Genomic DNA, 57,671 nt, shown 5'->3' on the forward strand with positions numbered 1-57,671 from the left:
TGCGCGACCCGTCAGCGACTTGCCGGAGCCCGATTCGCCGACGATGCCGAGCCGTTCGCCGGGCGCGAGCGTCAGCGACAGGTCGCGCACCGCGTCGGTGACGACGCCGTCGTGCCCGCGAAAGCCGATCTTCAGGCCGTCGATCTCGCAGAGCGGCGCGGGCGCGGGGGTGGAATGCATCGGCATGTCAGGCTCCATGGCGGGGATCGAAGACGTCGCGCAGCCCGTCGCCGAGCAGGTTGAACGCGAGACTCACGAGCAGGATCGCGATGCCGGGCAGCGTCGCGACCCACCACGCGTCGAGCAGCACGTTGCGGCCCGACGCGACCATGAAGCCCCACTCGGGGCTCGGCGGCTGCGCGCCGAGGCCGAGAAAGCCCAGGCCCGCGACGGTCAGGATGATGCCGGCCATGTCGAGCGTCGCGCGCACGATCACCGACGACATGCACAGCGGCATGATGTAGCGCAGCAGGATGCGCGGGCCCGACGCGCCTTGCAGCCGCGCGGCATGGATGTAGTCGGCCTGTGCGATGCGGATCGTTTCGGCGCGCGCGAGCCGTGCGTATGCCGGCCACGCGGTGATCGAGATCGCGACGACCGCGTTGATCACGCCGGGCCCGAGCGCGGCCGCGAACGCGAGCGCGAGCACGATCTTCGGGAACGCGAGCGCGATGTCGGTGATGCGCATCAGCACGCTGTCGACGAAGCCGCCGCAATAGCCGGCGGTGGTGCCGATCAGCAGGCCGATCGGCACCACGATCACGACGACGAGCAGCGCGATGCCGAGCGTCAGGCGCGAACCGGCGATCATTCGCGAGAGGATGTCGCGGCCGAGCTGGTCGGTGCCGAGCCAGTGCGACGCGGAGCCGGGCGGCAGCAGGCGGTCGGACAGCACCTGGCGCAGCGGATCGTGCGGCATGATCAGCGGGCCGACGATCGCGACGACGACCAGCGCCAGCAGGATCGCGAGCCCGAACAGGTTGAGCGGATTGGCCGCGAAACGGCGCCAGCGGCGGTAGGCGAGGCCGCACGCGGCCTGCGCGCGCGACGCGGGCGCATCGGAAAGCAGCCACGCGCGCAGCGTGAGCGGTGCGGCATTCATGGTCGGGTAGCCTTCGGCATGGACGGTGAAGGAAGCAGGAGGGAAACGGTCATGTCGACGCCGTCCTCAGCGTGCACGCGGATCGAACACGCGGTACAGCGCGTCGGTCAGCAGGTTGACGGTGATGAACATCGCGCCGATCACGAGCGTCGCGCCGAGCACCGCGCTCATGTCGGCGTTCAGCAGCGCGCCGGTCAGGTATGAGCCGAGCCCGGGCCACGCGAACACGATCTCGGTCAGCACCGAGCCTTCGAGCAGGTTGCTGTACGTGAGCGCGATCACGGTGAGCAGCGGCACCGCGATGTTGCCGAACGCATGCCGCCAGATCACGCGCCGCTCCGACAGGCCCTTCGCGCGCGCGGTGACGATGTATTCCTGGCTCAACTGGTCGAGCATGAACGAGCGGGTCATCCGGCTCAGGTACGCGACCGAGTAGTAGCCGAGGATCGCGGCCGGCAGCGCGATATGCGACACCGCGTTGCGGAACACGTCCCACTCGCCCGCGAGCGCCGCGTCGATCAGCAGGCTGCCGGTGCGCGGATCGACCATCCCGTCGTACACGGGATCGAGCCGACCGGGGCCGCCGACCCAGTGCAGCCGTGCGTAGAACAGCAGCAGCCCCATCAGCCCGAGCCAGAACACCGGCACCGAATTGCCGATCAGGCCGACGAAGCGCGCGATGTGATCGATCGGCCGGTTGTGCTTGACCGCGGCCGCGACGCCGAGCGGCACGCCGATCGCGATCCCGATCAGCGTCGCGATCGTCGCGAGTTCGAGCGTGGCCGGAAACACGCGCTTGATGTCGTCGAGCACCGGGTTCGCGGTCAGCAGCGACATGCCGAGATTGCCGTGCAGTACGTCGCGCGCATAGATCAGGAATTGCGTGACGAGCGGCTTGTCGAGGCCGAGTGCGATACGCTCGGCCGCATACGCTTCGGCCGACGCGCGATCGCCGAGGATCGCGAGCACGGGATCGATCGGCACCTTGCGGCCGATCACGAACGTCAGCGCGAGCAGCCCCGCGAACGTGACGGCGAGCGTGACCGCCCAGCGCAGCACGCGCAGCACCCAGCGTACGGCCGGGCGCCGCGCGGGCAGCGTGCGCAGTGCTTCGAGGGAGGAGGCGGGAGTCGACATGCGGTGAACCTTATTGCTTCTTCAGGTGACGGTACGACACGAGATCGTTGATCGGACCGACTTCGAGCCCGCTTACGCCGGGTCGTGTCGCGACCTGCGCGACCTTCTCGAACATGATCACGAACGGCGAGCGCGCGAGTATCTCCTTCTGCATCGCCTGGTACCGCTGCGCGCGTTGCGCGGCGGTCGGCTCGGCGAGCGCGGCGTCGGTTTCCTTCGTCAGTTGCGGAATGTCCCAGCTGTTGCGCCAGGCCAGCATTTTATAGCTCGACTTGTCGCCGTTGTCGGGGTTCCATGCGAAACCCTGCGCGTTGCTGTGCGGGTCGATGTAGTCGGCCGACCATTCGCCGATGTAGATGTCGTGCTGGCGTGCGCGGTATTTCGCGAGCGTCTGCTTGTTGTCGCCGGGGATCAACTGCACCTTGACGCCGGCCTGCGCGAAGTTCGCCTGCACGGCCTGCGCGATCTCCGTGTACGGATAGTCGTTGCGCACGTCCATCGTCACCGAGAAGCCGTTCGGCACGCCGGCCTTCGCGAGCAGCGCCTTCGCCTTCGCGACGTCGAGCTTGTACGGGTTCGAATTCAGCGTGCCGAGGAAACCTTCGGGCAGGAAGGTCTGGTGCACCTTGTAGGTCGTCTTCACGACGTTGGCCTGGATGCCCGCATAGTCGACCAGCCACTTCAGCGCTTCCTGCACGTCGGGCTTCGCGAGCGTCGGGTTCTTCGTGTTCAGGCCGAGATACAGCAGCGTCGCCTGCGGCGAGGCCGTGACTTTCGCCTTGCCCGATTTCACGACCGACGCGAGATCGTCGGGGCTCAGGTCGCGCGCCGCGTCGACGTCGCCGTTTTCCAGCAGCAGCCGCTGGCTGGCCGCTTCGGGCACGTGGCGCAGCACGATGCGCTTCATCGCGAGCGGTAGCCGGTAACCGTCGAAGCGTTGCAGCACGACGCTGTCGCCGGCCGCCCACTTGACGAGCTTGTACGCGCCGGAGCCGGCCTCGTTGGTCTTCAACCACGCGTTGCCGAAGTCGTTGCCCTGCTGGTGCGACAGCAGCAGCTTCTTGTCGAGCACCGACGCGGGCCACGAGCCGAGCACGTTGAGCACGAAGGTCGGCGCGTACTTGTGGTCGGTCGTGATCGATACCGTCTGGTCGTCGAGCTTCTTCACGTTCGCCGCGACGTTGGCCTTCGTGAGCCCGATGCCGGTCAGCACCGCGGCCGGCCCCTTGTCGAGCAGCACCGCGCGCTGGATCGACCACGCGACGTCGTCGGCCGTCAGCGGGTTGCCCGAGTGGAACTTGAGGCCCGGGCGCAGCTTGAACGTATAGGTCAGGCCGTCGGGGCTCACGGTCCACGACTGCGCGACGTCGCCGTTGAATTTCGACGGATCGCGCAAGTCGACGCGCACGAGCCGGTCGTACGTGTTCGCGACGTATTCCTCCGGCACCAGCTCGTAGATCTCGCCCGGATCGAGCGTCGTGAATTCGTCGAGCAGCGTGGCCATCACGAACATGTCCTTCGGCGTTTCCGCATGGGCGGCGGAAAGCGGCACGGCGGCGCACAGGGACGCGGCGGCCAGCGCCGCGACGAGCCGGGAAGTCGGGAATTTCATGGGCGCATCTCCATCTGTCGTTTGAGTCGTTGAACGTGAACCTGCATGAAAAGGGAGGCGTGCGGCGTCGTTACATCAGGCGCCACGGGCCGCTCGCCGCGTTGTCGATCTGCGGCAGCGCGTGCGAGCCAGGCAGCTCGTAGTGCCACCACTCGCTGTCGATATGCGCGAAGCCGGCTGCGTGCATCACTCCGAGCAGCAGCAGCCGGTTGCGTTGCACGTGCTCGGGCAACTCCGCGTGAAAGTGGCCCGACGCGGCCACCATCTCGTCGAAGCCGGTGCCCATGTCGAGCGGCTCGCCGTTCGCGCCGACGAGCGTCAGGTCGAGCGCGGTGCCGCGGCTGTGGTTCGACCCGCGGCCGAGATCGGCGACGAAGTTCGGGTCGGGCAGGAAATCCCACAGCACCTGCTGCGCCTGCGGCGGCCGGTACGCGTCGTAGATGCGCAGCGTGAAGCCGGCTTGCGCGGCGACGTCCACCGCCCGGCGCAGCGCGGTTTCGGCCGGCTCGAGCAGCAGACAGTGCGCGTGGCGGTAGATCGGCTTGCCGGTCAGGTTGCGCTCGGTCGCGTAGACGAGATCGATCTCCACGCGATGCGTGGCGGGCGTGATTTCGACGAGGCGGTGAGGGTTCATCGGCGGTCCGGTTTGCTCAGGATTCGAATTGGTCGAACGTGCGCTGCAGTTCGCGGTTGCGCGCGACGCGCCGGTCGATCGCGGGACCGAGGCGGTCGACCACGGCGGTGATCAGCAGGTTGAACAGGCAGGTGAGCGGCGCGAGCGAATCCCAGAACTGGCCGACATCGGTCTTCACCTGCAGCAGGTCGGCCGGCCACTCGCGCGCCCACGGGCAATACAGATCGGTGACCAGTGCGAACGGCTGGCCGCGTTCGGCGGCCGCCTGGCAATAGCGGCGCGCGCTGCGCGAATAGGCACGCGTGTCGGTGACGATGCAGTACGGCCGTTCGAACTCCGAATTCAGCGAATCGACGTATGAGCCCGACTGGCCGTCGGAATAGAACACGCGCGGGCGCAGGTATTCGAGGTAGCTGCTGAATGCGTTGCTGATGCCGCGGGTCGACTGGATGCCGAGGATGAAGACGGCATCGGCATGCGCGATCCGGTCCGCGACCTGCGCGAACACCGGTTCTTCGGCGAGCCGGTACACGTGGCGGATCGCGTCGAGTTCGCGCTCGAGCGACGACGCGAGCGTGCCGCCATCGCGATGGCCGTCGCGCTCGCCGACGGTCGTTGGCGTGGCGGTGGCGCGGCGGTACTCGTCGAGGCGGTCGGTGATCATCCACGGGCGGTCGCCGCCGCCGCGCAGTTCGCGTTTCAGGTCGTCGAGATTCCGGTAACCGACGCTGCGCAGGAAACGCCCGACCGAAATGCCGCTGGTGCCGGTCTGCTGCGCGATCTGGTCGGCGGTTTCGAGGCCGAGCCGATCGAGGTTCGCGAGCATGTAGCTCGCGATGCGCTTCGCGGTCGGCGTCAGCTCGGCAAAGCGGGATTCGACGGTATGGGCGAAGGCGCAGGTCATCGAGCTGTTAGATCGTTGTCATTTGATGATTCGATGTCATCTATCTGACAAAGCCAAAATCATTCGCGCCAGCGGATAAAAACTATGGGGTGGCGGGAGGTGATAGCCGCGAAGGCGGGTCACGGGAGCAGGCGGAAAGGCATGTTTATCTCTGTCAGACATATTTTGCGTTTATGCCTGACAGAGATAATTTCTCCCCTGCTGCATCGCAATAATTACAAAATTAAAGTCGATCATTTTAATTCATTAATTCAGGTTAATAATTCATTTAATTTTTAGATGAATATGGATTTAACTTGCGTCACGGGATGTTTGATTTTCGGTAATTCGAAAAACGGCAAGTGTTCCGTAATGGAAATTCTCTCGATTGAGGAATGAAGAGGAAATCATGACGAATCTTTCTCGACGCAAGATGTTGACGAGTACGGCCGGCGCCATTGCCGCGGCGGGCATTGCGGTAACGGCGAAGGCGGCTTCGTTCGGTAATCCGGACAGCCCGCCGGAAGGCGCGGTGAATGCGCGCAACCGTCAGAGCCTGACCGACCCGGGGCCTAAAAATCCGACCATCGCCAATCAATTCCCGTCTTTTCAGGACCCGCCGACCACCGATATCAACGGGATGCCGTTATTCTGGGCGTCTTTCAATAATGCCCATAAACGCATTCAGAATGGCGGATGGGCGCGCGAAGTGACGCAGGACGATTTCGCGATTTCCGAAACCATTTCCGGCGTCAACATGCGGCTCACGCGCGGCGGCATTCGCGAGATGCACTGGCACCAGCAGGCCGAGTGGGCCATCATGCTCGACGGCCGCTGCCGGATCACGGTGCTCGACGAACTCGGGCGGCCGTCGGTGCAGGACGTCAAGACCGGCGATCTCTGGTATTTCCCGCCCGGCCTGCCGCATTCGCTGCAGGGCCTCGGCAGCGACGGCGCCGAATTCCTGCTCGCGTTCGATAACGGTCGCGCATCGGAATTCAACACGCTGTTGCTGACCGACTGGATCGCGCATACGCCGCCCGACGTGCTCGCGCTCAACTTCGGCGTGCCGGCCGACGCGTTCCGGAACGTGCCGCTCGACAACCTGTGGATCTTCCAGGGCGACGAGCCGGGCCCGCTCGCGGACGCGCAGCGCGCGTCGGCCGCATCGGCCGGTGTGCCGCCGCATCCGTTCATCTTTTCGCTCGGCGACATGAAGCCGGTCAGGAAGACGCGCGGCGGCGAGGTGCGGATCGCGGACAGCACCAACTTCAACGTGTCGACGACCGTCGCGGCGGCGCTCGTCACCGTGCATCCGGGCGGCATGCGCGAGCTGCACTGGCACCCGAACGCCGACGAATGGCAGTACTACCTGCAGGGCGAGGCGCGGATGACCGTATTCGACACGGGGCCGAAGGCGCAGACGGCCGATTTCCGCGCGGGCGACGTCGGCTATGTGAAGAAGAGCCTCGGCCACTACGTGCAGAACACCGGGCAGACTGACCTCGTGTTCCTCGAGATTTTCAAGACCGACCGCTATGCGGAGGTGTCGTTGTCCGACTGGCTCGCGCATACGCCGCCGCAGCTCGTCGAAGCGCACCTGAACGTCGCACCGGACGTGATCGCGCAGTTTCCGCGCAATCGTCCCGACGTCGTGCCGCTGTAACGCCGCCGGCGTCTCGTCGTGGCCGGCATGCGGCTTGCTGCTGTGGCGAGCCGCGATCCCCGAATCGGCCTTCCTCATTCGAACGGAATAAATACTCACCATGATTCCCGTCGTCCCGAGCAAACCCGCCGGCGGCCTCGCGCTGCCGGGCCTGTCCACCGAGCCCACCGACGGCGCGGTGCGCGCCGCGCTCGAAGGGCGCCGCACCGGCGTCGCCGCGCTGCTGCCGTTCATCGGCCCGGCCGTGATCGCGTCGATCGGCTACATGGACCCCGGCAACTTCGCGACCAACATCCAGGCCGGCGCCGCATACGGCTACCGGCTGCTGTGGGTCGTGCTGGCCGCGAACGCGATCGCGATGCTGTTTCAGGCGATGTCGGCGAAGCTCGGCATCGTGACCGGCCGCAATCTCGCGGAGCTGTGCCGCGACCGTTTCCCCGCGCCGGTCGTGTGGGGGATGTGGATCGCATCCGAGATCGCCGCGATGGCGACCGACCTCGCCGAATTCCTCGGCGGCGCGCTCGCGTTCGGGTTGTTGTGCCACCTGCCGCTGTTCGCGGGGATGATCGCAACCGCGTTCGCGACCTGCGCGATCCTCGCGCTCGAAAAGCGCGGCTTCCGGCCGCTGGAAGCGGCGATCGCGGCGCTGGTCGGCGTGATCGGCGCGTGCTATCTCGGCGAACTGCTGATCGCGCCGCAGGACTGGCACGCGGCCGCGTTCCATCTGGTGGTCCCGCAGATTCCCGATCACGCGGCGCTGACGATCGCGGTCGGCATCATCGGCGCGACGATCATGCCGCACACGCTGTATCTGCATTCGGGCCTCACGCAGGATCGCACCGCGCCGCGCGACGACGGAGAGCGGCGGCGGCTCGTGCGTTTCTCGAACCGCGAAGTCGTGGTCGCGTTGGGGCTTGCCGGGTTCGTGAATCTCGCGATGGTGATGATGGCGTCGTCGGCGTTTCATGCGGCCGCGCCGGGCATGACCGACATCGGCGACGCGTATCACACGCTGATCCCGGTGCTCGGGCCGGCGGCCGGCGCGCTGTTTCTCGTCGCGCTGCTGACCTCCGGCGTGTCGAGCTCGGTGGTCGGCACGATGGCGGGGCAGGTCGTGATGCAGGGCTTCATCCGTCGCCGCCTGTCGATCTGGGTGCGGCGCGCGGTGACGATCGTGCCCGCGTTCATGGTGGTCGCGCTCGGCTGCGACGTCACGCGGGCGATGGTGGCCAGCCAGGTCGTGCTGAGTTTCGTGCTGCCGATGCCGATGATCGCGCTGCTGATACTGTCGGCGCGCGAAGACGTGATGGGCGCCTACGCGATGCGGATGCCGCTGCGGATCGTCGCCGGCGTGGCGACGGCCGTGATCGTCGGGCTGAATGCGTACCTGGTATGGGCGGCGTTCAATTGAACGGGTGCGGGCCGGCCGCTTACTGCCGCATGTCCGGCGCTTCGCGCAGCCGCCAGATCGCGTTGCATTGCTGGCCGCCGAGGCTCGTCGCGCGCAGCGTGACGACGGCGCCGGCCGCCACCTGGTACCAGAAATGCGCCATCAGTTCGGTGCCCTTGCGCTGCGCGTGGCCGTCGACGCGCACCTCGCACAGCAGCGGCGACGGCGAGCCGGACGGATGCGTGACGTAGACGTTCAGCCGCGCGATGTCGCGGGTCGCGGTGAACACGACTTCGTGGTTCCCGCTGCCGACGAGCATCGTGCCGCCCGGTTCGTCGAGCGCCTGCAGATAGGCGCCCGCGCTTGTCTCGAGCGCGGCGGACGCAACGGTCAGCCCGGCCGATCGCACGTAATCCGCCGCCGCGATGCGTGCGGCGAGTGCGTCGGACGGCGCCGGCGTGCCGTCCGACAGCGCGAACGGCGTGCCGTCGCGCAGTGCGGCGTCGGTGTGGTTCGCGTAGTAGCGCCACCGGTCGAGGAAGCGGATGTCGCCGGTCATGTGCAGCGCGCGGATCGGCTCGCCGTGATACCTGAGCGTCGTCTTGCCGCTGCCCGCGTCGAACGATTCGTGGATGCCGTACTTGCTGACGAAGTTCTGGACCGGGTCGAGCAACGCCGTTTCGCCTTGCGCGCTCCACAGATGCAGGAACGTCGTATCGATGCCGAAGCATTCCTGGAAATCGGTGCCGACGCGGGCGAGGCAGTCGCGCAGATGGTCGGCATAACGCGCCCATGCGTCGGCGGTCCCGGCGACGAGCCCGGCTTGCAGCGCACCGCCGTGGCGCGCATTGACCTCGTCGACGACGAGGCGCCAGTGATGGTCGCGCCGCTCGCCGATCAGCGGCGTGACGACGAACGTGCAGAACAGCGGGTCGGGGCACACGTGGAGCCGGTCGTCGCCGATCTGCGAGAACAGGTCGAACTGCGGTGCGCAGAACCAGATGTCCGCGTCGTACAGCGCGAGCTTGCGGATCTGCGGATGGCGCGCGCAATACTCGGCGGCCTCGATGAACCGGCCGACCGGCAGCGCGTAGGCGTCCGACGCGTCGATCACGTCGACCGACTGGCTCGCGAGAATTTGCCGCTTGCGTTCGGACAGCCCGTAGCCGATCACCGCGATCCGCCCGTCGTAGCCGGCGTGCCGCAGCGACAGCAGGAACGGCACGAGCATTTCGTACCACGCGCGGTTGTTGTCGTTGATCGCCACGCACACTGCGTGCTCGCTCGAATGCATGTTGTGGTCCCGTTACGTGTGCCCGGCGCGGTAGCCGCGCGGTGCCGGTCATTGTAGATCGCCGCAGGGTGCCGTGCCGGCGCAGGCCCGGCGCCGGTACGGCGGCCCGCGGCGATGATCCGCGCGGGCAGGCCGCCGCGATTACTTCGCGAGCGTGCGGTATGACACGAGATCGTTGATCGGCCCGATTTCCGGCCCGGTCGCGCCGGGGCGCGTGGCGACCTGCACGACCTTCTCGAACATGATGATGAACGGCGAGTTCGCGAGCACGGCCTTCTGCAGCGCTTCGTAACGCTGCGCGCGCTTCGCAGGCGACGGCTCGACGAGCGCGGCCTCGGTGTCCTTCGTCAGTTGCGGAATGTCCCAGCTGTTGCGCCACGCGAGCATCTTGGTCGGCGACTGGTCCGAGTTGTCCGGATTCCACGCAAAACCACGCGCGTTGCTGTTCGGGTCCATGTAGTCGGGCGACCATTCGCCGACGAAGATGTCGTGCTGGCGGGCGCGGTACTTGCCGATCGCCTGCTTCGCGTCGCCCGGGATCAGCTTCACGCGGATGCCGCCCTGCGCGAAGTTCGCTTGCAGCGCCTGCGCGATCTCGAGGTACGGATAGTCGTTCGGCATGTCCATCGTCACGTCGAAGCCGTTCGGCAAGCCGGCCTTCGCGAGCAGCGCCTTCGCCTTCGCGACGTCCTGCTTGTACGGCCGCGCGTTCGACGCGCCGAGGAAGCCTTCGGGCAGGAAGGTCTGATGCACCTTGTAGGTCGTGCTGACGATGTTGCGCTGGATGCCGTCGTAGTCGACGAGCCATTTCATCGCCTGCTGCACCTCGGGCTTCGCGAGGTTTGGGTTCTTCGTGTTCAGGCTCAGGTACAGCAGCGCCGACACCGGCCACGACGCGACCTTGATCTTGCCGGCCTTCGACAGCGCGGCGAGGCTGTCGGGGCTCAGGTTGCGCGCGGCGTCGGCGTCGCCGTTCTCCAGCAGCAGCCGTTGCGCGGAGGCTTCGGGCACGTGGCGCAGCACCACGCGCTTCATCGGATACGGCGTGCGGTATTTGTCGAAGCGCTGCAGCACGATGGTTTCGTTCGGCGTCCACTTGACGAGCTGGTACGGGCCCGAGCCCGCGTCGTTGGTGCGCAGCCAGCCGCTGCCGAAATCGTTGCCTTGCTGGTGCGACAGCAGCAGCTTCTTGTCGAAGACCGAGGCCGGGCACGCGCTCAGCACGTTGAGCACGAAGCTCGGCGCGTACTTGCGGTCGGTTTCGAGCACGACGGTTTGCGGATCGACCACGCGCACCTTCTGCGTGACGTTCGCCTTCGTGAGGCCGAGATCGGCGAGCACGCCGGCCGGCCCCTTGTCGAGCAGGATGGTGCGCTGCAGCGACCACGCGACGTCGTCGGCGGTGACCGGATTGCCGGAATGGAACGTGAGGCCCGGGCGCAGCTTGAACGTGTAGGTCACGCCGTCGGCGCCGACCGTCCACGATTGCGCGATCTGTCCGTCGAAGCGCGTCGGGTCCTTCAGGTCGACGCGCACCAGCCGTTCGTAGGTGTTCGCGACGTATTCGGACGGCACCAGCTCGTAGATCCCGCTCGGGTCGAGGGTCGTGAATTCGCCGAGCTGCGTGGCGACGACGAAGATGCCGGGCGGCGTGGCAGCCTGCGCCGGCAGCGCCGGAACAAGCGCGACGAGCGCGGCGCTGACGAACAGCCGGGACAGCAGGTGCTTCATGCGGGCTCCATCGAAAGGGAATCGTGGTGCGATTCTCTCATCGACGAGCACCCGGATGAAAATATTCGGCGGGCGCGCCGGTTGGCGCGCAGCGGCGGGCAGGCAGGCGGGCCGGGCAGGCGCCCGGCGCTGGTGGGCGTCAGATCGCGCAGCGCGCGATCGCGAAACGCATCGCTTCCTCGGCCGGCTCGTTGCCCGAGCCGCGCACGACCTTGATCACCGAGCCGTTGCCCGACGGCGTCAGCGTGACGAAGTACGAATTCGAGCCGACGGAGATATCGGTCACGCCGTTGTGCTGCGATTGCTCGGTGCCGGACAGGCGGCTGTCGAGGCAATTCGCGACCGCGTAGGCCGGACGTTGCGACGACACGTAGATCATCGGCGCGGCGCCGGACGCAGAGGCCGAATCGGACGAGGGCGCGGAACCGCAGGCGGCGAGCAGGGCGGCGGGCAGGAGCAGCAGGAATCGTTTCATGGTCGGTCGTCGGGTGTCTCGTATCGAGGCTGGGGCGCGGGGTGGCGAAACGCGAAGCTTCGCGACGAAACCGCCCGGAATCGGGCCGCTTTTGACGGACGACGAGACGGCAGGCGGCTGACGACGGAGTATACCCGCAGCATTTGACGCCGTTGGCGCGTTGAAACGATTCGATACACAACGAGCGCCCGCTGCGGGACGGCCGCTCGTCCCGGATGTCGCCGTTACCGGCGAATCTCGCGGTCGTCGCGATGCCGGCGCACGGAGCGGCGCCGCAACGCCTGCGGATCAATGCGCGCCGGCCGCCGCCGCATCGGCATCGCCGCCACCCGAGCGCGCCGGTTTCGTGATCCAGATGAGTGGAATGATCGCGATGAAGATGATCGCCGACACGTAGAAGATGTCGTTCAAGCCCATCACGGCCGCCTGCGAATCGACCGACGCATTGAAGAACGCAAGCGCCGAATCGGGGCTCAGGTGCAGCAGCGAACGGGTCGTGTCGAGCTGCTGCGTGAAGACCGGATTGGTGACGCTCGCCTGTTCGGTGAGCCGCACGTGGTGCAGGATCGTGCGGTCGTTCCACGCATTGCTGATCAGCGACGTGCCCACCGCACCGCAGAACGTGCGGCCGAAATTCGACAGGCCGGCTGCCGCCGGAATCTTTTCCGGCGGCAGCCCGGACAGGATGATCGACGTCAGCGGCACGAAGAACATCGCCATCGGAATGCCTTGCAGCAGCGTCGGCAGCACCAGATCCCAGTGCGACACGTCGGTGTAGAAGGTCGTGCGCATCATGAACACGACCGCGAAGCCGACGAATGCGAGCGTCGCGATATAACGCGGATCGGTGCGCGGCAGCAGGCGCCCCATGACCGGCGTGAGCAGGATCGCGAACACCCCGAGCGGCGCGGTGGCGAGCCCCGAATCGACCGCGCGGTAGCCGAGATAGCCCTGCATCCATTGCGGCAGCAGCACGAGCGTGCCGAAGAACATCCCATACGCGACGGAGATCGCGATCGTGCCGCCCGCGAAATTGCGCTGCGTGAAGAGGCGCAGGTCGACGATCGGATTGGCTTCGTTCAGTTCCCACACGAGGAAGAACGCGAAGCCGATCAGCGCGACGATGCCCAGCGCGACGACGACGGGCGAGTTGAACCAGTCGAGATCCTTGCCCTTGTCGAGCATGATCTGTAGCGAGGCGACCCACAGCACGAGCAGCAGCAGGCCGACCGTGTCGATCGGCAGGCGGCGCGTGGCGGATTCGCGATCGCGGAACACGAACCACGTGACGGCCGCCGCGAAGAAGCCGACCGGAATGTTGATGTAGAAGATCCACGACCAGTTGTAGTCGTACGTGATCCAGCCGCCGAGCGACGGCCCCGCGATCGGCCCGACGAGCGCCGTCATCGACCACAGCGCGAGCGCCGTCGACGACTTCTGCCGTGGCCACGCGCCGAGCAGCAGCGCCTGCGACAACGGCGCGAGCGGCCCCGCCACCGCACCTTGCAGGATTCGCGCGGCGAGCAGCGTCGGCAGGTTCGGTGCGATCCCGCACAGCCACGACGCGAACACGAACAGCAGGATCGACGTGACGAACAGGCGTACCTGGCCGAAGCGCTGCGTGAGCCAGCCGGTCAGCGGAATCGACACCGCGTTCGCCGCCGCGAAGATCGTGATCACCCACGTGCCTTCGTCGACCGACACGCCGAGGTCGCCCGAGATCGTCGGGATCGCGACGTTCGCGATCGACGAATCGAGCACGTTCATGAACATCGCCAGCGAGACCGCGATCGTGCCGATGACGAGCCGGCCGCCCGACAGCGGGCCTGAAGACGAGGGAGAGGACATGGCGTTCCTGCGTGATGGACGAAGGCCGTACGGCGCATGCCGTTCGCCGCGCCTGCACGCGACGTGCAGGCGCGCGGCGAAGCGCGCAACGGACGGATGCACGCACGCCGCACGGCGGCCCGCCGAGGGGTGCTGTCGCGTGCGGTGTACGGTTCGAGCGGTGAATCGGAATGGCGAAGCCGTGACGGGCTTCGGGACGCGGGCCGGCCGGTCAGGAAGGCGCGACGCGCGTGATGCGTCGGCGGGCAGCGCTCAGGTGGCTGCCGTAGCGTGTGTGGTGATTTTTCATCGCCACAGGCTAACGATGCGGCGAGCGGCGATCAACGCTCGCATGCTCATTAATTCCTTTCCTGCACTGCAATAATGCAGCAGACATGCATCGATTACAGGCTCTGCGACGCGGTCCGCCACGCGGTGAAGACTTCCGTCAGGAACTCGACGAACGCGCGCACCTTGCTGTCGAGCGTCGCGCGCTTCGGGTAGAGCGCGTGCAGCTCGACGTCGTCGGTGCGATGCCAGTCGGGCAGCACGATTTCGAGTTCGTTGCTCTCGAGCCGCCGGGTGGTGAAGTGGGTCGAAATCAGTGCGATGCCGCCGCCGCTCGCTGCCTGGCGCAGCACCGTGACCGATTCGTTCGAGATCAGCACGGGCCGCACCGGCACGTCGGCGACGTCGCCGGCGGCGTTGGTGAGGCGCAGCGTCAGGCCCGGCGTGTCGCGGCCGACGAACAGGATGTCGTGATCGGCGAGGTCCTGCGGCGTGCGCGGCCGGCCCGCGCGGTCGAGATAGTGCGGGCTGGCCGCGAACTTCGCGTGCGACCAGCCGAGCGAGCGCGCGACATAGCCGGAATCGCTCAGCACGCCGGTGCGCAGCGCGACGTCGAAGCCGTGTTCGACGAGGTCGAGCGCGCTGTTGTCGTAGATCAGCACGAGCTGGACCAGGGGGTAGCGCCGGCGAAACTCGGCGAGCGCCGGCTCCAGTTCGAACAGGCCGATCGCGTAGGGCACCAGCACGCGCAGCGTGCCTTCGGGTTCCGTGCGCAGCGCGCGCACCTGACGGTCCGCGTCGAGCAGGATCTCCTCGGCGCGCAGGCAGCGTTCGTAATAGTCGCGCCCGGCTTCGGTGACCGATACGCGGCGCGTCGTGCGGTACAGCAGCTGGACGCCGAGGTCCTCCTCGAGCTGCTTGATCTTGCGGCTCACGCGGCTGAGCGGCATGTCGAGTTGCGTGGCGGCGGCGGTGAAATTGCCGCGCTCCACCACGCGCAGGAATATCCGGATGCTCTCGAGGTCCATGCGATTCGTTTCAATGTTCGGCCTGCGCGCATCTTACCGTCACGGACCGGAACGCTGCAGGTCGAGCCGATTATCCCGCCCGCTGCAATAACGCATCCCGCCGCTGCCCCGTAGTGGCGCGCGGGGCGCGACCGTATGCTCGCCGCATGAAATTCGCCTTCCCCAGCATGCCGACGCTCGCGGCCGTCCGGGCCGCGCTGCGCGACGCGCGCCCGACGCTGCCGCCCGGCGCGCTTGCCTTCGCGCTCCGCAATACGGCCGCCTCGCTGCTCGCGCTCTATATCGCGTTTCGGATGAATCTTGACGATCCGAAATGGGCCGCGTCGACCGTGTGGATCGTCGCGCAGGGCAGCCGCGGGATGGGGCTGTCGAAGAGCCAGTACCGGATTCTCGGCACCGCGATCGGGGCGGCCGTCGCGCTCGCGCTGACCGGTGCGTTTGCGCAGACGCCCGAGCTGTTCCTGCCGGCGCTTGCCGCGTGGATCGGCCTGTGTGCGGGCGTCGCGACGTTCCAGCGGAATTTTCGCGCGTATGCGGCGGTGCTCGCCGGTTATACGGCCGCGATCGTCGCGATGGATGCGGTATCGGCGCCGCTGCATGCATTCGATATCGCGGTCGCGCGGTTTCTATACGTGGTGGTCGGCATCCTGTGCGCGGCGCTGTTCGACACGGTGTTCGCGCCGGGCGCGCCGCTGCACGATGTCCGGACGCGGCTCGCGCGCTATCTCGAGCGTGCGGTGGCGCTCGGCGCGGGCGCGCTGCGCCGCGAGCCGAACGGCGCGGCCGTGCACCGGCTGTTCGCGGACGCGCTCGAACTCGACACCGCGGCGGAATATGCGGCGGCCGGCGCACCGCCGGTGCGCGGCGCGATCGGCCATTTGCGCGCGGCGGCGCTCGGCGTGCTGACGGCGCAGGCGGCGGCGCAGGCGATCCGCGAGCACGCGGCGCGCGCGCACGATGCGTCGGACCCGCTGGTCGACGAGGTGGCGCGCGTGCTCGACGGTATCGCCGCATCGGGCGACGCGCAGCCGAGGATGGCCGCACTGCGCGCACGCGTGGGCGATGCGCTGCGTGCCGAGGCCGCCGCGCCGGACACGTCGCGCCTGCTCACGCTCGATCGGCTGGCGGCGCTGCTCGGCGGGTTCGAGCGCGCCTTCGCGAGCCAGGCGCTGCTCGACCGGCCCGAACTGCCGCCTTCGCGGGTGCGCTACGCGTTCCATCGCGATCCGGTGCTCGCGTGGCACAACGGCATCCGCGCGTTCATCGCGGTGCTGGCCGCGTCGGCGATCTGGATCTTCACCGCGTGGCCGGCGGGCGGCGGGTTCGTCGCGATCACGGCCGTGGTCGGCGCGCTGTTCTCGACCCGCCCCAACTCGGTGCGCGCGGCCATCGGCTTCCTGAAAGGCTCGGCATGCGCGGCGGTCGCCGGTGTCGTCTGCAACTTCATCCTGCTGCCGGCGGTGTCGGGCTTCGAGATGCTCGCCTATATCCTCGGCGTGTTCCTGATCGGCACCGGGATCGCGATGCGCCATCCGCGCACGGCTGCGATGGGCAGCGCGTTCTCGATCTTCTTCTGGAATTTCACGTCGCCGGACAACACGACGCGCATCGGCGACGCCGCGTTCCTGAACAGCGCGCTCGCGACGATGCTCGGCATCGCGTTCGGCGCGCTGATCTTCGCGCTGGTGTTTCCCGGCGATCCCGGCACGAGCCGGCGGCGTCTGCACCGCGCGGTGCGTCGCGATCTGGCGGAGATCGCGCGCGATCCGGGGGCGTGGCACGCAAGTGCGTGGCTGAGCCGCACGGCCGACCGTCTCGCGCGCGAGCTCGGTTTCGCGGGCAGCCTGCCGCAGACGCTGATCGAGCGCGACATGCGCGACCTGCTCGCGATCTGGGGAATCGGCGACAGCCTGCTGTCGCTTGCCGAACTGGCCACGCGCGAACCGGTCGCGCGCCGTGTGGCGGCGGTGGTGCGCGCTCGCGTCGCCCGTGCGGATTTCACGCGGCTCGAACAGACCTGCGACGCGGCGGCCCGCCTGTTGCGCGGTCGCATGGCCGCGCGCGACGGCGACGCGGCGCAGGCGTTGCTGAACGGCATCGTGCTGCTGCGGCGGATCGCGGACGCAACCGCCGAGCACGGCGGCTTCCTGCGCGGCCGCCGCGATTGAGCGGCGCGAGTCAGGTGAAGCGAGTCAGGTGAGGCGGTACGACGGACCGGGCATCACCTCGGCCGGCAGCGGCTCGCGGTTCAGTTCGAGCAGCGTGCGCTCGATCTGCCGCGTCATCGCGTCGAGCGCGAGATGGTTCGGCCCGTCGCCGAACGGCTCGGCGATCGCGTGGGCGATGGCGTCGAGCGCGATCAGCGTATAGGCGACGAAAACTGTTACGAAAGGTGTCGCCGCGCCGATCGAATCGACGAGGCCGAACGGCAGCAACACGCAATACGCGTAGATGGTCCGGTGCAGCAGCACGTCGTATGAAAACGGGATCGGCGTCGACGCGATGCGCTCGCAGCCGCTCACCATCGCGACGAGATCGTCGAGGCGCGCATCGAGCATCCACAGCCGCGTGTCGGCGAGCTGGCCCGCATCGGCGCGCGCGGCGAACGCTTCGCGCAGCGCGTGCACGATGACGACCGGGCGAAACCGGGAAGCGGCGACGCGCGCATAGGTGGCGCCATCGAGCAGCCCACGCAGGTCCGCGGCCGGGTCGCTGCCGCGCAGTTGATGCTTGAGCGTGTAGACGAACGCGACGACCGTGCGCACGAACGCGCGGCGCGATGCGTCGTCACGGTCCACCGCGCCGTAGCAGAGCGCCTGCGACACCAGCGTGCGCGTGGCGGTCAGCACGCCGCCCCACAGCTGCCGGCCCTCGCGATAGCGTTCGTAGCTGGCGTTGTTGCGAAACCCGGCGAAGATCGCGAGCGTCAGGCCGATCAGCGTGAACGGCGTCGGATTCAGCGGCACCTTCTCGCCGAGCACGCGGCCGCCGCCCCACACGGCGACGAGACTGATCGCGAGCGTCAGCACGAGCTGCGGCAGGATGGTCGGCAGCACCGAGCCGTTCCAGACGAGCAGCATCCGCAGCCAGTGTTCGCGCGGACGAACGATCATCGGCGTGCTCCGTCAGGCGGCGATCGAGGCCGGCGCGGCCGCGCGATGCAGCAGCACGGGCACCGATTTCGACGTCGGCGTGTTGCACACGTCGCCGACGCTGTCGAGCGGCACGAGCGGATTGGTTTCCGGGTAGTACGCGCCGATGCAGCCGCGCGGGATGTCGTATTCGACGAGCAGGAAGCCCGCCGCGCGCCGCTCGATGCCGTCGTGCCACACGGTTTCCATGTCGACCCATTCGCCGGCTTTCAGGCCGAGCATCGCGAGATCGTCGCGGTTGACGAATACCACGCGGCGCTGCCCGAACACGCCGCGGTAGCGGTCGTCGAGCCCGTAGACGGTCGTGTTGTATTGATCGTGCGAGCGCGTCGTCATCAGCGTCATCAGCCGTTCGCCGTGCAGCGCGCGGGCACGCTGGATCGGCGTGTCGGTCGGCAGCGCGTGCGCGATGAAGTTCGCCTTGCCCGTCGGCGTGAGCCATTCGCGGTCGCGCGAGGCCACGCGCAGATGGAAGCCGCCCGGCCGCGCGATGCGCGTGTTGTAGTCGTAGAAGCCGTCGAGCGTCGCCTCGATCGCGTCGCGGATCTTCGCGTAGTCATCCTTGTACGCGAGCCAGTCGATCTTGCCGCTGCCGAACAGCGCGTGCGCCATGTGCGCGACGATCGCGGGCTCCGACATCAGGTTCGGCGAAGCGGGCTTGTTCATCCCGTACGACACGTGCACCATGCTCATCGAATCCTCGACCGTCACGCCTTGCGCGACGTTGTCCTGCAGGTCGATCTCGGTGCGGCCGAGCGTCGGCAGGATCAGCGCGTCGCGGCCGTGGATCAGATGGCTGCGGTTCAGCTTCGTCGTGATGTGCACCGACAGTTCGCAGCGGCGCATGCCTTCCCACGTGCGCGGCGTGTCGGGCGTCGCCATCGCGAAGTTGCCGCCGAGGCCGATCAGCACCTTCACGTGGCCGTCGAGCATCCCTTCGATCGTCTCGACGACGTCGTAACCGTGATGACGCGGCGGTTCGAAATCGAACACGTGGCCGAGCCGGTCGAGAAACGCCTGCGACGGCTTTTCCTCGATGCCGACCGTGCGGTTGCCCTGCACGTTCGAATGACCGCGCACCGGGCAGAGGCCGGCGCCGGGGCGGCCGATGTTGCCGCGCATCAGCATCAGATTGGTCAGCATCTGCACCGTCGCGACCGAATGCTTGTGCTGCGTGATGCCCATTCCCCACGTCGCGATCACGCGTTCGCTGCGTGCATAGAGTTGCGCGAGCGCGTCGATCTGCTCGTACGGCACGCCGCTTTCCGCGGTCAGCGCGGACCAGCTTTCGGCGCGCAGATCGTCGGCGAACGCGTCGAAGCCGGCCGTGTGCGCGTCGATGAACGCGGTGTCGAGCACCCGCGGCGCACCGGCGGCGCGCGCGGCGTCGTCGAGTTCGAGCACGCGCTTGGCCATCCCCTTGATCAGCGCGAAATCGCCGCCGATCGTCGGCTGGATGAACGTCGACGCGATCTTGGTGCCCGACATCGTCAGCATCTCGAGCGGGCTTTGCGGATCGGCGAAGCGCTCGAGCCCGCGCTCCTTCAGCGGGTTGATCGACACGATCGTCGCGCCGCGCTTCGCGCACTCGCGCAGCTCGCCCATCATCCGCGGGTGATTGGTCGCGGGGTTCTGGCCGAAGATCAGCAGCGTATCCGCATGCTCGAAATCGTCGAGCGTGACGGTGCCCTTGCCGACGCCGACCGACGCCGGCAACCCGCGGCTCGTCGCCTCGTGACACATGTTCGAGCAGTCGGGGAAGTTGTTGGTGCCGTACAGGCGCACGAACAACTGGTAGAGGAACGCGGCTTCGTTGCTGGCGCGGCCGGACGTATAGAACGCGGCCTGGTTCGGGTCGGGCAGCGCGCGCAGGTGGCGCGCGATCAGCGCGAACGCGTCGTCCCACGCGATCGGCACGTAGCGGTCGGTTTGCGCGTCGTACACCATCGGGTCGGTGAGCCGGCCGTGCTGTTCGAGTTCGAAATCCGACTGTTCGAGCAGTTCGGTCACCGTGTGCGCGGCGAAGAAGTCGGGCGTCACGCGCTTGCTCGTCGCTTCCGCGGCCACGGCCTTCACGCCGTTCTCGCAGAATTCGAACGTCGATGCGTGCTGGCGGTCGGGCCACGCGCAACCCGGGCAGTCGAAGCCGTCCGGCTGGTTCTGGCGCAGCAGCGTGCGGTAGTTGCCGCCGGCGACCTTTTCCTTGATCAGGTTGATCGTGACGGCTTTCAGCGCGCCCCAGCCGGCGGCCGGGTGGGTGTACGGTTCGATGCGCGCGGTGGCGGATTTCTTTTTCATGATGCGGGTGTCGGGGTCGATGCGTGCAGAGTACGCGCGGCCTCCGTCCCGCTGTGTGTACACCTGTTCACTTCAAAAAAGAGTACAGTTTCGGCCATTCAGACAGTGCGGATCGCAACTGTGTTGCTGAAGGGAAGTTGAAAGGGAGGCGCGTGAAGCGTTACGAACAACTGGCCGACGATCTCCAGGCGCAGATCGAGCGGGGCGTGTACCGGCCCGGCGAGCGGATTCCGTCGGTGCGGCAGGCGAGCCGGCAGCAGCAGCTCAGCGTCACGACCGTGCTGCGCGCGTACCTCGTGCTGGAAAGCCGCGGCCTGATCGAAAGCCGGCCGCAGTCGGGCTACTTCGTGCGGGCGCGCGCGGCGGCGCCGGCCGAGGCCGAGCTGCATGTCTCCGCGCCGGCCGCCGAGCCGTCGGCCGTGGACGTGAGCCGGCTCGTGCTGTCGACGCTGCGCTCGATCGCGCGCGACGACGCGGTGCCGCTCGGCTCGCCGTATCCCGACGCGTCGCAGTTTCCGGTGCAGCGCCTCGCGCGCTATGCGCAGGCGATCGGGCGGCGCCGCACGCGCTGGGGCGTGATCGACGACCTGCCGCCCGGCAACCAGGAACTGATCCGCCAGATCGCGCGGCGCTATGCGGAGCGCGGAGTCGCGGTCGAGCCCGGCGAGATCGTGATGACGATCGGCGCGACCGAGGCGATCAACCTGTGCCTGCAGGCGGTGGCGAAACCGGGCGACACGATCGCGGTGGAGTCGCCGACCTTCTATGCGATGCTGCACGCGATCGAGCGGATGGGCATGCGCGCGCTGGAAGTCGCGACGCACCCGGGCGACGGCATCGATCTCGACGCGCTCGGGCGAATCCTCGCGAACGAGCGCATCGCGGCCTGCATGGTGATGCCGAACTTCCAGAATCCGCTCGGCTTCCAGATGCCCGATGCGCGCAAGCGCGCGCTGGTCGAACTGCTCGCGAAGCACGGCGTGCCGGCGATCGAGAGCGACGTCTATCACGAGCTGCACTTCGGCGATACGGCGCCGAGCGCGCTGAAGTCGTTCGATCGCGACGGACTGGTGCTGCATTGCGCGTCGTTCACGAAGAGCCTGTCGCCGCGCTACCGGATCGGCTGGGCGATGCCGGGCCGTTACCGCGACCAGGTCGAGAAGCTGAAATTCCTGAATACGCTCGCGACGCCCGCGATCGAGCAACTCGCGATCGCCGAGTACCTGAAACACGACGGCTACGATTTTCACCTGCGGCGCATGCGCAAGCAGTATGCGCAGCAGGCGAGCCTGATGAGCGCGATGGTGCGGCGCTTCTTCCCGGAAGGCACGCGGCTGTCGCAGCCGCAGGGCGGGTACGTGCTGTGGGTCGAGCTGCCGCCGCAGGTCGATGCGATGAAGCTGTACACGCTGGCGCTCGCGCAGCGGATCACGGTCGGGCCCGGGCACATGTTCTCGGCCGGCACCGATTACCGGCATTTCATCCGGCTCAACTACAGCTACCCGTGGTCGCGGCAGATCGAGGACGCGCTGAAGGTGCTGGGGCGGCTCGCGTCGGAGTGCGCGGCGCGGTGAGCGTTGCCGCCCGCCGGCACGGCACGCGGCGGCCGGTGGCCTGCCGCCATGGCCGGTATCACGCCGCGCGCGGCGCCTGCAACCCGGGCTGCGCGGCGTCGACCATCTGGCGCATGTCGAAGCCCGACGGATGCTGGTACACGCGCAGCCCGAACTCCGGCAGCACCGCGATCAGGTGGTCGAACAGGTCGGCCTGGATGGTCTCGTAGTCGACCCACGTCGTCGTGTCGGTGAAGCAGTACAGTTCGAGCGGAATGCCTTCGGCCGTGAGCGGCAGTTGCCGCGCCATGTTCGTCATGTCGCGGCGAATGCGCGGATGGCCCTTCAGGTAGTTCGCGACGTACGCGCGGAACGTGCCGAGATTCGTCAGCTGGCGGCGGTTCGCCGGGCACTCGCCGGCCGCGCCGAGCGTGCCGTTCCATTGCTCGATCGCGTCGACCTTGTCTTCGAGATAGTCCTTCAGCAGCGTCAGGCGTTCGAGCCGTTCGATCTCGTCGTTCGTGAGAAAGCGCACGCTCGTCGCATCGATGAACAGCGCGCGCTTGATGCGGCGACCGCCCGCTTCGGTCATGCCGCGCCAGTTCTGGTAGCTCTCGGTGATCAGTTTCCAGGTCGGCACCGTGATGATCGTGTGATCGAAGTTCGCGACCTTGACGGTGTTCAGCGTGATGTCGATGACCGTGCCGTCCGCGCCGGCCGACGGCATCGTGATCCAGTCGCCGATCCGCAGCATGTCGTTCGACGACAGCTGTACGCCGGCGACGAGGCCGAGCAGCGTGTCCTTGAAGATCAGCATCAGCACCGCGGACATCGCACCGATGCCGGACAGCAGCAGGCCGATCTGCTTGCCGGTCGCATCGCCGATCACGACGAGCGCGGCCGTGATGAACATCACGAGCTTGACCAGCTGCATCGCGCCTTTCAGCGACAGACGCGGCTGATCGCGTTGCGCGGTGCGGTGCGTGTGTTCGAGCGCGGACAGCGTCGCGCTGATGGTCATCGTCACGAGGAACACGATCAGCGCGAACAGCACCTTGTCGACCACCTGCGCGACCAGGCCGGGAATGCCGGACACCGCGCCGAGCCCGAGCTTGATCACGACGAACGGGACGATGCGGTTCAGCCATTTGAAGGCGCCGAATTCGAACAGCGCGTCGTCGACGCGCGTGGCGGACAGCCGCGCGAGCCGCGCGACCACGCGAAACAGCAGGAAGTGGACGACGGCGGTGATCGCGCCGGCGGCGGCGAGCAGGACGAGGATGCCGACGAGCGGCGCAAACCAGGATTCGTTCAGGGTCATAGAGGCGGACAGGGGCTTTCTCGTGCGTTGAATCGGCGCCGCGATGCGGCGCGCGCCCGATGAAGGGCACATGAAAGGGACCGTGATTGTGCCATCGGGTTCCGGACGCGTGCCGTGAAGGCGGGGCGATCGGCTCCCGAATCGGCTCACCATTGTGCAGGTGTCCTCTGCATTACGGTGAAGGCGAGCCGCGAATCGACATCACCGCAAGCCGGCGCGCGAGCCGGTTGCCGGACGCGCCATCCGCCAGCATGCAATCGGCCGGAAGCCATGACGGCACGCCTTTGCGCTTCGCTACGCGGGATCCGCGATCCATGCAATCATGCGGACGTCGCAGGCGTCGTCGGTGTGCTGCTCGCGTTGGCGTGCGGCCCATGCGGCCCGTCCGGCGACGGTGAGCGACAGGCGACACCGTCGCGCACCCGTTCGTGGCCCCCGCCACTCGACCTCACGCATTTCACCTATGCAAGATTCCAACGAAAGCCGTTCGTCACGCGTGCGGCTGCTGAAAGGCATCCTCCCGGTCCGCCGGGCGGCGGCGATGCGCGACATCTTCGCGGGCATGTCGCTCGCGTCGATGGACATCCCGCAGGTGCTCGGCTACGCGCGCATCGCCGGCATGCCGGCCGTTACGGGGCTCTATACGGTGTTCCTGCCGCTCGTTGCGTTCGCGTGCTTCGGCGCGTCGCGCCATCTCGTGGTCGCCGCCGATTCCGCGACCGCGACGATTTTCGCGAGCCGGCTGTCGTCGATGGCGCCGGCCGGCAGCGCCGACTATGCGGCGCTGGCCGGCATGGTCGCGTTGCTGACCGCCGCGATGCTGCTGCTCGCACGCATCTTCAAGCTCGGTTTTCTCGCCGATTTCCTGTCGCGCACGGTGCTGGTCGGCTTCCTCGCCGGCGTCGGCGTGCAGGTATCGATCGCGATGCTCGGCGACATGCTCGGTTTGTCCGTGCCGTACCCGGCGTCGCGCAGCCTCGCGCAACTCGACTACGTCGTCACGCACCTGGTTCATGCGCACCGGCCGACGCTCGCGCTCGCGGCGCTCGTCGTCGGCGCGATTCTCGCGTGCAAGCGGTTTCTGCCGCGGGTGCCGATGCCGATGATCGCGGTGGCGGGCAGCATCGCCGCGAGCGCGGCGTTCGGCTTCGCCGCGCACGGCATCGCGGTGCTCGGGCCCGTGGCGGGCGGCCTGCCGCCGCTGCGCTGGCCGTCGGTCACGTGGCAGCAGTTCCTCGATCTCGTGCCGGTCGCCGCTTCGTGCTTCGTGATGATCATCGCGCAGAGCGCGGCCGCCGCGCGGGTGTTCGCGCAGCAGTACGGCGAGGACGTCGACACCAACGCCGACATCCTCGGGCTCGCGGCCGCGAACGCGGCGGCGGCGCTCGGCGGCGCGTTCGTCGTCAACGGCAGCCCGACGCAGACGGCGATGGCCGATGGCGCGGGCGTGCGCAGCCAGATCGGCCATCTCGCGTTCGCTGTCGTCGTCGCCGTCGTGCTGCTGTTCTTCAGCCCGTATTTGCAGTATCTGCCGCATGCGGTGCTGGCCGGCATCGTGTTCACGATCGCGCTCGGGCTGATCAACGTGCGCAGCCTCGCGGCGATCCGCGAGGAAAGCCCCGGCGAATTCACGCTTGCGCTGATCACGGCCGCGGCCGTCGTGACGGTCGGCGTCGAGCAGGGCATCCTGCTGGCCGTCGCGCTGTCGCTGATGCGGCACGTGCGCCACAGCTACCAGCCGCACACGATGGTGCTCGAACCGGTCGCCGGCAACGGGCGCTGGCAGCCGGTGCCGACCCGGCGCGGCGCGATGACGGCGCCGGGGCTGATCGTCTACCGGTTCGGCGCCGACCTGTTCTTCGCGAACGATCACCTGTTCGCTGCCGAAGTGACCGAACTCGTCGACGCGGCACCGTTGCCGCCGCGCTGGTTCGTCGTCGACGCGGGCGCGATCACCGATGTCGACTATTCGGCCGCGCGGACCTTGGCCGATCTCGTCAGGGCGCTGCATGCGCGCGGGATCGGCGTGCTGTTCGGGCGCGTGAACCGCTATCTGCGTGCGGACATGGATCGTCACGGGATCACCGAGGTGGTCGGCGCGTCGTGCATCTTCGCCACGCTGCATCAGGCGCTGGAGGCGGCGGGCACGACGCCCGCGCCGCAGGAGCCGGGCACGGTGTAGCGCGATGCGGCGCTACGCGAGCGCGCGCAGGCGCGCGAAACCGTTGCGCAGGTAGCGGGCCAGTTCCGTCGCGGCCGGCGTGTGCTGGCCGCGCGGCACATGCAGGTTGATCGAGAAATTCGGCAGGGCGGGCAGGCCGCCGCCGGCCGGCAGGATCTCGAGGTCGGGCGGCACGGTGGACGCGAGCCAGACGGTCACGGCGAGATCGGCGCGCACGGTCGCGGCCGTGGCATCGAAACTGCCGTTCTCGAACACGGTGCGCCACGGGCGATCGCAGCCGCGCAGTGCGTCGAGCACCGTCGGGCGGAATGCGCAGGTCTGCGCGACCATCGATACCGGCAGCGGCGAGTGCCGGTGCGCGGTGCCGCCTTTCGCGCCGACCCAGACCAGCCGGTCGACGGCGATGCACTCGCCGCGCGACGACCCGACCGGGGCCTCGATCAGCGCGACGTCCAGGTTGCCGTGCGTGAGCCCGCGCCGCAGCTCCGGCGACGCCGCGCACACGAGCGTGAGCGCGACCCGCGGATGCGCGTGGGTATAGCTTTTCAGGATCGGCGCGAGACAGGTGCCGACCAGATCCTGCGGCGCACCGACACGTACCGTGCCTTCCACCGCGCCGGCGGTCAGCTCGGCGAGCAGCGCATCGTGGGCGGCGAGCAGCCGTCGCGCCTGTTCGAGCAGCCGCTCGCCGGCCGCCGTCAGCAGCAGGTTGCGATGCTCGCGGACGAACAGCGGGCCGGACAGCATTTCGAGCCGCGCAACCTGCTGGCTGATCGCGCCTTGCGTCAGGTGCAGCGCGTGGCCGGCCGCCGTCATGCTGCGATGATCGGCGACCGAGACGAATGCGCGCAGCAGCGCGAGGTCGAGATTGCGTGTCATGCGTCGCATTATGACCGCTAATGACAGGCATCAAAATGTTTCGCTGTCGTAATGCAAGAATCGCAGGTAAAAACGGGGCTTCGATCACGACGACCGGGAGCCCTCGTGCCGCTTCACGACTATCTGCCGCTGCTGCTGTTCGTGATCGTGTCCACCGTGACGCCGGGTGGCGCGACGACGCTGGCGACCGCATCGGGCGCCCATTTCGGCTATCGGCGTTCGCTGCCGCTGATGGCAGGCATCGCCGCGGGCCTGGCGTCGATGGCGGCGGCGGCCGCCGCCGGGCTCGGCAGTGTGCTGCTCGCGCTGCCCGCGTTGCAGCTCGTGATGAAGGCGGTCGGCTCGGCGTACCTGATATGGCTGGCGTTACGCATCGGTCGTGGCGGCAAGCCGCGCCTCGATGTCGACGTGCACCGGCCGCAAGGGTTCGTCAGCGGCGTGTGGATGCTGTGGCACAACCCGAAAGGCTGGGCGATGACGCTCGGTGCGGCCGCGTCGTTTGCGGCGCTCGCGTCGGGGCCGGCGCGGCTCGGCGTGCTGCTCGGTTTTGCATTCGGCGTGGCGGCGATGGCGTCGTTGTCGCTGTGGTGTTTCGCCGGGCTGCTGTTCGCACGCGTGTTGCGCACGGAGCGGCAGTGGCGCTGCCTGAATGCGGGGCTCGGCGTGCTGCTGGTGGCGTCGATCGTGCCGATGTGGCTGCCGTAGCGGGAGGCCGCGCACGCGGCGCCGCCCGGGTTCGGCGCGAACCGGCCGGTGCGTTGCCGGTTCGTCAGTCGCCGCCGCCTGCACCGGCCGAGCGCAACGGCAGCCGCAGCGTCGTCGCGAAGCTCGCCGCATGCAGCGCGCACAGCAGGCCGAACGCCCATGCATACGCGACGGCCGGCGTGCCGCCGACCGACGCCGCTTCGGCCTGCAGCCGCCACGCGAGGAACAGCGTGCATAGCGTGGTGAACGTCGGGCCGCCGAGCCGCTGCACGATATTGAGCGACGTGGTCGCCATCGGCAGGTCGCGGCGTTCGACCGATGCATACGCGGCGGCGATCGACGGCGCGCCGATCGCACTCTGGCCCATGCCGCGCAGAAACAGCGCCGGGACGAGCACGCGCGGATCGTAGCCGGTCAGCGCGAGGAACACGAGCGGCAGCGTGGCGACGAGTGCGAGCAACGCACCGGCGGCGGCCAGCCGGCGTACGCCGAACCGGCTCGTCAGCGCGCCCATCGACGGATAGGTGACGAGCATGCCGAGCCCGAGCGGCGCGAGCAGCCAGCCCATCTCGCCCGGCGAGCGCCCGCATGCCTGGATCAGGAACACCGGAATCAGCATCTGGCCTGCATACAGCGCGCCGTTCGACAGGAACTGCGTGCCGGCTGCCGCACCGAACACGCGCGAGCGAAACAGCGCGAGATCGATCAGCGCATGTTCGCGCTGGCGGCGCTCGACGCGCAGGAACGCGACGAGCAGCAGCGCCGAACCCGCGACCGCCGCGATGCCGGGCACCGAGCCGATCCGCTCGACGCCGTACAGGAACAGCACGAGGCCCGGCGACAGCAACGCGAGGCCGATCCAGTCGAGTGCGCGCCGCGGCGCATCGTCCCGGTCGCCAGGCAGGAAGCGCGCGGCCAGTGCGAGCGCGAGCGCGCCGACGGGCAGGTTCACCAGAAACAGCCAGCGCCACGACGCGTGCTGCAGGATCGCGCCGGCCACGACCGGGCCGAGGATCGGCGCGAGCAGCACCGGCACCGCCGCATAGCCGATCACGCGCGCCATCTGCCGACCGGCGACGCGCGCGATCATCATCTGCGCCATCGGCGCGAGCAAGCCGCCGCTGACGCCTTGCAACACGCGGAACACGATCAGCGACGGCGCGGACCATGCGAGCCCGCACAGCGCCGACGTAAGCGTGAACGCCGAGAAGCACCACAGGTACAGCGCCTTCGCGCCGATGCGATCGACGAGCCAGCCGCTCAGCGGCAGCACCAGCGTCAGCGCGAGCAGGTAGCCGCTCGTCACCCACTGGATCGTCGCCAGGCTGGCATGCAGATCGGTCGCGAGGCTCGACAGCGACACGTTGACGATCGTCGCGTCGAGCTGCGACAGCAGCGAACCGAGCGTCGCGACCGCGCTGACTTTCCAGATCGACGGGTCGAGCCGGCCGGCCGCGCGGCCCGGCGCCGGCTGGATGCGTGGGTCGCTCACGCGCCGCGCCGGTCGAGCAGCGCGACGATGTCCTGCGTCGTACCGGTCTCGCCGAGGCGCGGGAACAGTCGCTCGATGCTGTTGACGTGCGCATCCGCGTTGAGGTCGGTCATCGCGTCGACGGCGAGCGTCACGTTGTAGCCGAGCTCGTAGGCCTGCCGCGCGGTCGATTCGACGCCGATGCTCGTCGCGACGCCGGTCAGCACGATCTGCGTGACACCGGCTGCCTTCAGGTGTGCGTCGAGACCGGTGCCGGTGAAGGCGCCCCAGGTCCGCTTCGTCACGACGTGGTCGCCTGGCTGGCGGTTCAGTTCGGGCACGAGTTCGGTCCAGTCGGCCGGAAGCTGCGCGGTGCGCGGCGCTTGCTCGGTGCGGCCCGGTGCGCCGCCCGCGACGTTGACCAGCACGACTGGCAGGCCGCGGCTGCGGAACGCGTCGAGCAGTTCGCGGGTGCGGGCGATCACCGGCGCGACCGGGTGCGCGGTGGGGAGGGCGACGATGCCTTTCTGCAGGTCGATGACGACCAGCGCCGTGTTCGTGTCGAGACGCGTTGCGCTCATGATGGGCTCCGGGGAAAAGGGCAAGGAAAGCCGGCGCGCATGCAGCGCGGCGCGCCGGCCGGGTTCATTGCTCGCCGATGCGGCGGATCAGCGGGATGGCCGCGGCGAGCGTGTCGATGTCTTGCGGATCGAGTTTCTCGATCGCGGCGCCAAGCCACTGGTGTTTCGCGGCGTTGCGCTTGCGCCGCGCGGCGAGGCCGGCGGCGGTGAGTTTGAACAGGATCTGGCGGCCGTCGGTCGGATGGGGCTCGCGCTCGACGAGTGCGTCTTCCTCGAGGCTCGCGAGAATCGTCTTCATCGATTGCGGCTTCATCGCTTCGGCGCGCGCGAGATCGGCGGTCGTCATCGGCCCGTGCCGTTCGAGCCGCGCGAGCGCGCTCGTCTGCGACATGCCGAGTCCTTCCGAATCGACCTCGGAGCGCAGCCGGCGGATGAGCTGGCCGACCGCGAGGGTCAGGTCGGCGGCGACGGTTTCGGCGGAAACGCCGGGTTTGCGTGGCGGGTTCATGCGGCCAATCATAGAACACGACAGTTAAACTTGCAAGTTTAACTGTCGAATTGATCGCCGGCTGGTGGCGCTGCCCGGTGCGATTACGTGCGTCGATGCGCGACCGGTACGACTTCGCTGTATCGCGGAGTCGCGTTTTCGTGCAGCAGATCGCCGAGGTACTGGCCAAGTTCGTCCGCGCTGAGCGAGGACGGAATCTGCAGATTGGCCGGGCGCCGCTTGCCTTCGGCGCCGAGATCGAACACGGCCCAGCGACCGTCCGTGCGCACCACGGCGAGCAGCCGACCGAACGCGTTGAAGCGGTATTCGTCCTGCATGGCGTCGCTCCCGTCGCGTGAGCTCGCCGGCTGCCCGTGTCCGTCTACTGGATCGAACAGGACAGCCAGCGATGGATTTTGATTGCGTCGCTCGATACGCCGGCACGCGTCGCCGCGCCGAGCAGCACGACCGTTTCCCGGCGGCCTTTCACGCGCATGCGCATCACGACGCCGTGCCCCGATTCGTTGATGAAGCCGGTTTTCTGCAGCCGGATCGGCAGGCGGCGGTAGCGTACGAGCGGGTCGGAATTCACGTACACGAGTTCACCGTCGCCGGGGCGCACGGTGGTCGACAGATCGGTCGAGAAATAGCGGATCAGCGGATCTTGCGCGGCCGCGCCGACGAGCCGCGCGAGATCTTCCGCCGTCGACACGTTGTGCGGCGACAGGCCGGTCGGCTCACGGAAGTGCGTATGTCGCATACCGAGCCGGCGCGCTTCGCGGTTCATCGCCTTGACGAACGCGGCGCGCCCGCCCGGATAGTCGCGGCTCAGCGCGGCGGCCGCGCGGTTCTCCGACGACATCAGCGCGATATGGAACATCTCGCGGCGCGACAGTTCCGAGCCGACCTGCAGGCGCGAACCGGTGAACTTGATCGTGTCGCGATCGCGCGCGGTCACGCGCAGCACGCCGTTCAGCGGACGATCGGCATCGCGCGCGACGACGGCCGTCATCAGTTTCGAGATCGAGGCGATCGGCCGCACGGTGCGTGCGTTGCGCGCCAGCAGCGGGGTGCCGGAATCGACGTCGAGCACGTAGGCCGCGCGCGAATGCAGCGAACCGACCGCGCGGGGGGTGTAGCCGCAACTGGCGAGCAATTTCGGTTTCGCGGGCGGGCGTGGCCGCACGGCGGTCGTGCGTTTCGCGCGCCGCGGCTGCGGCGCGGGTGCCGCGTGGCGTTTGGCTGCCTGATGCGTCACGCGCGAGCGGCGATGCTTGACGGCCTTTTTCTTGCGATGGGGCTTCTTCTTGACGGCCTTCGTATGGGCATGCGGTTGCGCATGGGCGGTGCGATGCGGCTGCACGCGCTGCGCGGACGCGTTCGTGGCGAATGCGAGCAGCAGGAACGACAGGACGAGGATCAGGGTGGTCCGGGCGCGAGGCAGGCGCGCGATGAGGCCGGTCAAGCGAAAGTCTCCTTTTCACGCGCGATGCGGCTGCGCGGAATGCGTGGGCGGTCGGCGGGTGCGGGAAATTATACGGTCGATCGCGCGGCGATGACGATCGGATGACGCGCAATGATGCGTGATACGGGAGGATTCCGGTCGTTTTCGCGCTGCCGGGCAGCGGTGCGGGTGGGGAGAAAGGCGGGCGGGTGCGCAGTTCAGCGCGGCCAGTTCCGCCGCGACACGACCGCGAAACTGATTGCGATCGAACCCGTCATCGCGCGTGGCGGCGCGTCTTCCAGCGCATCGCCGAAGCGAAAGCGGCGGCTGCGCCCGTCCGTGCGTTCGACACGACGTTTCGGCGCGCGGGTATCGGCGGCACCGGCGCATGCGTTTGCACCCGCGACATCGCATGGTGATTCGGCCACGCAGTCGGCCGCTGGATCGAGGGACATGAAGGTGAATTCCGGGAAGGGCATGTCCGTATTGAACGCCATTGCGTTCGATCGGTAAAATGAATATTTCAATCGTTACGATTCCGTTAAAGAATGGAACTGAAACTGCTGCGCACGTTCCTGACGGTCACCGAGCTGTGCCATTTCAGCCGCGCGGCCGATGCGCTGCACATGAGCCAGCCTGCGCTCAGCAAGCAGATCGGCGCGCTGGAAGCAAGCCTCGGCGGCAAGCTGTTCGAGCGCGGCCGGCATGGCGCGGAGCTGACGCCGTTCGGCGAACGCTTCCTGCCCGACGCGCAGGCGCTCGTGCGCGATGCCGACGAAATCCTGGCGCGTGCACGGGAAGCGACCAGTGGCCAGCGCGGGCATTTGCGGCTCGGCATCTGCCTGTCCGTGCTGACGCTCGTGCCGAAGCTGATCGCCGAATTCCGCCGTTGCAATCCGGGTATCGCGGTGACGCTGAGCGACCTGTCGTCGTCCGAACAGACGCGCCGGCTGCGTGCCGGCAAGCTCGACGCCGGTTTCCTGCGTCTGCCGTCGGACGACGGCTTGTCGTCGTTCAAGGTGATCGACGAAGCGCTCGGGCTTGCCGTACCGCCGCACCTGGGCTTCAAGCGCGTGCCGGCCAACCTCGACGTGCTCAACGAGATCGGCTTCATCGCGTTGCAGCGTGCGCGCGGCCCGGGGCTGGCTGCGCAGATCGACCGATGGTGCGTCGAGCGCCGCTTCGTGCCGCACGTGATGCAGCAGGCGGAAGACGTGCAGTCGGTGCTGACCTCGGTCGCGGCCGGCGTCGGCGTCGCGTTCATCCCGTCGAGCGCGCGGTACCTGTTGCGCGATGCGACAGTGCTGCCGCTCGACGGCCGTGACGCGAAGTGGCGCGTGGGGCTCGCGTGGCTGTCCGATCGCGACGATCCCGTCACCGCGCGTTTCGTGTCGTTCATGCGCAGCGCGCTCAAGGGCGCGTGACGCGGGGTATAGTGTCCGCGAGCGTTTTCTCCCTGCATGCCGGTGCGACGCCGGCCGACGAACCCGAACCGATGACTTCCGACACCGACGAATCCCCGCTCGATCCCGCACTCGTCGCCACGCTCGCGACGCTGAACGAAGCCGCCAGCGATCCGGCCGGCAAGACGTGGTCGCTGCCGAAGATCGCGAAGCGCGCGCAACTGCCGATGAGCACGCTGCGCCGCGTGCTGACGCAACTCGACGCCGCCGGCCTGAGCGTAACGACGCTGAACGAGGACGGTACCGGCAGCGCCGCGCTGACCGACGAAGGGCGCACGGTGTGCGCGCAGTTGTTCGGCGCGAACGACGCTCAATGAATGAAAAACGGGCCGCTGATGCGGCCCGTTGCATGGGCGTGGCTCGATGCGCACGCCGCGCCGGCCCGCTCGGCGTTCGCGAGCACGGGCCGGCGCATCGTCATCCGCGCGCCATCAGAACCACTGCTTGTAGCGGCGCACGTAGATCGTCTTGACGATCTGCGCGAGCACGATGTAGCCGACCATCGTCGCGGCGAGCCACAGCCAGTAGGTGCCGGGCAGGTGCATGAAGCCGATCGCCTCCGCGAACGGCGAGAACGGCAGCCAGCAGCCGATCGCGATCGCGGTGAAGGTCGACAGTAGCACCGGCAGCGACGCCGTGCTCTGCAGGAACGGGATCTTCTGCGTGCGCAGCAGATGCACGACGAGCGTCTGCGACACGAGGCTCTCGATGAACCAGCCCGAGTTCATCACGATCTGGCCGCTCGCGCCGCCGTTCAGGTGATACAGCGCGCCCGCACCGAACACGGTCCACATCAGGATGTACGTCGTGATGTCGAACACCGACGACGTCGGCCCGACCCACAGCATGAAGCGGCTGATGTTGCCGGCTTCCCACTTGCGCGGCTTCTTCAGGAACTCGGGATCCATCTTGTCCCACGGCAGCAGCATCTGCGACGTGTCGTAGATCAGGTTCAGCACGAGCAGCTGCGTCGCGAGCATCGGCTCCCACGGCAGGAACGCGCTGGCGACGAGCACCGAGAACACGTTGCCGAAGTTGGAGCTGGCCGTCATGTTCAGGTACTTCAGGATGTTGCCGAACGTCTCGCGGCCCTTGATCACGCCTTCCTCCAGCACCATCAGGCTCTTTTCGAGCAGGATGATGTCGGCGGTTTCCTTCGCGATGTCGGCGCCGCTGTCGACCGAGATGCCGACGTCCGCGTCGCGCAGCGCGGGCGCATCGTTGATGCCGTCGCCGAGGAAGCCGACCGTGTGGCCGTTCGCCTGCAGCGCCTTGACGATGCGCGCCTTCTGCAGCGGCGTGAGCTTCGCGAACACGGTCGTGCGTTCGACCACCTGCGCGAGCGTCGCATCGTCGAGCACTTCGATTTCCGTACCGAGCATCGGTTTGCCGGGTTCGAGGCCGACCTGGCGGCACACCTTCATCGTGACGGTCGGGTTGTCGCCCGTCAGCACCTTCACCGCGACGCCGTTCTCGCGCAGCGCGGCGAGCGCCGGCGCGGCCGATTCCTTCGGCGGATCGAGGAAGGTCAGGAAGCCGCGCACGACGAGATCGTGTTCGTCGGCGGTGCGGTATTGCGCGCGTTCGTCGCCGCGCGGGATCGTGCGCGTCGCGAGCACGAGCACGCGGAAGCCGTCCTCGTTGTACGCGGTGGCCTGTTCGAGCAGCCGCTTGCGGGCCACGAAGTCGAGCGGACGCACGCCGTCCTCATCCTGCACGTGCGTGGAGACGGCCAGCATTTCCTCGACCGCGCCCTTGCAGATCAGCAGGTGCGTGCCGCGCGTATCCTCGACGACGACCGACAGGCGGCGCCGCACGAAATCGAACGGCAGTTCGTCGATTTTCTTGTAGCCCTGCGGCTTCACGCGTTCGCCGATCTCGTCGGCGCGCGCGACGACCGCGATGTCGATCAGGTTCTTCTGGCCGCTCTGGTGGAAGCTGTTCAGCCAGCCGAGCCGCAGGATGTCCTCGTTTTTGTGGCCGGACAGGTCGAGGTGGTGTTCGAGGATGATCTTGTCTTGCGTGAGCGTGCCGGTCTTGTCGGTACACAGCACGTCCATCGCGCCGAAGTTCTGCACCGAGTTCAGCCGCTTGACGACGACCTTGCGGCGCGCCATCGCGACCGCGCCGCGCGCGAGGTTCGCGCTGACGATCATCGGCAGCATCTCGGGCGTGAGGCCCACGGCCACCGCGAGCGCGAACGTGAGTGCGCTCAGCCAGTCGCCCTTGGTCAGCCCGTTGATCATGAATACGATCGGCACCATCACGAACATGAACTTGATCAGCAGCCAGCTGACGCTCGCGACACCGCGGTCGAAGCTCGTCTCGATACGCTTGTGGCTCACGACGTTGCGCGCGAGCGAGCCGAAGTACGTGTCTTCGCCGGTCGCGACGACGACGGCCGTCGCCGTGCCGCTGACGACGTTGGTGCCCATGAAGCAGACGTTCTCGAGATCGAGCAGCGATGCCGGTGCGCCGTTGGCCGCGCCGGCCGCGTGCGTGCCCGCGGATTTGCCGGCCACCGCGCCGAGCGTGTCGTACTTCTCGACGGGCAGCGCCTCGCCGGTCAGCACGGCCTGGCTGATGAACAGGTCGCGCGACGCGAGCAGCCGCACGTCGGCGGGGATCATGTCGCCGGCGGAAAGATGCACGATGTCGCCGGTCACGACTTCGCGCATCGGCACCTCGCGGCGCGTCGGTTCCGACGTGTCGGTCATGGCGCGCTGCACGGTCGCGGTCGTGCGGACCATCGCCTTGAGCTTCTCGGCCGCGCGCAGCGACCGGAATTCCTGCACGAAGCGCAGCAGCGCGCTGATCGTGACCATCGTCAGCAGGATCGTCATGCCGACGTAGTCGCGATCGTCGGGCGCCGCGAAGTAGACGTCGGTGAAGAAGCTGATGGCGGCCAGCACCAGCAGCACGTAGACGAACGGGTTGTGGAACGACAGCAGCAACTGGCGGGTCCAGTGCGGCGGCTTGTCGTGCGCGATTTCGTTCGGGCCGTCGTGCTGCAGGCGGCCGGCGGCCTGGTCGTAGGTGAGGCCGCGCGTGCTGGTGTGCAGCGACTTCAGCGTGTCTTCGAGCGGGCGGGCCGCTTCCTGTGCGGCGCGCATGATGCGCGGGTCGTTCTGCTGGCCGGCGCCGGCCTTGATGAAGCCGCGCTGTTTCTTGTGCGAGGTGTTGTGTCGTGTCGTCATGAGTCGCTCCTTGCGCACGAGGCGGCGGGCGGGGAGCGGCCGTGACGTCATCGACGCACGAACGCTCCCCGCCGCGTCGCGTCAGGCGCGATCGGCTGTGGATCGGTAAAGGCGGGAACGCTCGCCGGCGCGCAGGATGCGCACGGCGTGTCGATGCGCAGCGTCGCACCGGCGAGCGGTAATCGACTACTGTCGTCTGAGTTCATCTGCACTCCTGTCGGTTGCGGAGAATCGGCGCGGGCGATCGGCAACGGCGCGCGCAACGAGGCGCGCGGCCGGACGGCACGCGAACGGAGAGCGCACGCGGCTGGCGCCGCGCGCAACACGAACGCACACGCGCGACGGCGCGTCGCGTGCATTCGACAACATCGAAAATTCGGCGGGAGATCTGGCCCGTGGTCAGGCCGGAAGGGCGCCGCATCCTGCTTCCCGGGATGCGGCAGAAGACGAGGCTCTGCGCGTTTTCCTCAGGCAGCAGTCAAGTTGGCCAGGCACCAACTACAACTCGCATCGGTGTTCACAGAACACTCCATGTAACTAGACGGGGGCGATGGTAATGGCTCGCTGTGCGAAGCGTCAACCCTTTTGTCAGGCGTTATTTCGAGATGCGTGATCGAGTCGGCGCGCGTGTGCAGTCGCACTCGATAGCCCGTCATGAAACAGCCGCGCGCCTGCGATGTCGGCAGGCGCGCGGCCGCGTCGAACGAGGTGCCGGTTACTGGTTCGCGGTCGCGACGGCGGCCCCCGCATCGAGGATGCCCGAGCCTGCCGGCAGCGCGGTGCACGACGTGCCGGCGGCCAGCTTCGCCGCGCGCGTGCCGCCTTGCAGCTTCTGCAGGATCTGCGCGGGTGTGAGGTTGCCGTTCACCGACAGCATCAGCGCGGCGACGCCCGTCACCTGCGGCGCTGCGAGGCTGGTGCCGTTCGCGGGGCCATAGGTGTCCGAGCCCGGCGTCGTCGTGCCGGTGTTCGACGTCGACAGGACGTTGACGCCCGGTGCGCTCAGCGCGACATCGGCGCCGAAATTGCTGAACGATGCGCGGCGGCCCGTCGCGTCGGTCGCGCCGACGGTGATCACGCCGCGGCAGTTCGCGGGCTGGTCGAGCCCGGTCGACAGGCCGTCGTTGCCGGCCGCGACGACCACGGTCACGCCTTTCGCGGTCACGTCGTCGATCGCCTGCTGGAACGTCGTGCTGCATGCGCCGACCCCGCCGAGGCTCAGGTTGATGATCTTCGCGGGGTTCGGATTGTTCGGCACGCCGTTGACGGGAATGCCGGCTGCCCAGCGCATGCCGTCGGCGATGTCGCTCGTCACGCCGCCGCACTTGCCGAGCACGCGCACCGGCAGGATCCGGCTGAGCCACGAGACGCCGGCGACGCCGGTGCCGTTGTTGGCGGTCGCGCCGATCACGCCCATCACGCGCGTGCCGTGCCAGCTGCTGTTGCTCGGCTGGCTGGCGCAGTGATAGTACGGGCCGTTGGCGTTGTCGAGTTCCTGCTGCGTGACCCAGTCGCCCGGATCGGTGGCGTCCGGGCCGCGCGTCAGGCCGTTGTTGCTGGTGTTGACGTTGCTGATGAAGCTGTAGCCTTGCTGGATCAGATTGCCGACGAGGTCGCCGTGTGGCCGGTAGCCGGTGTCGAGCACGGCCGTGACGACGGTCGGCGACCCCTTGGTCACGTTCCATGCGGGCGGCAGGTCGATGCCGGCGGCCGGGTCGGACAGGTACCACTGCTGGTTGTAGAGCGGGTCGCTCGGCGTGTCGCGGATCTGCATCGGGTGATCCGGTTCCGCGTAGTCGACATCGCTGTCAGCCGCGAACGCCTGCGCGAGCGCGGCGGCATCGGTGGCGTCCATGCGCTGGCCGAGCGACAGCACGGCCGCGCCGTTCGAGATCGTGCGCTCGACCTGCACGTTCACCGGCGTTTGCGCGACCGTGCTCGCGTACGCGCGTGCGCTGCCGGTCACCGGCGCCGTCCAGCGCGTCATCGCGCGCTGGATCACCGCGTCGAGTCGCGAGCCGCTGTCGATGGCCGCCATCGCGCGCGTGGCCGCCAGCGTTTTCAGCTTGACGATGAGGTGATCGACCGGCGGCTCGGCCGGCGCGGTCTGCGCGGCCATCTGCACGGCGGCCTGCTGCGACGTGCACGCATTGCCGCCGGACGACGCGGGCGGGGTGGTCGGCGCGGGCGTGGGAGCCGGCGTCGGAGCGGGTGTCGGTGCGGGCGATGCGTTGGACGAAGACGGGTTGCTGCCGTCGCCGCCGCCTCCGCCGCAACCGGCGAGGGGCAGGAGGGCGGCGGCGGACAGCATGCCGGCGAGCATGCGCGCATGTGCGGGGCGCGCCAGCGCGAAATTGAAACGTTTGGCTCTCATGTTGAAACTTGATCCTCGTAGATAACCGTCGTGCCGGCGGTGGCGCCGATCCGGCTGAGCCGGACCTTGTGTTTTTGTCTGACGGTTGCAGCGGGTTGCTGCGACGCGCCATGCACTGGGTAACGGCGTGCGCGGCGGCTTCTTGAGTGCGTTTCGCGAGAAAAACAGGGGGTGCCGCAAACGATTCCGTTGGTGCGTCGCAGCATGAACGCGCGTTTGGAACGACCGGCACAGATGGCACGGCCGAGGCCGTGCGCGGCGCGGTCGGGCGAACCGCGTGGCGCGGCCCGGTTTGCGCGGCACGGAAAACATCTTTCAGGATCGAGCTCGGGCGGAAGGTTGCTTACGCTTGCCCTGATGTGACGCGAATATTGTCGGGCGTAGGATCGCGATTCGATCAACGTTTCGTCAGGAGACATGCATGGATCGCCGTTTCCGTTGTCTCGCCGTCGCGCTGGCCTGTGCGCTGGCCGGCGCCGCGCACGCGCAGGCCCTTACCGGTACGCTGAAGAAGATCAAGGACACGGGTGTCGTGTCGCTGGGCATTCGCGAGTCGTCGGTGCCTTTCTCGTATTCGGACAACCAGCAGAAGAACATCGGCTACTCGCGGGACATCGCGTCGCGCGTCATCGACCAGTTGAAGACGGAGCTGAACCTGCCGAACCTCGCGGTGAAGGAAATCCCGATCACGTCGCAGAACCGCATTCCGCTGTTGCAGAACGGGACGATCGACTTCGAATGCGGCTCGACGACGAATACGCTCGAACGGCAAAGGCAGGCCGCGTTCTCGAACAGCATTTTTCTCTACGGCATCCGTTTCAGCACGCGCAAGGATTCGGGCGTGAAGGACTTCGCGGACCTGGCCGGCAAGACGGTCGCGACGACGGCCGGCACGTCGGACGAGCGCCTGCTGCGCAAGCTCAACGAAGAGAAGGCGATGAACATGACGATCATCAGCGCGAAGGATCACGCCGAAGCGTTCATGAACGTCACGACCGGGCGCGCGGTGGCGTTCGTGATGGACGAGCCGCTGCTGTACGGCGAGATCGCGAAGGACCGCAATCCGGGTGCGTACACGGTCGCGGGCACGCCGCTCGTTCACGAAAACTATGCGTGCATGATGCGCAGGGACGATCCGGCGTTCAAGCGCGTCGTCGACGGCGTGATCGCGAAGATGCAGACCTCGGGTGCGGCCGAGAAGCTGTACGACCAGTGGTTCATGCGGCCGATTCCACCGAAGGGCGTGAGCCTCAACTATCCGCTGTCGGCGGAGATGAAGCAGCTGTTCAAGAATCCGACGGATCAGGCGCAGTACTGAGCACCGCGTCGTGGCGATATCGTGCCACCCATGAAAAACCGCCGGCACATGCCGGCGGTTTCGCTTTGCGGCCCCGCTCGCTCGTGCGTCGAGCGTGCGCGTCAGGCCTTGATTTCAGGCCCGCGCGCGGCCGGCCGTGCCGGCGCCGCCGGGGCGGGAGCGGGCGCCATCGAACGCGCCGAAGGTTGCACCGGCACGATCACGACGACCGGTTCCGGCATGGCCCACGGCGCCATCGCGAATCCGACGGGCTGCGGCATCGGCATCGCGAATGCGTTGGCGAGCGCGATGTGCTGGAGCGCCATCATCTGCTGCTGCATCGCGACCATCTGGGCCTGCGCCGCCTGCATCCGGTACTGTGCAACCTGCATTTGCCGTAACGCTGCCGCGGGCGGCAGGCCGCCCGACGACGTCTGCATCTCGAAGCTCGCGCCGCCTTGCGGGCTGTGCCAGCTCCACGTGCTGACCTTCATCGGGCCGACGGCCGTCTGGACGACGCGCGTTTCGGCTTTCACGGGCACGGCCTGCCCGTCGACATTGACGAACATCGGTTGGGCGACGGCCGGCGCGCCGGCCTGCCCGGCCAGGGCGAACACGGGCGCCAGCATCAGCGCGCCCGCCGCCATATACGAACGGAATCGCATCTTCGTATCTCCATCAAACGAGACTGATCGAATCAACAATGACGTGTGGCTCACGGAGTGAGCCATCCGAGACGATGCGGCCGTTGGCTTAAATCAGCATTAAAACCGCCGCCGGCGGGCCCGATCGGCGCATGTCGGAACGGGCCGCCATCGGCATTCAACCTCGCCCGTGCCAGGGGCATCCTGTCGCCCGGTGCAACAACAGGCACAATACGGAATTCGCCACCACCGCACGCATGTTCGACATCCGAACATTGACGGTGCGGCACTGCTGCCGGACCTCCTTCCCCAGTCGTCATGAACGCCACGCTCACTCCCGCGCGCGAGTCGAATTCGCCGCGCTTCCTGCTGTTCCTGATCTGCCTGTTCGCATCCGCCGGCCAGCTCGCGATCGACATCTACGTGCCCGCGCTGCCCGACATGGCACGTTCGTTCGCGACCACGCCGCAGGCGATCCAGTCGAGCGTGTCCGGCTACATGGCGGCCTACGCACTGGGCCAGCTGATCTTCGGGCCGATCGCCGACGCATATGGCCGCAAGCGCGTGCTCGCGTTCGGGCTCGTGATCTACACGATCGGCTGCCTGCTGTCGCTCGGCGCACCGAACCTCGAGACGTTCGTGCTGGCGCGCTGCCTGCAGGGCTTCGGAATCGCGACCACCAACCTGCTGGCGAAGGCGATCATCACCGATTCGTTCTCCGGCCAGGCGTTGATGCACGCGTTCACGTACATGTCGATCGCGTGGGGGCTGGCGCCGATCATCGCGCCGGTGATCGGTGCGCACCTGCAGGAATGGTTCGGCTGGCGCGCGTGCCTGGTGTTCCTGCTGGTCTACTCGCTGGCGATGTGGGCGCTGCTGTGGCGCTACCGCGAAACCTTGCCGAAGCCGGTGCATCTCGAGCCGCGCACGCTGATGGCGAACGCGGGCAAGGTGCTGGCCAGCCCGGTGTTCCAGAGCTGCTTTCTCGCACAGGGGCTGTGCTACAGCATCCTGCTGGTGTTCAACATCGTCGGACCGTTCATGGTGCAGACCACGCTGCACAAGCCGCCGACCTTCTTCGGTTATCTCGCGCTCGGCATCGGCCTCATGTATTTCCTCGGCGGCCTGTCGAACCGGATTCACGGCCGCGGGCTGCCGAGCGCCGAGCAACGGCTGCGGATCGGCGCGCGCGTGATGGCGGGCGCGTCGGTCGCGATGCTGGTGCTGGCGCTGACCGTCGGCCTGCGCGTGTGGACGCTCGCGACGCCGGTGCTCGTGATGGGTTTCTGCGCGGGCGCGATGTACCCGACGCTGATGGCCAAGGGCAATTCGCTGTTTCCGCATATCGCCGGCCTGACGAGCGCGATCCTCGGCTGTGCGCTGCTGCTCGTGTCGTCCGCCATGATGGGCCTCGCCGGCTTCGTGTCGATTCACGTGCTGACGCCGCTGGCGGTGTTCTTCGTCGCGTTGTCGTTCATCGTCGTGTGGATGGTGACGAAGCTGCTGCGGTATCTGTCGCGGCAGCAGGCGGCGCCGGTGGTGTGCGGGAGCGGGGAGGCGGCGTAAGCCGCCTGCCGACCGACTCATGAACCGGATTCTGCTGAAGCGCGTCGCCCGCTCCGACGCCGCCGACCTGATCGACGCCAACCGCGCGAGCCGGAGCCATCATCTGCCGTGGGTCGATTCGTTCATCGACCAGGCCGGCTTCGATCAATGGTTCGCCCGCTGCCTGACGGGCCCGAACGTGGGATTCATCGCGCGCGAGCGGGCATCGGGCGCGGTGGTCGGCGTGGTGAATCTCAACGAGATCGTCGGCGGGGTGTTTCAGAGCGCTTATCTTGCGTACTACGGAATGGCGGAGTTCAGCCGCAAGGGGCTGATGACGGACGCGTTGCGGGCGGCGATCGACGTCGCGTTCGGCGAACTCGGGCTGCACCGGCTCGAAGCGAATATCCAACCCGGCAATCATGCGTCGATCGCGCTGGTTCGGCGGCTCGGTTTCAGGCAAGAGGGATTCTCGCCGCGCTATCTGCGCATCGGCGGCGAATGGCGCGACCACGAGCGCTGGGCGCTGCTGGCCGACGACGCGCGCGAAGGCGGCGCCTGACGGTCGTTTCCCGTCCCGTCTCGCGGCGCTTACAGCGGATGCGCGGCGCCTGCCTGCTGCAACAGCGACACGGCAACCGGGTCCGGCAGTCCGTTCGAATCGATCGCCCCAGCCTTGGCCAGCGCAACGAGATCGCCGTCGACGCCCGGTTGCCCGACCACGAACGAGGTGGTCAGGAATGCCGGCGCGGCGAGCGTGACCGCATAGCGCTGCTGCAGGTTCGTGACCACGGCCGATTGCGCGGCCTGCACGGTGTCCGGGCTGTTCATGGCCCGCTGATGGCGCAGGCTGCCCTGGAAATTGCCGATCAGCCCGGCCGTGTTCGTCCCGAGTTGCGCCGCGAGATAGACGAGCATCAGCTCGGTCTCGGGCGTCGTGTTGAAGGTGCCGCCCGCATAGGCGAGCGAATGCAGGCTCGCGCCGCCCGACGCCACGGTGATGACGCACGGCAGCGCCGCGTTGAGCGTGACACGGTAGTTGCCGCCACCGTCCGTCAGCGTCGTTGCCGAGCCAACCGCGCAATTGACCACCACCTGCGCGCTCGCGAGCGCGTCGCCCGTCGCGGCCGTGCCCGATAGCGAGACGGTTTGCGTGTTGTCGTTGAAGCACACGTCGACGCCGAAACAGGCATCGCCGTTGCAGGCCTGGAGGGCGGCGAGCGTTGCAACGCACAAGACGCCCAGCGCGGGGCGGGTGAAGCGCGTAAGGCGAATGTTCATGGTCGCGGGCAATCGAGAGAATGAGGCAGCCGGGCGCGTCGGGGATGCAGCGCTGCTGTCATTCTATGTCGTGAACCGCGGTGCTGCTCGCCCGTTCGGTGTGTCGTAGGCGGGGTACCGCCGGGTAGACGCGTTATGGGTGCGGGGGGCGGGCCGGCGCCATGACGTAAGCGAGCAACAGGCTCAGCAGGATGCTGAGCCCGAGCACGTGCCAATGGCTGGCGAGCAGCCGCTGGAAGTGCTCGCCCATGTCCGGCGTGATCCATCGGCAGGTCATGGGGTGCATGCGAGCCTGGTGGCATTCCAGGATGCCGCCGTTTCGATACGCGTCCCACAGGCTGTCGGCGGCATACAGACCCAAGAAGAGCGGGATGATCTGTACGCCATGCCGGAGTAGTTTCCGCTCGGTTTCGGGTGTCATCGCTGTCGGTCGGGAATCGGCCTGCGTCGGTTCGTCGTCGGCGCCCGAATGCAGCGCGTGCCCGGTATTGTCGAACTAATTCACCCCGTCCACAACGATTTGCGGCTTGGCCGGTCCGGTTGAAGGATCGGGCGACTGCACTCGACTTTTCCGCCCAGCCGCCGAAAGCAAATATGCCCGGCCAGTCGGGCCGGCTCGCCCGCTCAGCGCTTGCGCGCGGCCGGCTTCGCGAACGCGCCGCGCACCTCGAAGCCGATCGCATCCGCGACGTTGCCGCGCGCGTCGACGAGTTCGAGCCGGTGCCGGCCCGGCCACGGCAGCCACGCGACGCGATCGGCATGGCCGATCACCTTGTCGTCGAGCCGCCACGCGAACTTCGTCGCGCGTCCGGCCGAGCGCTCGAACCAGATCCGCTGGTTCTTCGGCGGAATGTCCGGGTCGATCGCAAAGATCGTGCCGTCGGTCGGCGCGCCGATCGTCAGCGGCGCGCGCGCGCCGTCCTTGCCCGGCGTGACGGGCGCCGCGAGCCGGATCGTGTCGACCGCCGTGCCCGCGATGAACCACTCGTTGCGAGCCGGCTCGATATCGCGCTCGAACGCGATCCGGCGCGTCTCGACGCCGGCCGGCGCGCGCGGCGCACGGCTCGGCAGGTCGCGATGCAGGTAGCCGACGACGGCCGACCACACGGGCGACGCGCCCGTGACGCCCGACACGTCCCACATCGGCGAGCCGTCCGCATTGCCGACCCACACGCCGACCGTATAGCGCGACGTGAAGCCCACCGTCCAGTTGTCGCGCATGTCCTTGCTCGTGCCGGTCTTGACCGCGGAGAAGAAGCGCGTCGCGAGCGGGTTGTCGAAGCCGAACGTACGGACACGCGCATTGTTGTCGGACAGGATGTCGGTGACGACGAAGCTGGCCGCTTCGCTGAACACGCGCGTGCCCGCGTCCGGCCGCGCGGGCGCCGCTGCGCCGGATGCGGGCGCCGGTGCCGCGGCCGGCAGGTCGACGACCTTGCGTGCGACGCCGCCGTTCGCGAGCGCGCGGTAGGCGTTGGTCAGCGACAGCAGTGTGACGTCCGCACTGCCGAGCGCAAGGCTGAAACCGTAGTAATCGCCTTCCTGCGCGAGCGGCAGGCCGAGCGCGGTCAGCGTGCGCGCAAAACGGTGCGGCGTGACGAGCACCAGCGTGCGCACGGCCGGCACGTTCAGCGAGCCGCCGAGCGCGCTGCGCACGCTCACCCAGCCCTTGAAATCCTTGTCGTAGTTCTGCGGAATGTACAGGCCGCCGCCGGCGGCGAGGTTGATCGGCGCATCGTCGAGCAGCGACGCGGCGGTCAGCCGCTTCTCGTCGAGCGCCTGCGCATAGAGGAACGGCTTGAGCGTCGAGCCGGCCTGGCGCGGCGCGAGCACGGCATCGACGTCGCGCGCGCTCGACAGCGCCCCCGACGAGCCGACCCATGCGCGGATCTCGCCGGTCGCGTTGTCGATCACGACGACCGCGCCGTCCTGCACGTTGCGCCGGTGCGCGGGCGCGTTCAGTTCGGTCAGCGCGCGCATCAGCGTGTCGCGTGCGAAGCGCTGCAGCGGCGCATCGAGCGTCGTGCGGACCTGCGCGCCGGCCGCCGGCTTGACCTCGGCCGCGATGCGCCGCGCGAAGTGCGGGGCGAGTGCGGCGCCGTCGTCGCGTACGGTATTGGCTGGGCGCGCGACGACGAGCTGCACGTAGCCGTCGAGCGACGCGCACGCCTGCCCGGCCTGCATGTCGCGCAGGATTCGGCATGCGCGCTCGGCGATCTTCGCCGGGGCCGCGTTGGGTGCCCGCACGAGGGCGGCGGCGATCGCGGCCTCGCGCGCGTCGAGGCCCGACGGCGCCTTGCCGAACAGCACCTGCGACAGCGCGCCGAGCCCGATCGTCTCGCCGCGAAACGGCACCAGGTTCAGATAGGCCTCGAGGATCTGATCCTTGCGCCAGCTGCGTTCGAGCCACAGCGCGTTCACGGCCTGCGTGGCCTTCTGCGGCAGCGAGCGCTGGCCCGAGCGGCGCGGCGAATCGCCGAGCAGGCCCGCGAGCTGCATCGTGACGGTCGACGCGCCGCGCGTGCGCTCGTTCCACAGGTTGCCCCACGCGGCGCCGGCGATGCCGCGCCAGTCGACGCCGCTGTGTTCGTAGAAGCGCTTGTCCTCGGACACGACGATCGCTTCGCGGAACGCGGGCGATACGTCCGCGAGCGACACCCAGGCGCCGCGCCGTTCGGCGAGGTCGACACGCGTGCGCTGCAGCGGCGTGCCGTCGCGCGCGAGCAGCACCCAGTCGGAGCTGCGCCAGTTGCGGCGCACGTCGTCGTAGCCGGGCAGCGCATGCGCGACGAGCGGCGCGGCCAGCACGACGGCGGCGAATACGCGGCCGGCGAAACGCGCCGGCCGCGGCAAAGCCAGATCGATCATCACGTGCTCGTTACTTGCCCGAGTCGGCCGGCTTCACGGTCATCGGCGGGTTCGGCCACAGGCCGTACACGGACGGCGCATACAGTGCCTCGACGCGCGTCGGCGGCAGGCCGAACGTGCCGACGTTGTTCAGCCGTACCGTGTACTCCACCGAGAATTTGCCCTTCGGCAAATAGTCGTAGTACGCGCGATAGCCGTCGAAGTCGCGCTCGATGAACGCCGGCCACGCGCCGTCCGGCGTTTTCTCGCCCTGCGTCGCGGCTTCGGAATCGCGGCCGAGGCCCGACCCGAGGATCGTCGCACCGGCCGGGATCGGATCGTTGACGGCGACCCACGTCATGTCGCTCTGCGCATCGATGTCGAGATGCACGCGCACGACGTCGCCGCGCGTCAGCACGCCGTTGACGGCCGGCGACACGGGCGTGACGGTCTTCGTGATCCGGTAGCCGGCAGCAAACGGCGCACGCAGCGGCACGGCCGCGAGGCTTTCGACGGTCGCCCACGGGCGGCCGGTGCCGTCCTGCGTGACCGACAGCGTGGCCGGCCCCTGCGACGCACGCGGCCACGGCATCAGCACGCTGCGCGCGGTGGCCGCGCGGGTCGCGGGCGTGGCCGACGCCGACGGCGCTGCCGATGCGGGCGACTCGGCGGGCGCGGCCGATGCCGTCTGCGACCACGAGATCGAGCGCTCGTTGCCGCCGAGCGCAACCTTCGTCGCGCCGGCGACCGGCGTGCTCTCGTAGGTCCGCGAGAAGCGCTCGACCGCGAGCAGGCCGAGCGCGTTCGACGTCGTCGTCTGCCAGGCGCCCTGGCGTTGCAGCGCGAGCAGGCCGGCCGTCACGCGCGGCATTTCATCCTTCCATGCGGGGTCGCCCGCGAATTCCAGCGCGAGGCGTGCGGCGTTGGTCTCGTTGCTGGTCATCAGCCACCACAGGTCGTCGTCGCGCGCGGTCGAGAACACGAGCTGCGTGCCCTGGTACGTCAGGCGTGCCCGCAGGATCTGTTCGACCTGCGCGCGTTTTTCGTCGCGTTGCGGGATGTCCTTCACGCGCGTCAGGATCGCGTGATAGTCGATCACCGCCGACGTCGGCCACTGGTTCGGCGCGATCTCGATCGAACCGAGCATGCGGCCCTGCGCGGCGCCGTAGCGCGACAGCGCCTCGATCGCCGCGAGCTTGCGCAGGTCGCGATCCTGGCGCGGCGCCCACGCGTTGCGCTCGAGGCGGCCGTCGACGAAGCGCGCGAGCCCGGCTTCGAGCTGCGTGCGCAGGTCTTCCGGCAGCGCGAAGCGCGGATCGAGACGGCTGGCTTCGTCGGACACCACGAGGAGATACGACGACAGCGTCGGGCTGCCGTGGTGCGAATCGTCGGACGACGGCGGGAAGTAGCTCGCCAGGCCGTCGCTGTCGAGATAGACGGGCATCCGTGCGATCAGCGCCTGCCATTGCGCGGGGTCGCGCAGGCCGATCGCACGCGAGGCCTGCTGTTCGAGGCAGCGGTACGGATAGCGCTCGAACCAGCGCTTCACGCCGGGCAGCCCGTCGGCAAGCTTCGACTGCAGCGATACCGCGATGCCGCCGCGCGGCAGACCTTGCGCATTGTTCGCGGCGCCGGTCGGGGCCGCCACGGGCACCGTCAGCGTGCCGTCGACCTGCGCGAGCGTCGCCTGCTGCACCGTGACTGGCAGCGCGGGCACGACCTTCTGCGCGACGGCCAGCGCGTCGGATGCCCGCTTGCCGCCTTGCTCGGCCGCCTCGATGCGCCAGTTCAGCGCACCGGCCGCATCGAGCGCCTGCTCGGGCACCGTGATCGTCCACGCGACCTCGGTCGCCGCGTTCGCCGCCAGCGACACGGTTTGCGGTGCGACGTCGAGGCCCGTCACGCGCGGCGTCACGACGACCTGCATCGCGCGGTCGGTCGTGTTGCGCAGCGTGACCTGCGCACGGAACGCGTCGCCTTCGCGCACGAGCGGCGGCAGGCCGGAGATCAGTTGCAGATCCTGCGTGCTGCGGATCGACGTGCTGCCCGTGCCGAAGCGGTCGGGGCCGACCGCCGCGATCGCGACGATCCGGAAGCGCGTGAGCGCATCGTTCAGCGGCACCTCGACGGTTGCGCTGCCGTTCGCATCGAGCGTCACGCGCGGGTTCCACAGCAGCAGCGTGTCGAACAGCTCCCGGGTCGGCGCGCTGCCGCCTCCGCCGCCCGCCGGCACGGCCTTGCGGCCGAAGTGGCGGCGGCCGATGATTTCCATCTGCGCGGTGGCCGTTTCGACGCCGTACGCGCGCCGGCGCAGCATCGCGTCGAGCAGGTCCCAGCTGTTGTTCGGCATCAGTTCGAGCAGCGCCTCGTCGACGGCCGCGAGGGCGATCTGCGTGCCGGCCGGCGCCGGCTGGCCGTTCGGCAGCGTGACCTTCACGTGCGCCTGCGCCTTGCCGCGTACCGTGTAGCGGGTCGCGTCGGTCGTCACGGTCACGCCGAGGCGGTGAACGCCCGTGCCGACCTTGATCTCGCCGAGGCCATAGCGGAACGCGGGCTTCGACAGGTCGACGAACGCGGTCGGCGCTTCATAGTGGCGGCCTTCGCGCCAGAACGCGCGCGCCCATTCGACCGGCGCCTTCCAGCCCCACGTGAAGAACGAGTACCACGGCACCTCGCGAATCCGGCCGCGCAGCGCGAGCACCGATACGTAGACGTTCGGCCCCCACGATTCGCCGACCTTCAGGTCGACGGTCGGGTTCTTGCCGTTCAGTTCGACGATGTGCGTTTCCATCACGCCGCCGCGCTCGACCGCCACCAGCGCGGTCGCGTAGCGGAACGGCATGCGCACCTGGAAGCGGGCCGTTTCGCCCGGTTCGTACGACGTTTTCTCGGGGATCACGTCGATCCGGTCGGTGTTGTCGCCGCCGAACCAGAGTTCGTCCTCGCGCGTGACCCATACCGACGTCGACGCATTCGACGTGCGGCCGTCGCCGTCCTTCGCGACCGCGATCAGCTGCACGTTGCCGGCCTGCTCGAGCGTCGCGTCGCAGGCCATGCGGCCCTTGTCGTCGGTCTTGCCCGAGCACAGCACGCCGAGGTCGCGCGTGTCGCTCTTGTTGTCGTACGCATAGAAGCCGCCGACCATCCGCTTGCGCGACGACGTCGTGATGCGCGCGACGCCCTTGATCTCGATCGGCACCGACGCGCGCGGCTTGCCCTGCAGGTCGACCGCCAGCGCCTGCACCGGCACGCGCTGGCCGACCGACACCCAGCGGCCGGCCTTGATGCCGGCCACCACCGCGGCCGGCCACAGGATCGTGTCGCCGCGAATCGTCTGCACTTCGCCGTTCGGGTCGGCGAACGTCGCCTCCAGCGCAATGCGCTTCGGCGCGTCGACGTCCGGCAGGCCCTTGAGCGTGACCGAGCCCGCGCCGTTGCGGTCGAGCGTCAGCGGCAGCTTGTCGGCGATCAGCTTGGTCGCGTCGGGATCGTTGCTCGACGCCGACGACGACGCGTTGTCGCCGTCCTGCGCATCGTCGTCGGCGTTGCCGTCGCTCGTGTCGGGGCGATACGGCGTGAAGCTGAAATCCTCGAAACGGTCCGCGAACGGCGGCGACGCCCATTTCATCAGCGCCGATACCTGCACCGGCAGGTTCGATGCGCCGCCGCCCGACACGTAGTCGATCTGCACCGCGAGCGGCGCTTCCTTCGCGGCGACGAGCGGGCTCTTCTGCGCGTCGCGCGCGCCGATCGAGCCTTTCAGCACCGGCAGGCGGAACGCCTCGACGCGGAAGCTGCCGCTGTAGTACGTGGCGGTCGGCGCATCGTCCGGGCCGCCTTCGAGCTCGACGCTGTATTCGCCGAGCTTCGCGGCGGCCGGCAGCGTGAACTGCGAATCCGCGCTGTGGTCGGCCGCCCACGTGAGCGGCAGCTTGTAGGTCTGGCCCGTGCCGAGATGGCGGATCGCGACGCGCGTCGGGTATTGCGACGGGAACGCGAGACTCTGCAGCGTCTCGGTGCGGATGAAATGCTTCATCGACACGGTTTCGCCGGCGCGCAGCAGCGTGCGGTCGAATACCGTATGTGCGCGCACGGTCGGCGCGCTGTCGGTGTCGGTCGGCACGTTGAAGCGCCACGATTCGATCCCGCGGTTCCAGCCCGAGCTGACGAACGCCATGTCGGGGCCCGTCTTTGGATCGTCCACGCGGGCCGACACGAAGTAGTCGTTAAAGCGCTGTCCCGACGAGCTGCATTCGCGCTTCGGCTCGAACGGCCCGTCGATCTTCAGCAGGCCCTGCGCGTCGGTCTTGCCGGCCGCGATTTCGTCGCCGTTGCAGTCCGATACGCGGATCTGCGCATTCGGCACCGGCTTGCCCTTGTCGAGCGTCGTGACCCACACGAGGTTGTTCTCGCGCCCCTGTTTCAGGTGCACGCCGAGGTTCGTGACCAGCACGGTGGTGCGCACGTACATGCTCGACGGCTTCGCGAGCAGCGAGCGGCCGAGCGCGGGCGACGCGAGTTCGAGCACGTAGAAGCCGGGCTTGTCGATCGGCACGCCGACCACTTCGAACGGACGCAGCGCCTTCGGATCGGCCTTCGGCAGCGTCAGCACCTGCGCGCCGGGCTCGCCCGCGAGCAGCGACAGCGAGCGCACGTCGATGCGGCGGTTCTTCGGCGCCGGCTGTTTTTCGCCGGCCTCGAGCGGCACGTAGACGGGGTGCTGCCCCTTGCGTTGCAGCAGCCCGGGAATCTGGTCGTCGATCGAGCCGGCCGTCATCGACCAGTTGTCGAAGCGGTCGACGGTGCGCATCCACTGGCGGATCGCGGTGTCGTTCTCGACCTTCAGGTTCGCGAATTGCGCACCGCCCGCATTGAGGCCGGCGATATGCAGGTCGGCCTCGACATTGCGCAGCGTGACGGGCACCAGCGCGGGCGTACCGGGTTCGGCGAAGCGCTCGACGATCCCGAAGGTGCCCGACGCGAATTTCGCGAGCGGCGGCATCGGTGCGGTGCGCGTCGCGAGCGGGAACAGGTCGGCGTTGGACAGCGGTCGGTCGGTCACGTCGTGCAGGCCCGACGGCAGCTCGACGGTCAGCGCGGCCTGTGCGGGCAGCGGCGGGTTGAACGTGACGGTCGTCACTTCCTCGCTGTGATCGTCGGCGGCGAAGGTGGGCGACAGCGAACCGTCGGGGCCGCGCAGCTTGATCGCTTCGGCCTGCTTGCGCGAGACTGGTGCGTTGAACGACAGCGTGAGCGGGCGCAGCGGCGTGCAGGGCGCCTTCGCGTTCTCGCGTTCGCACGAGAAGCTTGCCGCGAACGGTGCGCGCACGGTGAAATCGAAGCGCCGCTCGGTGTCGTTCGCGATGCCGCTCGGGCTCGCGACGCCCTTGCCGTAGACGAGCTGCATCTTCGCGCTTGCCGGCAGCGCCTGCGAGCACGACAGCGTCAGCACGCGCGCCGCTTCTTTCTTCAGCCCGAAATGATCGAGCAGGGCGTTGCGCGTGTCGTCGTCGGCCGCCGTGACCGGAATGCGGTTGCCGATGCCGGCCGCTTCGCACCAGATGTTGGCGAGTGCCGAGCGCGGCTCGGCCGGGCCGTTCAGCTTCATCACGAAGACCTGCCGCTCCTCGATCTCGCGCGAGCCGGGGCGGACCGACACCGGGAACGGGCCGCCCGTCTGGAACGTGAAGCGGCGCGGGCCGCTGGCCGCATTGCCGGCGACCGAGCGCAGCGTATCGTTGAGCGCGACCGAGCAGCGGACGCCGGGCGGCAGGTCGCTTTCGAAATCGTAAACCCAGGTCTTGTCGTCGAGCCAGTGGCCCTGGCCGCGCGCGGCGGTCGAATCGTTGCAGGTCACGCGCGCCGGATTCGGCGCGGACGCCGAGCCGAACGCGACCATCGGTTCGTCGAACTTGACGACGCTCTGCCGGACTTCGGTGACGGTGCCTTGCGGCGACACGCTCACCGTGCGCGCCGCGCCCGCATGCAGCGACAGGGCCGCGGCGGCGCCGAGCGTTGCGACGGCGCCGATGCGCCAGAGCAGCCGGGTCGTGTGGTTGGTTCGATGCGTTTCTTTGTTGTGCTTGTCGCGCTGCTTCATCGCTCGATTGCCCTCGGAGGGAAGCTTTCTGTTTGATTGCACGGGATTCTAACCGACCGTCGCGCGCGCGCAGCGCGACATGCGGGTGCAGTGTGTGGTCGGCACGCGACACGGGGGTGCCTGCCGCGGATTTGTCGCGTCGACGACACAAAAATGCAGCGAAATTTCGATTGTCCCGGATTGCGGAACATTAAATGAACTATAAAAAGATTGTTTGATCCGGCTGGTGCGCGTACATTGCAGATCCGCGCCAATGTTTGAGAAATATCAAGCGTGGTTTTCCCGAATCCGGTGTTCGAGAGAAGGAAACATGCACAACGACAACACCCCCCAATCGCGTCGTGACAACGACGCAGCCGCAACCGGCATCACGCGGCGTCAATGGCTGCAGGGAGCACTGGCGCTGACGGCGGCGGGCCTCACCGGCTCGCTGGCGTTGCGGGCCCTGGCCGACGATCCCGGCACCGCGCCGCTCGATACGTTCATGACGCTTTCCGAAGCATTGACCGGCAAGAAGGGGCTGAGCCGCATCACCGGTCAGCGCTATCTGCAGGCCTTGCAGAAGGGCTCGTTCAAGACGGCCGACAGCCTGCCGCAACTCGCCGGTGCGCTCGCATCCGGCTCGCTGAATCCCGACCAGGAATCGCTCGCACTGACGATTCTCGGCGCGTGGTATCTCGGCATCGTCGACAACGTCGTGATTACCTACGAAGAAGCATTAATGTTCAGCGTGGTGTCCGATACGCTCGTGATCCCTTCGTATTGCCCCAACAAACCCGGCTTCTGGGCCGAAAAACCGATCGAGAGGCAAGCCTGATGGCCGATACCGATACGCAAAAAGCCGACATCGTCGTCGTCGGATCGGGTGTCGCCGGCGCGATCGTTGCACACCAGCTCGCGATGGCGGGCAAGTCCGTGATCCTGCTGGAAGCCGGCCCGCGCATGCCGCGCTGGGAAATCGTCGAGCGCTTTCGCAACCAGGCCGACAAGACCGATTTCATGGCGCCGTACCCGTCGAGCCCGTGGGCCCCGCATCCGGAATACGGCCCGCCGAACGACTACCTGGTCCTGAAGGGCGAGCACAAGTTCAACTCGCAGTACATCCGCGCGGTCGGCGGCACGACGTGGCACTGGGCCGCGTCCGCGTGGCGCTTCATCCCGAACGACTTCAAGATGAAGACCGTGTACGGCGTCGGCCGCGACTGGCCGATCCAGTACGACGACCTCGAGCATTACTATCAGCGCGCCGAGGAAGAGCTCGGCGTGTGGGGCCCGGGCCCCGAGGAAGACCTGTACTCGCCGCGCAAGCAGGCGTACCCGATGCCGCCGCTGCCGTTGTCGTTCAACGAGCAGACCATCAAGAGCGCGCTGAACGGCTACGACCCGAAGTTCCACGTGGTGACCGAGCCCGTCGCGCGTAACAGCCGCCCGTACGACGGCCGGCCGACCTGTTGCGGAAACAACAATTGCATGCCGATCTGCCCGATCGGTGCGATGTACAACGGTATCGTCCACGTCGAGAAGGCCGAGCAGGCCGGCGCGAAGCTGATCGACAGCGCGGTCGTCTACAAGCTCGAGACCGGGCCGGACAAGCGCATCACCGCCGCGATCTACAAGGACAAGACGGGTGCCGACCATCGCGTCGAAGGCAAGTATTTCGTCATTGCCGCGAACGGCATCGAGACGCCGAAGATCCTGCTGATGTCCGCGAACCGCGATTTCCCGAACGGCGTCGCGAACAGCTCCGACATGGTCGGCCGCAACCTGATGGACCATCCGGGCACCGGCGTGTCGTTCTATGCGAGCGAGAAACTGTGGCCGGGCCGCGGCCCGCAGGAGATGACGTCGCTGATCGGTTTCCGCGACGGCCCGTTCCGCGCGACCGAAGCCGCGAAGAAGATCCACCTGTCGAACATGTCGCGCATCAACCAGGAGACGCAGAAGATCTTCAAGGCCGGCAAGCTGATGAAGCACGACGAGCTCGACGCGCAGATCCGCGACCGTTCCGCACGCTACGTGCAGTTCGACTGCTTCCACGAGATCCTGCCGCAACCCGAGAACCGCATCGTGCCGAGCAAGACGGCCACCGACGCGATCGGCATCCCGCGCCCCGAGATCACGTATGCGATCGACGATTACGTGAAGCGCGGCGCCGTGCATACGCGCGAGGTCTACGCGACCGCCGCGAAGGTGCTCGGCGGCACCGACGTCGTCTTCAACGACGAGTTCGCGCCGAACAACCACATCACGGGCGCGACGATCATGGGCGCGGACGCACGCGACTCGGTCGTCGACAAGGACTGCCGCACGTTCGACCATCCGAACCTGTTCATCTCGAGCAGTTCGACGATGCCGACCGTCGGTACGGTGAACGTGACGCTGACGATCGCGGCGCTCGCGCTGCGGATGTCGGACACGCTGAAGAAGGAAGTCTGACCGTGCGGAAATCTACTCTCACCTTCCTCCTGGCCGGCTGCCTCGCGCTGCCCGGCCTCGCACGCGCGGCCGATTCGGCCGATCCCGCGCAGGTCAAGCGCGGCGAATACCTCGCGGTCGCGGGCGACTGCATGGCCTGCCACACCGCAAAGGGCGGCAAGCCGTTCGCGGGCGGCCTCGGCATGCCGGTGCCGATGCTCGGCAAGATCTATACGAGCAACATCACGCCCGACCCGGATACGGGCATCGGCAACTGGACGTTCGACGACTTCGAGCGTGCGGTGCGGCACGGCGTGTCGAAGAACGGCGACAACCTGTATCCGGCGATGCCGTACGTGTCGTACGCGAAGATCAACGACGACGACGTGCAGGCGCTGTACGCGTACTTCATGCACGGCGTCGAACCGGTCAAGCAGGCGCCGCCGAAGAACGAGATCCCCGCGCTGCTCAGCATGCGCTGGCCGCTGAAGATCTGGAACTGGCTGTTCCTGAAGGACGGCGTCTATCAGCCGAAGCCGGCGCAGAGCGCCGAGTGGAACCGCGGCGCGTATCTCGTGCAGGGCCTCGCGCACTGCAGCACGTGCCACACGCCGCGCGGCATCGCGATGCAGGAGAAGTCGCTCGACGAAACGGGCGGCAGCTTCCTGTCGGGCTCGGTGCTCGCGGGCTGGGACGGCTACAACATCACGTCCGACCCGAACGCGGGGATCGGCGGCTGGACGCAGCAGCAGCTCGTCCAGTATCTGCGCACCGGCAGCGTGCCGGGCCTCGCGCAGGCAGCCGGCCCGATGGCCGAGGCGATCGAGCACAGCTTCTCGAAGATGACCGAAGCCGACATCGGGGCGATCTCGACGTACATCCGTACGGTGCCGGCGGTGGCCAGCGGCGACGCGAAGCAGTCGCGCTCGTCGTGGGGCAAGCCGGCCGAGGATGGCCTGAAGCTGCGCGGCGTCGCGCTCGCGTCGTCGGGTATCGATCCGGCGCGCCTGTATCTCGGCAACTGCGCGACCTGCCACCAGATGCAGGGCAAGGGTACGCCGGACGGTTACTACCCGCCGCTGTTCCACAACTCGACGGTCGGCGCGCCGAATCCGACCAACCTCGTGCAGGTGATCCTGAACGGCGTGCAGCGCAAGGCCGGCAGCGAGGACGTCGGGATGCCCGCGTTCCGTCACGAGCTGTCGGATGCGCAGATCGCCGCGCTCACGAACTACCTGACCGGGCAGTTCGGCAATCCGGCCGCGAAGGTGACCGAGCAGGACGTCGCGAAGCTGCGCTGACGCGGCACGCGACGAAGCAGGGCGACAACAGAAAAGAGGAGGAGCACAGCACATCGGGCGGGCCCCGATGCCGGTTGTTGCAGAGCGGGGCGGGCGGCGCGGTTGGCCGCTCGCCCCGGTTCACAGGCAATCCGGTGCGTGCAGTTGCGCGCATCGTTTTCGTTGATCACACCATGACACCGAATCAACCGTTTCTCGCGTCCCAGCGCGATGTGCTGCTGCTGCTGTCCCGCATTCTGCTCGTGATCCTGTTCGTGATGTTCGGCTGGAAGAAGATTATCGACTTCTCCGGTACGATCGCGTTCATGGGGAGCGAGGGCGCGCCGGCGCCGATCATCTCGGCGGCGATTTCCGTCGTGATGGAGCTGTTCGTCGGGATCGCGATCCTCGTCGGTTTCCAGACGCGCGCGCTCGCGCTGCTGCTTGCGCTGTATACGATCGGCACCGGCATCATCGGCCACCACTACTGGACGATGACGGGCGGCGAGCAGATCAACAACATGATTCATTTCTACAAGAACATCGCGATCTCGGGCGGCTTGCTCGCGCTCTGCGCGGCGGGCCCCGGACGTTTTTCGATCGATCGCGGATAAGCGGACCCGAGGCGCGTGCATGGGGCGCGCGTCGGACGGTCGAGACTTCGAGGGGGCATCATTTTGCGACTCAAATACTTCGCATGGCTGATTGCGGCCGCCACGCCGGCGGCTGCGTTTGCACAGACGAGCGTCACGCTGTACGGCCGGATCGACGGCGGCGTCGAATACCTGAACCACATCGCGAAGCCGAACGGTGGCAGCGGGACGCGCTGGAGCGCGGAAAGCGGCGACTGGGGCACCAGCATGTTCGGGCTGAAGGGCGTCGAGGATCTCGGCGGCGGCCTGTCGACGGTGTTCAACCTGGAAACCGCGTTCCAGGTGATGAACGGCCAGACGGGCGGCGGGCGCATGTGGTCACGGCGCGCATACGTCGGGTTGAAGAGCAACACGTGGGGCCAATTGCAGGCCGGCCGCAACCTGTTCATCGACAGCGACGGCGTGTGGGAATTCGATCCGTTCGTCCAGCAGGCGTTTTCGTCGGCGTCGCTCGTGCGTGGCCGCAACTGGCAGCAGACCAGCAACAACATCGAATATCACAGCCCGGTGATCGGCGGCTTCGACGTGCAGGCGCAATACGCGTTCGGCAACCAGTCGCGCGGCTTCAACTACGGCGCGCCCGACGATTTCGGCCGCTCGGACGGGATCATGATCTCGTACCACTCGCCGGTGCTCGACGTGCGCGGCATCTACGACGAGCTGCGCGACAACAACGGCAAGTTCAGCAACGTCTTCACGGCGTCGCGCGAGTACTTCGTCGGTGCGAACGTGAAGGTGTCGAAGTTCAAGATCCAGGGGGCGTATACGCACTACCAGGCGCCGGATAGTCCGGCTGGTGTTGCCGATCGTGCCGATCACTACTGGCTCGGCGCAACCTACTCGGCGACGCCGCAGTGGGCGGTGACGGGGGGCGGGTATTACGTGAAGGTCGGCGACGGCGGCGGCGATGCGTCGCACGATCCGTCGGGGCACGCGATGATGTACGTGCTCGGTACCACGTACAATCTGTCGAAACGTACGTTCCTGTATGGGACGGTTGCGTATGTGCGCAACGGCGGGAATTCGAACTTCTCGCTGCTCGCGACGCCGCGGGATGCGACGTCGGGGACGAGCCCGATGACAGGCGAGTCGCAGACGGGCGCGTATGTGGGGATGATGCATACGTTCTGAGCGCGGGCGGTTTGCTCAGGTGAAAAAGGCACGGGCGGTGAAGTCCGTGCCTTTTTGCGTTTACGGCGTGTGCCGTATCGGCGCTGTCAGTGACGTGACGCGATATGGCCTCAACATGGCTCTTCTGCCGCTTCGAGACCAGTTCTGTCCTCGAACGTCGGTATGACGCATCGAGTGATCGGCGCGCCGTCAATTGACGGCACCTGCTGACGCTCTTGCAACGCGGGCGCTCGCGTACTGCAGTCCGATCGGCGCGCGGTGCGTCAGAACACGCACGCCTCGGTCGTTGTCAGCGTCGCAAACG

General features: G+C 67.9%; 47 protein-coding genes (1 of these 47 running past the window's edge). 16 read left to right on the forward strand and 31 right to left on the reverse strand.

Annotated elements, in window-relative coordinates; all coding sequences use genetic code 11:
• The 6 genes from AP428_RS19275 to sapR all read right to left on the reverse strand — a co-directional run.
• The coding region (locus tag AP428_RS19275; protein ID WP_156349337.1) for an ATP-binding cassette domain-containing protein at positions 1–186 on the reverse strand (186 nt) is incomplete at its 3' end.
• Position 187: 1 nt separating this feature from the next.
• Complete coding sequence (gene nikC, locus AP428_RS19280) at positions 188–1,102, reverse strand: nickel transporter permease (protein WP_006478834.1); 915 nt, start codon at positions 1,100–1,102, stop codon at positions 188–190.
• A 66-nt stretch (positions 1,103–1,168) separates the two neighbouring features.
• On the reverse strand, positions 1,169–2,239 hold the full coding sequence (locus tag AP428_RS19285; protein ID WP_011547525.1) for an ABC transporter permease: 1,071 nt from the start codon (positions 2,237–2,239) through the stop codon (positions 1,169–1,171).
• A 10-nt stretch (positions 2,240–2,249) separates the two neighbouring features.
• Positions 2,250–3,851, reverse strand: a complete 1,602-nt coding sequence (locus tag AP428_RS19290; RefSeq protein WP_011547526.1) for an ABC transporter substrate-binding protein — start codon at positions 3,849–3,851, stop codon at positions 2,250–2,252.
• A gap of 70 nt (positions 3,852–3,921) precedes the next feature.
• On the reverse strand, positions 3,922–4,485 hold the full coding sequence (gene ddpX / locus AP428_RS19295; RefSeq protein ID WP_011547527.1) for a D-alanyl-D-alanine dipeptidase: 564 nt from the start codon (positions 4,483–4,485) through the stop codon (positions 3,922–3,924).
• Between the two features lie 16 nt (positions 4,486–4,501).
• Positions 4,502–5,389, reverse strand: a complete 888-nt coding sequence (gene sapR, locus AP428_RS19300; RefSeq protein WP_011547528.1) for a sap1 transcriptional regulator SapR — start codon at positions 5,387–5,389, stop codon at positions 4,502–4,504.
• Positions 5,390–5,777: 388 nt separating this feature from the next.
• Here sapR and AP428_RS19305 point away from each other — a divergent pair, with 388 nt between their 5' ends.
• Together AP428_RS19305 and AP428_RS19310 are read left to right on the forward strand one after the other, a co-directional pair.
• Complete coding sequence (locus tag AP428_RS19305; protein WP_011547529.1) at positions 5,778–7,034, forward strand: oxalate decarboxylase family bicupin; 1,257 nt, start codon at positions 5,778–5,780, stop codon at positions 7,032–7,034.
• Between the two features lie 100 nt (positions 7,035–7,134).
• Complete coding sequence (locus tag AP428_RS19310; RefSeq protein ID WP_011547530.1) at positions 7,135–8,445, forward strand: Nramp family divalent metal transporter; 1,311 nt, start codon at positions 7,135–7,137, stop codon at positions 8,443–8,445.
• A 19-nt stretch (positions 8,446–8,464) separates the two neighbouring features.
• Here AP428_RS19310 and AP428_RS19315 read toward each other — a convergent pair whose 3' ends face one another.
• The 5 genes from AP428_RS19315 to AP428_RS19340 all read right to left on the reverse strand — a co-directional run bounded on the left by AP428_RS19315 (position 8,465) and on the right by AP428_RS19340 (position 15,067).
• Positions 8,465–9,718 (reverse strand): hypothetical protein, encoded by a 1,254-nt coding sequence (locus AP428_RS19315; protein WP_011547531.1) that lies wholly within the window; start codon positions 9,716–9,718, stop codon positions 8,465–8,467.
• A gap of 141 nt (positions 9,719–9,859) precedes the next feature.
• Positions 9,860–11,449 (reverse strand): ABC transporter substrate-binding protein, encoded by a 1,590-nt coding sequence (locus tag AP428_RS19320; RefSeq protein WP_011547532.1) that lies wholly within the window; start codon positions 11,447–11,449, stop codon positions 9,860–9,862.
• A 139-nt stretch (positions 11,450–11,588) separates the two neighbouring features.
• Positions 11,589–11,924, reverse strand: coding sequence for a sugar ABC transporter ATPase (locus AP428_RS19325; RefSeq protein ID WP_011547533.1), 336 nt, complete (start codon positions 11,922–11,924; stop codon positions 11,589–11,591).
• 288 nt (positions 11,925–12,212) lie between these two features.
• Entirely contained in the window at positions 12,213–13,772 is a 1,560-nt protein-coding gene (locus AP428_RS19330; protein WP_011547534.1) for a DHA2 family efflux MFS transporter permease subunit, read from the reverse strand.
• A gap of 383 nt (positions 13,773–14,155) precedes the next feature.
• Positions 14,156–15,067 (reverse strand): LysR family transcriptional regulator, encoded by a 912-nt coding sequence (locus AP428_RS19340; RefSeq protein WP_011547535.1) that lies wholly within the window; start codon positions 15,065–15,067, stop codon positions 14,156–14,158.
• A 146-nt stretch (positions 15,068–15,213) separates the two neighbouring features.
• On the opposite strand from AP428_RS19340, the gene AP428_RS19345 reads away from it, so the two are divergent.
• A complete protein-coding gene (locus AP428_RS19345; RefSeq protein ID WP_011547536.1) occupies positions 15,214–17,235 on the forward strand; it encodes an FUSC family protein in 2,022 nt (673 codons plus the stop codon).
• A 24-nt stretch (positions 17,236–17,259) separates the two neighbouring features.
• Here the strand turns inward: AP428_RS19345 and AP428_RS19350 are convergent, their stop codons facing one another.
• Both AP428_RS19350 and AP428_RS19355 read right to left on the reverse strand, forming a co-directional pair.
• Entirely contained in the window at positions 17,260–18,180 is a 921-nt protein-coding gene (locus AP428_RS19350; protein ID WP_011547537.1) for a bestrophin family protein, read from the reverse strand.
• A gap of 12 nt (positions 18,181–18,192) precedes the next feature.
• A complete protein-coding gene (locus AP428_RS19355) occupies positions 18,193–20,517 on the reverse strand; it encodes an FdhF/YdeP family oxidoreductase (protein WP_012339851.1) in 2,325 nt (774 codons plus the stop codon).
• 152 nt (positions 20,518–20,669) lie between these two features.
• Between AP428_RS19355 and AP428_RS19360 the strand changes: the two genes are divergently transcribed.
• Positions 20,670–22,091, forward strand: a complete 1,422-nt coding sequence (locus tag AP428_RS19360; RefSeq protein ID WP_011694771.1) for a PLP-dependent aminotransferase family protein — start codon at positions 20,670–20,672, stop codon at positions 22,089–22,091.
• A 58-nt stretch (positions 22,092–22,149) separates the two neighbouring features.
• On the opposite strand, the gene AP428_RS19365 is transcribed toward AP428_RS19360, so the two are convergent.
• Positions 22,150–23,391, reverse strand: coding sequence for a mechanosensitive ion channel family protein (locus tag AP428_RS19365; RefSeq protein ID WP_011694770.1), 1,242 nt, complete (start codon positions 23,389–23,391; stop codon positions 22,150–22,152).
• A 463-nt stretch (positions 23,392–23,854) separates the two neighbouring features.
• On the opposite strand from AP428_RS19365, the gene AP428_RS19370 reads away from it, so the two are divergent.
• Entirely contained in the window at positions 23,855–25,573 is a 1,719-nt protein-coding gene (locus AP428_RS19370; RefSeq protein ID WP_011694769.1) for a SulP family inorganic anion transporter, read from the forward strand.
• 12 nt (positions 25,574–25,585) lie between these two features.
• Here the strand turns inward: AP428_RS19370 and AP428_RS19375 are convergent, their stop codons facing one another.
• The gene (locus AP428_RS19375; RefSeq protein WP_011547542.1) at positions 25,586–26,461 is read right to left on the reverse strand and encodes a LysR substrate-binding domain-containing protein; all 876 of its coding nucleotides are present in this window, start codon (positions 26,459–26,461) and stop codon (positions 25,586–25,588) included.
• A gap of 42 nt (positions 26,462–26,503) precedes the next feature.
• On the opposite strand from AP428_RS19375, the gene AP428_RS19380 reads away from it, so the two are divergent.
• Positions 26,504–27,157, forward strand: coding sequence for a LysE family translocator (locus AP428_RS19380; protein ID WP_011694768.1), 654 nt, complete (start codon positions 26,504–26,506; stop codon positions 27,155–27,157).
• Positions 27,158–27,221: 64 nt separating this feature from the next.
• Here the strand turns inward: AP428_RS19380 and AP428_RS19385 are convergent, their stop codons facing one another.
• The 6 genes from AP428_RS19385 to AP428_RS19410 form a co-directional block, all read right to left on the reverse strand.
• The gene (locus tag AP428_RS19385) at positions 27,222–28,649 is read right to left on the reverse strand and encodes a DHA2 family efflux MFS transporter permease subunit (protein WP_011547544.1); all 1,428 of its coding nucleotides are present in this window, start codon (positions 28,647–28,649) and stop codon (positions 27,222–27,224) included.
• Positions 28,646–29,209: an isochorismatase family protein gene (locus tag AP428_RS19390; protein WP_011547545.1), complete on the reverse strand. Its 564-nt coding sequence runs from the start codon at positions 29,207–29,209 to the stop codon at positions 28,646–28,648. The genes AP428_RS19385 and AP428_RS19390 overlap by 4 nt, the downstream gene beginning before the upstream one ends.
• Before the next feature lie 64 nt (positions 29,210–29,273).
• Positions 29,274–29,729 carry a MarR family winged helix-turn-helix transcriptional regulator gene (locus AP428_RS19395; RefSeq protein ID WP_011547546.1) on the reverse strand — a complete coding sequence of 152 codons (456 nt, stop codon included), beginning with the start codon at positions 29,727–29,729 and terminating at the stop codon, positions 29,274–29,276.
• Positions 29,730–29,800: 71 nt separating this feature from the next.
• Positions 29,801–30,034, reverse strand: coding sequence for a hypothetical protein (locus tag AP428_RS19400; RefSeq protein WP_006478862.1), 234 nt, complete (start codon positions 30,032–30,034; stop codon positions 29,801–29,803).
• Positions 30,035–30,078: 44 nt separating this feature from the next.
• A complete protein-coding gene (locus tag AP428_RS19405; RefSeq protein ID WP_011547547.1) occupies positions 30,079–31,161 on the reverse strand; it encodes a serine hydrolase in 1,083 nt (360 codons plus the stop codon).
• A 197-nt stretch (positions 31,162–31,358) separates the two neighbouring features.
• On the reverse strand, positions 31,359–31,637 hold the full coding sequence (locus AP428_RS19410) for a hypothetical protein (protein ID WP_034174745.1): 279 nt from the start codon (positions 31,635–31,637) through the stop codon (positions 31,359–31,361).
• A gap of 51 nt (positions 31,638–31,688) precedes the next feature.
• Between AP428_RS19410 and AP428_RS19415 the strand changes: the two genes are divergently transcribed.
• Both AP428_RS19415 and AP428_RS19420 read left to right on the forward strand, forming a co-directional pair.
• The gene (locus AP428_RS19415; protein ID WP_011547549.1) at positions 31,689–32,564 is read left to right on the forward strand and encodes a LysR family transcriptional regulator; all 876 of its coding nucleotides are present in this window, start codon (positions 31,689–31,691) and stop codon (positions 32,562–32,564) included.
• A gap of 71 nt (positions 32,565–32,635) precedes the next feature.
• Positions 32,636–32,920, forward strand: coding sequence for a hypothetical protein (locus AP428_RS19420; RefSeq protein WP_012339855.1), 285 nt, complete (start codon positions 32,636–32,638; stop codon positions 32,918–32,920).
• 114 nt (positions 32,921–33,034) lie between these two features.
• Here AP428_RS19420 and mgtA read toward each other — a convergent pair whose 3' ends face one another.
• From mgtA to AP428_RS37215, 4 genes are all read right to left on the reverse strand, one after another.
• The gene (gene mgtA, locus AP428_RS19425; RefSeq protein WP_011547551.1) at positions 33,035–35,800 is read right to left on the reverse strand and encodes a magnesium-translocating P-type ATPase; all 2,766 of its coding nucleotides are present in this window, start codon (positions 35,798–35,800) and stop codon (positions 33,035–33,037) included.
• A 47-nt stretch (positions 35,801–35,847) separates the two neighbouring features.
• Positions 35,848–36,006 carry a hypothetical protein gene (locus tag AP428_RS37210; RefSeq protein ID WP_171984318.1) on the reverse strand — a complete coding sequence of 53 codons (159 nt, stop codon included), beginning with the start codon at positions 36,004–36,006 and terminating at the stop codon, positions 35,848–35,850.
• A 509-nt stretch (positions 36,007–36,515) separates the two neighbouring features.
• A complete protein-coding gene (locus AP428_RS19430) occupies positions 36,516–38,174 on the reverse strand; it encodes a S8 family peptidase (RefSeq protein WP_011547553.1) in 1,659 nt (552 codons plus the stop codon).
• Complete coding sequence (locus tag AP428_RS37215) at positions 38,171–38,593, reverse strand: hypothetical protein (RefSeq protein WP_166488160.1); 423 nt, start codon at positions 38,591–38,593, stop codon at positions 38,171–38,173. Before AP428_RS37215 ends, AP428_RS19430 begins: the two co-directional genes overlap by 4 nt.
• Positions 38,594–38,595: 2 nt before the next feature.
• Between AP428_RS37215 and AP428_RS19435 the strand changes: the two genes are divergently transcribed.
• A complete protein-coding gene (locus AP428_RS19435) occupies positions 38,596–39,492 on the forward strand; it encodes a glutamate/aspartate ABC transporter substrate-binding protein (protein ID WP_011547554.1) in 897 nt (298 codons plus the stop codon).
• Between the two features lie 101 nt (positions 39,493–39,593).
• On the opposite strand, the gene AP428_RS19440 is transcribed toward AP428_RS19435, so the two are convergent.
• Positions 39,594–40,136: a hypothetical protein gene (locus AP428_RS19440; protein WP_011547555.1), complete on the reverse strand. Its 543-nt coding sequence runs from the start codon at positions 40,134–40,136 to the stop codon at positions 39,594–39,596.
• Between the two features lie 297 nt (positions 40,137–40,433).
• Here AP428_RS19440 and AP428_RS19445 point away from each other — a divergent pair, with 297 nt between their 5' ends.
• A complete protein-coding gene (locus AP428_RS19445; RefSeq protein ID WP_006478871.1) occupies positions 40,434–41,681 on the forward strand; it encodes a multidrug effflux MFS transporter in 1,248 nt (415 codons plus the stop codon).
• A gap of 19 nt (positions 41,682–41,700) precedes the next feature.
• The gene (locus AP428_RS19450) at positions 41,701–42,222 is read left to right on the forward strand and encodes a GNAT family N-acetyltransferase (protein WP_011547556.1); all 522 of its coding nucleotides are present in this window, start codon (positions 41,701–41,703) and stop codon (positions 42,220–42,222) included.
• Positions 42,223–42,251: 29 nt separating this feature from the next.
• Here the strand turns inward: AP428_RS19450 and AP428_RS19455 are convergent, their stop codons facing one another.
• From AP428_RS19455 to AP428_RS19470, 4 genes are all read right to left on the reverse strand, one after another.
• The gene (locus tag AP428_RS19455) at positions 42,252–42,941 is read right to left on the reverse strand and encodes a hypothetical protein (RefSeq protein WP_011547557.1); all 690 of its coding nucleotides are present in this window, start codon (positions 42,939–42,941) and stop codon (positions 42,252–42,254) included.
• 133 nt (positions 42,942–43,074) lie between these two features.
• Positions 43,075–43,362, reverse strand: coding sequence for a hypothetical protein (locus tag AP428_RS19460; protein ID WP_011547558.1), 288 nt, complete (start codon positions 43,360–43,362; stop codon positions 43,075–43,077).
• A 203-nt stretch (positions 43,363–43,565) separates the two neighbouring features.
• Positions 43,566–45,809, reverse strand: a complete 2,244-nt coding sequence (gene pbpC, locus AP428_RS19465) for a penicillin-binding protein 1C (RefSeq protein ID WP_011547559.1) — start codon at positions 45,807–45,809, stop codon at positions 43,566–43,568.
• 10 nt (positions 45,810–45,819) lie between these two features.
• On the reverse strand, positions 45,820–51,888 hold the full coding sequence (locus AP428_RS19470) for an alpha-2-macroglobulin (RefSeq protein WP_054928348.1): 6,069 nt from the start codon (positions 51,886–51,888) through the stop codon (positions 45,820–45,822).
• Positions 51,889–52,198: 310 nt separating this feature from the next.
• Between AP428_RS19470 and AP428_RS19475 the strand changes: the two genes are divergently transcribed.
• From AP428_RS19475 to AP428_RS19495, 5 genes are all read left to right on the forward strand, one after another.
• A complete protein-coding gene (locus tag AP428_RS19475) occupies positions 52,199–52,705 on the forward strand; it encodes a sugar dehydrogenase complex small subunit (RefSeq protein ID WP_006478877.1) in 507 nt (168 codons plus the stop codon).
• A complete protein-coding gene (locus tag AP428_RS19480; protein ID WP_011547562.1) occupies positions 52,705–54,324 on the forward strand; it encodes a GMC family oxidoreductase in 1,620 nt (539 codons plus the stop codon). The genes AP428_RS19475 and AP428_RS19480 overlap by 1 nt, the downstream gene beginning before the upstream one ends.
• A gap of 2 nt (positions 54,325–54,326) precedes the next feature.
• Positions 54,327–55,604 (forward strand): cytochrome c, encoded by a 1,278-nt coding sequence (locus tag AP428_RS19485; protein WP_011547563.1) that lies wholly within the window; start codon positions 54,327–54,329, stop codon positions 55,602–55,604.
• 173 nt (positions 55,605–55,777) lie between these two features.
• Positions 55,778–56,197 carry a DoxX family protein gene (locus tag AP428_RS19490; protein WP_011547564.1) on the forward strand — a complete coding sequence of 140 codons (420 nt, stop codon included), beginning with the start codon at positions 55,778–55,780 and terminating at the stop codon, positions 56,195–56,197.
• Between the two features lie 63 nt (positions 56,198–56,260).
• The gene (locus tag AP428_RS19495; protein WP_011694745.1) at positions 56,261–57,367 is read left to right on the forward strand and encodes a porin; all 1,107 of its coding nucleotides are present in this window, start codon (positions 56,261–56,263) and stop codon (positions 57,365–57,367) included.
• Between the two features lie 263 nt (positions 57,368–57,630).
• Here AP428_RS19495 and AP428_RS19500 read toward each other — a convergent pair whose 3' ends face one another.
• Positions 57,631–57,671 carry the 3' end of a cysteine hydrolase family protein gene (locus AP428_RS19500; RefSeq protein WP_011547566.1) on the reverse strand. 502 nt of this gene lie beyond the right edge of the window, so 41 of the gene's 543 nt are visible here — the last part of the coding sequence; the start codon falls outside the window, past its right edge — the gene reads right to left on this strand; its stop codon occupies positions 57,631–57,633.

Origin of the sequence: Burkholderia sp. E168m22, from assembly GCF_001319805.1 — a bacterium.
GTDB lineage: Bacteria > Pseudomonadota > Gammaproteobacteria > Burkholderiales > Burkholderiaceae > Burkholderia > Burkholderia orbicola.

Bases quoted from the DNA above. Each gene is read 5' to 3' on its own strand.
- AP428_RS37215 (WP_166488160.1), bottom strand. From the start codon at position 38,593: ATGTCTCCTGACGAAACGTTGATCGAATCGCGATCCTACGCCCGACAA.
- AP428_RS19365 (WP_011694770.1), bottom strand. From the start codon at position 23,391: ATGACCCTGAACGAATCCTGGTTTGCGCCGCTCGTCGGCATCCTCGTC.
- AP428_RS19390 (WP_011547545.1), bottom strand. From the start codon at position 29,209: ATGAGCGCAACGCGTCTCGACACGAACACGGCGCTGGTCGTCATCGAC.
- AP428_RS19290 (WP_011547526.1), bottom strand. From the start codon at position 3,851: ATGAAATTCCCGACTTCCCGGCTCGTCGCGGCGCTGGCCGCCGCGTCC.
- AP428_RS19470 (WP_054928348.1), bottom strand. From the start codon at position 51,888: ATGAAGCAGCGCGACAAGCACAACAAAGAAACGCATCGAACCAACCAC.
- AP428_RS19445 (WP_006478871.1), top strand. From the start codon at position 40,434: ATGAACGCCACGCTCACTCCCGCGCGCGAGTCGAATTCGCCGCGCTTC.
- AP428_RS37210 (WP_171984318.1), bottom strand. From the start codon at position 36,006: ATGAACTCAGACGACAGTAGTCGATTACCGCTCGCCGGTGCGACGCTG.
- AP428_RS19310 (WP_011547530.1), top strand. From the start codon at position 7,135: ATGATTCCCGTCGTCCCGAGCAAACCCGCCGGCGGCCTCGCGCTGCCG.
- AP428_RS19455 (WP_011547557.1), bottom strand. From the start codon at position 42,941: ATGAACATTCGCCTTACGCGCTTCACCCGCCCCGCGCTGGGCGTCTTG.
- AP428_RS19285 (WP_011547525.1), bottom strand. From the start codon at position 2,239: ATGTCGACTCCCGCCTCCTCCCTCGAAGCACTGCGCACGCTGCCCGCG.
- AP428_RS19370 (WP_011694769.1), top strand. From the start codon at position 23,855: ATGCAAGATTCCAACGAAAGCCGTTCGTCACGCGTGCGGCTGCTGAAA.
- AP428_RS19490 (WP_011547564.1), top strand. From the start codon at position 55,778: ATGACACCGAATCAACCGTTTCTCGCGTCCCAGCGCGATGTGCTGCTG.
- ddpX (WP_011547527.1), bottom strand. From the start codon at position 4,485: ATGAACCCTCACCGCCTCGTCGAAATCACGCCCGCCACGCATCGCGTG.
- AP428_RS19380 (WP_011694768.1), top strand. From the start codon at position 26,504: ATGCAAGAATCGCAGGTAAAAACGGGGCTTCGATCACGACGACCGGGA.
- AP428_RS19320 (WP_011547532.1), bottom strand. From the start codon at position 11,449: ATGAAGCACCTGCTGTCCCGGCTGTTCGTCAGCGCCGCGCTCGTCGCG.
- AP428_RS19345 (WP_011547536.1), top strand. From the start codon at position 15,214: ATGAAATTCGCCTTCCCCAGCATGCCGACGCTCGCGGCCGTCCGGGCC.
- AP428_RS19450 (WP_011547556.1), top strand. From the start codon at position 41,701: ATGAACCGGATTCTGCTGAAGCGCGTCGCCCGCTCCGACGCCGCCGAC.
- nikC (WP_006478834.1), bottom strand. From the start codon at position 1,102: ATGAATGCCGCACCGCTCACGCTGCGCGCGTGGCTGCTTTCCGATGCG.
- AP428_RS19440 (WP_011547555.1), bottom strand. From the start codon at position 40,136: ATGCGATTCCGTTCGTATATGGCGGCGGGCGCGCTGATGCTGGCGCCC.
- AP428_RS19330 (WP_011547534.1), bottom strand. From the start codon at position 13,772: ATGTCCTCTCCCTCGTCTTCAGGCCCGCTGTCGGGCGGCCGGCTCGTC.
- AP428_RS19325 (WP_011547533.1), bottom strand. From the start codon at position 11,924: ATGAAACGATTCCTGCTGCTCCTGCCCGCCGCCCTGCTCGCCGCCTGC.
- AP428_RS19340 (WP_011547535.1), bottom strand. From the start codon at position 15,067: ATGGACCTCGAGAGCATCCGGATATTCCTGCGCGTGGTGGAGCGCGGC.
- AP428_RS19460 (WP_011547558.1), bottom strand. From the start codon at position 43,362: ATGACACCCGAAACCGAGCGGAAACTACTCCGGCATGGCGTACAGATC.
- AP428_RS19435 (WP_011547554.1), top strand. From the start codon at position 38,596: ATGGATCGCCGTTTCCGTTGTCTCGCCGTCGCGCTGGCCTGTGCGCTG.
- AP428_RS19480 (WP_011547562.1), top strand. From the start codon at position 52,705: ATGGCCGATACCGATACGCAAAAAGCCGACATCGTCGTCGTCGGATCG.
- AP428_RS19355 (WP_012339851.1), bottom strand. From the start codon at position 20,517: ATGAAAAAGAAATCCGCCACCGCGCGCATCGAACCGTACACCCACCCG.
- AP428_RS19420 (WP_012339855.1), top strand. From the start codon at position 32,636: ATGACTTCCGACACCGACGAATCCCCGCTCGATCCCGCACTCGTCGCC.
- sapR (WP_011547528.1), bottom strand. From the start codon at position 5,389: ATGACCTGCGCCTTCGCCCATACCGTCGAATCCCGCTTTGCCGAGCTG.
- AP428_RS19475 (WP_006478877.1), top strand. From the start codon at position 52,199: ATGCACAACGACAACACCCCCCAATCGCGTCGTGACAACGACGCAGCC.
- AP428_RS19375 (WP_011547542.1), bottom strand. From the start codon at position 26,461: ATGCGACGCATGACACGCAATCTCGACCTCGCGCTGCTGCGCGCATTC.
- AP428_RS19395 (WP_011547546.1), bottom strand. From the start codon at position 29,729: ATGATTGGCCGCATGAACCCGCCACGCAAACCCGGCGTTTCCGCCGAA.
- pbpC (WP_011547559.1), bottom strand. From the start codon at position 45,809: ATGATCGATCTGGCTTTGCCGCGGCCGGCGCGTTTCGCCGGCCGCGTA.
- AP428_RS19350 (WP_011547537.1), bottom strand. From the start codon at position 18,180: ATGATCGTTCGTCCGCGCGAACACTGGCTGCGGATGCTGCTCGTCTGG.
- AP428_RS19415 (WP_011547549.1), top strand. From the start codon at position 31,689: ATGGAACTGAAACTGCTGCGCACGTTCCTGACGGTCACCGAGCTGTGC.
- AP428_RS19430 (WP_011547553.1), bottom strand. From the start codon at position 38,174: ATGAGAGCCAAACGTTTCAATTTCGCGCTGGCGCGCCCCGCACATGCG.
- AP428_RS19410 (WP_034174745.1), bottom strand. From the start codon at position 31,637: ATGGCGTTCAATACGGACATGCCCTTCCCGGAATTCACCTTCATGTCC.
- AP428_RS19400 (WP_006478862.1), bottom strand. From the start codon at position 30,034: ATGCAGGACGAATACCGCTTCAACGCGTTCGGTCGGCTGCTCGCCGTG.
- mgtA (WP_011547551.1), bottom strand. From the start codon at position 35,800: ATGACGACACGACACAACACCTCGCACAAGAAACAGCGCGGCTTCATC.
- AP428_RS19305 (WP_011547529.1), top strand. From the start codon at position 5,778: ATGACGAATCTTTCTCGACGCAAGATGTTGACGAGTACGGCCGGCGCC.
- AP428_RS19315 (WP_011547531.1), bottom strand. From the start codon at position 9,718: ATGCATTCGAGCGAGCACGCAGTGTGCGTGGCGATCAACGACAACAAC.